Origin of the sequence: Clostridium sp. Marseille-P299, assembly GCF_900078195.1 — a bacterium.
Taxonomy (GTDB): Bacteria; Bacillota; Clostridia; order Lachnospirales; family Lachnospiraceae; genus Lachnoclostridium.
This window is the reverse complement of record NZ_FJVE01000007.1, coordinates 1,672,471-1,730,141: the sequence shown is the minus strand read 5'-3', so window position 1 is coordinate 1,730,141 and position 57,671 is coordinate 1,672,471. Positions and strand designations below refer to the sequence as shown.

The 57,671-nt window shown below is 32.2% G+C and carries 49 protein-coding genes (1 of these 49 running past the window's edge); 2 read left to right on the top strand and 47 right to left on the bottom strand.

Translation table 11 applies throughout. The features are described from left to right. From BN4220_RS15450 to BN4220_RS15375, 16 genes are all read right to left on the bottom strand, one after another. A protein-coding gene (locus BN4220_RS15450) for a glycine rich domain-containing protein (RefSeq protein WP_066718394.1) crosses the window boundary here: on the bottom strand, positions 1-3,306 show its start. 5,385 nt of this gene lie to the left of the window's left edge; the window shows 3,306 of its 8,691 coding nt (coding positions 1-3,306); the start codon lies at positions 3,304-3,306; the stop codon falls past the left edge of the window. A 126-nt stretch (positions 3,307-3,432) separates the two neighbouring features. Beyond that, a complete protein-coding gene (locus BN4220_RS15445) occupies positions 3,433-4,851 on the bottom strand; it encodes an Ig-like domain-containing protein (protein WP_066718391.1) in 1,419 nt (472 codons plus the stop codon). A gap of 672 nt (positions 4,852-5,523) precedes the next feature. After that, a complete protein-coding gene (locus BN4220_RS15440; RefSeq protein WP_066718389.1) occupies positions 5,524-6,948 on the bottom strand; it encodes an Ig-like domain-containing protein in 1,425 nt (474 codons plus the stop codon). Positions 6,949-7,275: 327 nt separating this feature from the next. After that, the gene (gene bsh / locus BN4220_RS15435; protein ID WP_066718383.1) at positions 7,276-8,253 is read right to left on the bottom strand and encodes a choloylglycine hydrolase; all 978 of its coding nucleotides are present in this window, start codon (positions 8,251-8,253) and stop codon (positions 7,276-7,278) included. Between the two features lie 257 nt (positions 8,254-8,510). Beyond that, on the bottom strand, positions 8,511-8,933 hold the full coding sequence (locus BN4220_RS15430) for a DUF2871 domain-containing protein (protein ID WP_066718381.1): 423 nt from the start codon (positions 8,931-8,933) through the stop codon (positions 8,511-8,513). A gap of 5 nt (positions 8,934-8,938) precedes the next feature. After that, complete coding sequence (locus BN4220_RS15425; protein ID WP_066718375.1) at positions 8,939-9,601, bottom strand: hypothetical protein; 663 nt, start codon at positions 9,599-9,601, stop codon at positions 8,939-8,941. A gap of 12 nt (positions 9,602-9,613) precedes the next feature. Continuing rightward, positions 9,614-10,036 carry a hypothetical protein gene (locus tag BN4220_RS15420; protein ID WP_066718365.1) on the bottom strand — a complete coding sequence of 141 codons (423 nt, stop codon included), beginning with the start codon at positions 10,034-10,036 and terminating at the stop codon, positions 9,614-9,616. 74 nt (positions 10,037-10,110) lie between these two features. Next, complete coding sequence (locus BN4220_RS15415; protein WP_347477115.1) at positions 10,111-10,674, bottom strand: TetR/AcrR family transcriptional regulator; 564 nt, start codon at positions 10,672-10,674, stop codon at positions 10,111-10,113. A gap of 142 nt (positions 10,675-10,816) precedes the next feature. Beyond that, positions 10,817-11,272 carry a hypothetical protein gene (locus BN4220_RS15410; RefSeq protein WP_066718363.1) on the bottom strand — a complete coding sequence of 152 codons (456 nt, stop codon included), beginning with the start codon at positions 11,270-11,272 and terminating at the stop codon, positions 10,817-10,819. Positions 11,273-11,293: 21 nt separating this feature from the next. Next, a complete protein-coding gene (locus BN4220_RS15405) occupies positions 11,294-11,731 on the bottom strand; it encodes a hypothetical protein (protein WP_066718361.1) in 438 nt (145 codons plus the stop codon). Between the two features lie 437 nt (positions 11,732-12,168). After that, positions 12,169-13,611: a 4-alpha-glucanotransferase gene (malQ, locus tag BN4220_RS15400; RefSeq protein ID WP_066718357.1), complete on the bottom strand. Its 1,443-nt coding sequence runs from the start codon at positions 13,609-13,611 to the stop codon at positions 12,169-12,171. A gap of 286 nt (positions 13,612-13,897) precedes the next feature. Further along, positions 13,898-15,655, bottom strand: coding sequence for a glycoside hydrolase family 13 protein (locus tag BN4220_RS15395; protein WP_066718354.1), 1,758 nt, complete (start codon positions 15,653-15,655; stop codon positions 13,898-13,900). Between the two features lie 142 nt (positions 15,656-15,797). Further along, complete coding sequence (locus BN4220_RS15390) at positions 15,798-17,429, bottom strand: alpha-amylase family glycosyl hydrolase (RefSeq protein ID WP_066718352.1); 1,632 nt, start codon at positions 17,427-17,429, stop codon at positions 15,798-15,800. A 65-nt stretch (positions 17,430-17,494) separates the two neighbouring features. Then, positions 17,495-18,352: a sugar ABC transporter permease gene (locus BN4220_RS15385; protein ID WP_347477143.1), complete on the bottom strand. Its 858-nt coding sequence runs from the start codon at positions 18,350-18,352 to the stop codon at positions 17,495-17,497. Continuing rightward, entirely contained in the window at positions 18,352-19,749 is a 1,398-nt protein-coding gene (locus BN4220_RS15380; RefSeq protein ID WP_066718339.1) for a carbohydrate ABC transporter permease, read from the bottom strand. The genes BN4220_RS15385 and BN4220_RS15380 overlap by 1 nt, the downstream gene beginning before the upstream one ends. Positions 19,750-19,952: 203 nt before the next feature. Next, positions 19,953-21,311, bottom strand: a complete 1,359-nt coding sequence (locus BN4220_RS15375) for an extracellular solute-binding protein (protein ID WP_066718337.1) — start codon at positions 21,309-21,311, stop codon at positions 19,953-19,955. Between the two features lie 347 nt (positions 21,312-21,658). On the opposite strand from BN4220_RS15375, the gene BN4220_RS15370 reads away from it, so the two are divergent. Further along, positions 21,659-22,663: a LacI family DNA-binding transcriptional regulator gene (locus tag BN4220_RS15370; RefSeq protein WP_066718335.1), complete on the top strand. Its 1,005-nt coding sequence runs from the start codon at positions 21,659-21,661 to the stop codon at positions 22,661-22,663. A 174-nt stretch (positions 22,664-22,837) separates the two neighbouring features. Here BN4220_RS15370 and BN4220_RS15365 read toward each other — a convergent pair whose 3' ends face one another. The 10 genes from BN4220_RS15365 to BN4220_RS15320 all read right to left on the bottom strand — a co-directional run bounded on the left by BN4220_RS15365 (position 22,838) and on the right by BN4220_RS15320 (position 32,290). After that, entirely contained in the window at positions 22,838-23,200 is a 363-nt protein-coding gene (locus tag BN4220_RS15365; RefSeq protein ID WP_242867802.1) for a BlaI/MecI/CopY family transcriptional regulator, read from the bottom strand. Between the two features lie 470 nt (positions 23,201-23,670). After that, positions 23,671-24,978 carry an ATP-binding protein gene (locus tag BN4220_RS15360; RefSeq protein ID WP_066718332.1) on the bottom strand — a complete coding sequence of 436 codons (1,308 nt, stop codon included), beginning with the start codon at positions 24,976-24,978 and terminating at the stop codon, positions 23,671-23,673. A 3-nt stretch (positions 24,979-24,981) separates the two neighbouring features. Further along, positions 24,982-25,905, bottom strand: coding sequence for an RluA family pseudouridine synthase (locus BN4220_RS15355; RefSeq protein ID WP_066718330.1), 924 nt, complete (start codon positions 25,903-25,905; stop codon positions 24,982-24,984). After that, a complete protein-coding gene (gene lspA, locus BN4220_RS15350) occupies positions 25,905-26,423 on the bottom strand; it encodes a signal peptidase II (protein WP_066718327.1) in 519 nt (172 codons plus the stop codon). Before lspA ends, BN4220_RS15355 begins: the two co-directional genes overlap by 1 nt. Before the next feature lie 26 nt (positions 26,424-26,449). Continuing rightward, positions 26,450-27,553: a 3-dehydroquinate synthase gene (gene aroB, locus BN4220_RS15345; RefSeq protein WP_066718322.1), complete on the bottom strand. Its 1,104-nt coding sequence runs from the start codon at positions 27,551-27,553 to the stop codon at positions 26,450-26,452. Between the two features lie 43 nt (positions 27,554-27,596). Beyond that, positions 27,597-28,322, bottom strand: a complete 726-nt coding sequence (locus BN4220_RS15340) for a DivIVA domain-containing protein (protein ID WP_066718318.1) — start codon at positions 28,320-28,322, stop codon at positions 27,597-27,599. Positions 28,323-28,333: 11 nt separating this feature from the next. Then, on the bottom strand, positions 28,334-29,128 hold the full coding sequence (locus BN4220_RS15335) for a YlmH family RNA-binding protein (protein WP_066718315.1): 795 nt from the start codon (positions 29,126-29,128) through the stop codon (positions 28,334-28,336). Positions 29,129-29,461: 333 nt separating this feature from the next. Next, positions 29,462-30,082, bottom strand: coding sequence for a cell division protein SepF (locus tag BN4220_RS15330; RefSeq protein WP_066718312.1), 621 nt, complete (start codon positions 30,080-30,082; stop codon positions 29,462-29,464). 41 nt (positions 30,083-30,123) lie between these two features. Then, entirely contained in the window at positions 30,124-30,816 is a 693-nt protein-coding gene (locus BN4220_RS15325) for a YggS family pyridoxal phosphate-dependent enzyme (protein ID WP_066718310.1), read from the bottom strand. A gap of 85 nt (positions 30,817-30,901) precedes the next feature. Next, the gene (locus tag BN4220_RS15320; RefSeq protein ID WP_066718307.1) at positions 30,902-32,290 is read right to left on the bottom strand and encodes an HlyD family efflux transporter periplasmic adaptor subunit; all 1,389 of its coding nucleotides are present in this window, start codon (positions 32,288-32,290) and stop codon (positions 30,902-30,904) included. A 199-nt stretch (positions 32,291-32,489) separates the two neighbouring features. Between BN4220_RS15320 and BN4220_RS15315 the strand changes: the two genes are divergently transcribed. Next, positions 32,490-32,690, top strand: coding sequence for a DUF378 domain-containing protein (locus tag BN4220_RS15315; protein WP_066718304.1), 201 nt, complete (start codon positions 32,490-32,492; stop codon positions 32,688-32,690). Positions 32,691-33,011: 321 nt separating this feature from the next. Here the strand turns inward: BN4220_RS15315 and BN4220_RS15310 are convergent, their stop codons facing one another. From BN4220_RS15310 to BN4220_RS15210, 21 genes are all read right to left on the bottom strand, one after another. Continuing rightward, positions 33,012-33,431, bottom strand: coding sequence for a twitching motility protein PilT (locus BN4220_RS15310; RefSeq protein ID WP_066718301.1), 420 nt, complete (start codon positions 33,429-33,431; stop codon positions 33,012-33,014). Positions 33,432-33,705: 274 nt separating this feature from the next. Then, on the bottom strand, positions 33,706-34,668 hold the full coding sequence (locus BN4220_RS15305; protein ID WP_066718298.1) for a D-alanyl-D-alanine carboxypeptidase family protein: 963 nt from the start codon (positions 34,666-34,668) through the stop codon (positions 33,706-33,708). 102 nt (positions 34,669-34,770) lie between these two features. Then, positions 34,771-35,166 carry a methylglyoxal synthase gene (mgsA, locus tag BN4220_RS15300; protein ID WP_066718294.1) on the bottom strand — a complete coding sequence of 132 codons (396 nt, stop codon included), beginning with the start codon at positions 35,164-35,166 and terminating at the stop codon, positions 34,771-34,773. Beyond that, positions 35,166-36,311 carry an FtsW/RodA/SpoVE family cell cycle protein gene (locus BN4220_RS15295; RefSeq protein ID WP_066718292.1) on the bottom strand — a complete coding sequence of 382 codons (1,146 nt, stop codon included), beginning with the start codon at positions 36,309-36,311 and terminating at the stop codon, positions 35,166-35,168. Before BN4220_RS15295 ends, mgsA begins: the two co-directional genes overlap by 1 nt. Before the next feature lie 14 nt (positions 36,312-36,325). Beyond that, the gene (minE, locus tag BN4220_RS15290) at positions 36,326-36,598 is read right to left on the bottom strand and encodes a cell division topological specificity factor MinE (RefSeq protein ID WP_066718289.1); all 273 of its coding nucleotides are present in this window, start codon (positions 36,596-36,598) and stop codon (positions 36,326-36,328) included. An 18-nt stretch (positions 36,599-36,616) separates the two neighbouring features. After that, positions 36,617-37,399 (bottom strand): septum site-determining protein MinD, encoded by a 783-nt coding sequence (gene minD, locus BN4220_RS15285; RefSeq protein ID WP_066718285.1) that lies wholly within the window; start codon positions 37,397-37,399, stop codon positions 36,617-36,619. Positions 37,400-37,505: 106 nt separating this feature from the next. Next, the gene (locus BN4220_RS15280) at positions 37,506-38,171 is read right to left on the bottom strand and encodes a septum site-determining protein MinC (protein WP_066718280.1); all 666 of its coding nucleotides are present in this window, start codon (positions 38,169-38,171) and stop codon (positions 37,506-37,508) included. Between the two features lie 40 nt (positions 38,172-38,211). Further along, the gene (locus BN4220_RS15275) at positions 38,212-41,088 is read right to left on the bottom strand and encodes a penicillin-binding transpeptidase domain-containing protein (protein ID WP_066718277.1); all 2,877 of its coding nucleotides are present in this window, start codon (positions 41,086-41,088) and stop codon (positions 38,212-38,214) included. Further along, the gene (mreD, locus tag BN4220_RS15270) at positions 41,089-41,598 is read right to left on the bottom strand and encodes a rod shape-determining protein MreD (RefSeq protein ID WP_066718275.1); all 510 of its coding nucleotides are present in this window, start codon (positions 41,596-41,598) and stop codon (positions 41,089-41,091) included. It abuts the gene before it with no gap. 12 nt (positions 41,599-41,610) lie between these two features. Then, on the bottom strand, positions 41,611-42,474 hold the full coding sequence (mreC, locus tag BN4220_RS15265; protein ID WP_066718272.1) for a rod shape-determining protein MreC: 864 nt from the start codon (positions 42,472-42,474) through the stop codon (positions 41,611-41,613). 9 nt (positions 42,475-42,483) lie between these two features. After that, a complete protein-coding gene (locus BN4220_RS15260; RefSeq protein ID WP_066718269.1) occupies positions 42,484-43,509 on the bottom strand; it encodes a rod shape-determining protein in 1,026 nt (341 codons plus the stop codon). Positions 43,510-43,562: 53 nt separating this feature from the next. Continuing rightward, positions 43,563-44,261 (bottom strand): RadC family protein, encoded by a 699-nt coding sequence (radC, locus tag BN4220_RS15255; RefSeq protein WP_066718266.1) that lies wholly within the window; start codon positions 44,259-44,261, stop codon positions 43,563-43,565. 51 nt (positions 44,262-44,312) lie between these two features. After that, positions 44,313-44,588 (bottom strand): DUF4321 domain-containing protein, encoded by a 276-nt coding sequence (locus BN4220_RS15250; protein ID WP_066718263.1) that lies wholly within the window; start codon positions 44,586-44,588, stop codon positions 44,313-44,315. Positions 44,589-44,725: 137 nt separating this feature from the next. Continuing rightward, positions 44,726-46,009 carry a methionine gamma-lyase family protein gene (locus tag BN4220_RS15245; RefSeq protein WP_066718260.1) on the bottom strand — a complete coding sequence of 428 codons (1,284 nt, stop codon included), beginning with the start codon at positions 46,007-46,009 and terminating at the stop codon, positions 44,726-44,728. Positions 46,010-46,094: 85 nt separating this feature from the next. Continuing rightward, complete coding sequence (gene miaA, locus BN4220_RS15240) at positions 46,095-47,072, bottom strand: tRNA (adenosine(37)-N6)-dimethylallyltransferase MiaA (protein ID WP_066718257.1); 978 nt, start codon at positions 47,070-47,072, stop codon at positions 46,095-46,097. Positions 47,073-47,087: 15 nt separating this feature from the next. Beyond that, entirely contained in the window at positions 47,088-49,376 is a 2,289-nt protein-coding gene (gene mutL, locus BN4220_RS15235) for a DNA mismatch repair endonuclease MutL (protein ID WP_066718255.1), read from the bottom strand. A gap of 11 nt (positions 49,377-49,387) precedes the next feature. Then, entirely contained in the window at positions 49,388-50,677 is a 1,290-nt protein-coding gene (locus BN4220_RS15230) for a glycoside hydrolase family 3 protein (protein WP_066718252.1), read from the bottom strand. Positions 50,678-50,689: 12 nt separating this feature from the next. Beyond that, complete coding sequence (gene mutS / locus BN4220_RS15225) at positions 50,690-53,437, bottom strand: DNA mismatch repair protein MutS (RefSeq protein ID WP_066718249.1); 2,748 nt, start codon at positions 53,435-53,437, stop codon at positions 50,690-50,692. A 34-nt stretch (positions 53,438-53,471) separates the two neighbouring features. After that, positions 53,472-53,948: a ribonuclease HI gene (rnhA, locus tag BN4220_RS15220; RefSeq protein WP_066718246.1), complete on the bottom strand. Its 477-nt coding sequence runs from the start codon at positions 53,946-53,948 to the stop codon at positions 53,472-53,474. Positions 53,949-54,122: 174 nt separating this feature from the next. Further along, positions 54,123-55,799 carry a MutS-related protein gene (locus tag BN4220_RS15215; RefSeq protein WP_066718243.1) on the bottom strand — a complete coding sequence of 559 codons (1,677 nt, stop codon included), beginning with the start codon at positions 55,797-55,799 and terminating at the stop codon, positions 54,123-54,125. A gap of 505 nt (positions 55,800-56,304) precedes the next feature. After that, entirely contained in the window at positions 56,305-57,387 is a 1,083-nt protein-coding gene (locus BN4220_RS15210) for a C40 family peptidase (protein WP_066718240.1), read from the bottom strand. Positions 57,388-57,671: the final 284 nt, after the last annotated feature.

Sequence of the window (57,671 nt, the reverse complement as noted above, 5' to 3'; positions counted from 1 at the left end):
ATTATTATTCCACATTTGTTCAAAACTAACTTCGATATCCTTAAAATTCGTTTGGCTGGTAGCGGTATCCTTTGCTTCAAAATAAATAACTGATTGATCGCCACTGGATGTTTGAAGTATTAACATATCTGAAATAACGCTTACTGTATTTTTTTGATTTCTTCTTTCATTAAACCTTTGATATTCCATTGTTTTCTTATCTACTGAATCCGTGGAGTCAGTAGTAAAGCCAGTTTTTAAACCTGAAAATGGTGTAGCATGATAATTAACTGTATTACTATAGGTTTTATTACTGTACAAAATACCAGTTGCCCATGAGTTATTATGTCCTTGACCTGCCGGCACTGGAATTGGATTTTCTGAACTTATTGTTCCAGACATACCATTGCATGCATCCGATCTTGTCTCTACATTATTTGCATTTTGTTCATACCAGATTACATCATCATGTTGCCCTTGCTGTAGACTATATCTCAGTCGTCCAGCAACGCTTGTATCACTGGAAGCTATATTATAAAAGATGTTTGGATCACCTTGAACTACATTAGCTGTTACATACTCATTGTCATCATAGGTAATTTCTTTCATACCACCTACATAGCTACTATCTATTTTCCATACTCTTACATCGGTCATTTTAAGTGTATCGAATTTTACTTCTTGAGTCCAAGTATCTTCTACAGCCCCTAGTGTATGATCACAGCATGGTCCACATAGTATATGAGACGGTACAGTATATGTTACGGTTATCGTGAAACTTCCTGCTGCCCCTGGTTGTGCTGTTGCCATTTCGTTTTGACATGGCACACCAGAGTCATTTTCATCAATAGGATCTTTTTTTTGACAAGATACACTTGCTGTTGTAGTAATTGGGTCAGTTTTGCTATTTGTGGTTATTCTAGCATTCCATCCTGATTTCGTTCTTGTTTTCTTATCACTTCCTGAGGTATAACTTAATGAAGTTCCATTGACCTCGGCAATATATGTATTTGCCTCTGCCAATTTTGCGTTGTATTCCGTATAGTCTGGTTGTGCGATAGATTTTGCGTTATGTAATGAAGTAACTGGTTGTGCTTTATTTGGTATTGTGCCGGTCCAAGTTTTTGTATACGTTCCGCCATTATGTAACTGTACCGTCTGTCCACCTAAAGATGCAGTTTTTGCATTATCTGCTTCTTTAAATTCACAATCGACATTACCGCTGAAGTAGGAACGGTACTTTCTGGTTGCTGTTTTATCGTAGTCGTATAGCGTTTCTACTTCAACCATGAACTCGGAACCACCTGTTGCAAAATATAAAGTTCTGGTTGTTGGTACTCCGGCCATTGCTTCGAAGGTTTCGTTGTAGATGGAGCCTTCTTTTAGTTCGGCATATGCGTCTGGTTCTGAGGTGTAGATGCCGTATTGTGGGATTGGGGTTGGGGTTACGGATGGAGTTGGCACATCAGTTGGTTTAATCTTATTTAGATATTGCATAGTATCAGGATTCGTTTTAGCAGTTAAACACATCATTTTTGAAATATCTTTAGTTATATTTGAATAAAATAAAGATACTGTCGCTTGATATTCATATTTTTGATATTTTCCCTCACCAATTGGATGATTTTTCAATGATTTAGCTGTCCATGTATGAAATGGTTCATCATTATCTAGCCAAGTTTCTAAAACCTTCCCTTCTACTACTTTAGATGATTCTACATACACAGGTTTCCATAATTCTAGATCCGGTGGTGAGTCGTTACCAACACCCCCTGCTAGTTGTGTAAAGACAACCTTTATCGCGTAGTATCTGTAACGATTTAAAAACTGCTTCCATAATGCATCATTATTTGTTCCATTTCCTTTTGATAAATGTATAGATAAAGAAGGACTATCTTTTAATGTTGGTACCATTTCTTTGAATTTAACATACTTAATATCATTATATCCTTTCAATGTACTTTTTACATCTAGAGTTGCTTCCAACTCTGGAATATTAGGTCCATCATAAGCAGGTACAAGCATAGTACCATAATATTCGCTTTTTAATACTAGATGTTCAATTAAACTCAAACTATTCCATTCATTCCCCCAACTAACATTAGGACCATTAATCAATATTCTGTTTCGAATAATTCGAGAAACGATTGGTGACCCAAAAATATTATCTGAAGTATAAGTTCTAGTTACCTTTTGGCCACTATTTTTTTGTCTAATAACGCTTAATTGTAATGACTTTAATAAACGATTATAAAATTTCGTTTCTTTTGATTCCTTTACCAATTCCTCTGCTACTGTTTTAGAGGAATCTAGTTTACCAAGACTAAAATCACTCTCAATTCCAAGTGCGACATCAAGTAAATCCTGACATCCACCAAGCATATTAGATAATACATTTATAGTTTTACCATTCTTATCAGTATAGTTGATATATCCTCTTGCAATAAATCCTGCACTAATAGCAACGTTACAGTTGTTCGTTTTTGTTCCATAAATCCCATCAACATATTTATCAATTGCTGTTTTCCAATATGGTTCAGCAACAGAATCTTTAGATTGAACATAAAGAGTCATGAGGAAATCAATATACCTTAATTTAAGTTCTTCAACTTTTTCTGGAGAAGCTTCTTCTATATTATCAGGCTCTATCCCTAATGAACCTATATGTAAGTATTGATCAATTCTCTCTGTTACCTGGTAGGATTTTGACGCTGAATCAAAACGAGTAATCCAACTCCATACATTATTTATCTTCTTCATTTCTTCTTCATTATTTTTAATTAATGTAGACCAACTACTTAGGTCTTCCATTTTTTTCAACTCTGCATAAAATACGCCATTTTTAAACGAACTTTCATCCCCATTAGAATTAGCCGTCATTTGTTTAACTGCATTTAAATCTTTTTTCTCTTGAAAATAATCAATATTTAATGAATTCCATGAAATACGCCTCATTATTTTAATATCAGTAAATCCGTTTACTTTAAGATAATTAGTAAAATCATAAGGAACTATTGCTACTGTAGCTGTAGTATAAATTGGATTCACACTAGAAAAATCTTTAATCATTTTTTTTCTACCATCTTTTTGTTCAAATGTAGGTAAACTATAAGGGCGGAACAAAAATACAGTCTTATCCATCATCCAATTTTCTGCACCAGTGCCTCCACACTGTTCAATATTAATAACACCGGAGTTTCCTACTGACCATTCATTTGTACTATCTGCTTTTGCAAGTGTTGTATTTTTAAGTATTGTGATTAAAATAAGTAATGGCATTACTGCTATTATCAACTTAAATATCTTTTTAAAAGCTGATATATCCATTCTGCATTCACCTTCCTTTTGTAATTTTTATTGAATTTCTTAATTTCAATTAAGCACTTAATTCTGTATAGCTTGTCAATAGTAAATAAAAAAAGCAATTCACAAAAAAGTGTGAATTGCCTTTTCTTATCGAAATAAAATTGTAATATTACCAAATTCTTCAAGAGTAATATCACCAATTGATACTCCGACTCCTGCTCTTGTATATTCAGATTTTAACATTATATTGCGATGATTAATTGATCCCATAAATGAGACAATATTATATACTGTACTTAAACACATATCACCAGTAATAATTTCTCCTGCACTTGAATAAGAAATTCCTGCATTAGTTAATCTATCAAATGGTGTAAGTCCTTCTGGCGTAGTATGATCAAAATAATCTCGTTTCGTCATATCCTCACTATGTTTTCTAGAAACTTCTGTCATTTCATTATCAAATGAAACAGGTGTGATTTCGTTTCTTCCACGAAAACCATTCACTAACTCAAAATATATTCTCTCCATATTTCTTATAACAGTGCTACTTGCAGTTGGTAAATATGAAGTTGTTAATTCATCTGGATCTATACTAGGAATTAGAACTAATATACTTATTAGTTCATCATTATAATCATACCACATACGCATTTTATAATCGATGGTTTTACATCCACTTAAAGCTAATGTAGTTTTTAAAATTTCCTCTTCAGTATATGAGCTTTTAATCCCACAAGTCTCAAATTGCGCAGCGTTCGTATAATATCCTATAACTACATCATTTTTCACATAAACAAATACTAAGCTTGAATAATCATTGTTATAGATATAGACTGGACAATTAAAGTCGCTATCCAAGATTAATGATGGTTCACCAAAAGAATTTAGTAACTCTGATTTATTCATTCCCAGTTTTACTTTACCTTGATTTACAATTAACATTGAATCATAAACTTCCGGTTTTCTATTATCAGGTTCCTCATACTCATATTTGCTAACAAAAACCTCTACAATACTTTTAACACCGCCACTACCTTTTGCCGTAATAATAGTTTCACCTTCACCAACACCAGTTATTTTCCCTTTTCCATCGACAATTGCAACATTGGTATCGGATGAAGTATAAGTTATCATCTTGCTTGATGCATTATTAGGAAATATAATACCAGGATTGTTTCTCGTTTCTCCTATATCTAATGACACAACCTCTCGTTCAAATATAATTGATTTAACAGGAATCCACGCCGTCTTCACTGTAACGATACATTTTCTTGTAACATTCCCAGCCTTAACTAATATTGTAACCTTTCCCGCTTTCACTCCTTTAATAACTCCCTTACTAGAAACAGTAGCTATTTTCTCATCATTACTTGTATAAGTCACTTTCTTACCTGTTGTATTCCCCTTAATACCTATTGTTCCTGTCTTACCAACATCGACAGTTAAGTAATATTTTTCTAGCCACATATTCTTACTAGCTGCTTTTACTGGTATTACATTCATAAATAACAACATTACAATCGTCAAAACAAATACTTTACTTATTAATTTACTCTCCCTCATCTGTAACCCCTTTCTGTAACAACACATAATAATAACACCTAAATCTTTTTCACTCCCGAATATAGTAAAATTATACAGTATCACAATATAAATGTAAACTATTTCCTTTTCTTTAAGATTCATCATATTATACTTAAGAATTGTGTTTACTTTAAATCATTAAAGACCTAAATCAATATATACTGTCAATAAAAAAATAAAAAAAAATTGGAGCTACATATAAGTTATAAAATATATTATATAAAAAAGTGCCTGTTTATCCTACAAATCAGAAGAGTATACAATCATTAATATTTTGGTCTTTAATTACGAAATCTAAAGATAAGCACTCTAATTCATCTTTCTAGACAGTACTAGATTTCTCGATAAACTATGCTATTCCTGTCCATATAGAGTGGACCCCCAATAAAAAGTACGTAAACTTTCTTTCCATCTAACCTCCATATTTGCACTAGTAATTTCCAATACCATACTTTAAACGTATTTTCTTTCCGTCAGTCCAAAGATTTGCTATACGACATACTCCAGACACAACCTCACAATAGAGCCCCATATCATTAACATGTGTTTCCTACTATCAAGACACTATATTTTCTTCATCGATAAGATTCCGCACAGGCTGAACAAGCTAAAAAAAGCAATCCACGTTATTTCACGCGAATTGCTTTCATTTTATCGAAACATTATTGTAATATTTCCTAATTCATCAATTTCTACATCTCCGATTGATACTCCTACTCCAGCATTTGTAAATCCAGAATCTAACATAAGGTTACGGTGGCTAATTGATCGCATAAAAGTTACTATATTAGAAACAGTACTTAAACAAATATCAATTGTAATTATTTCACCCGCTCTTGTATAAGAAATACCTGCATTATCTAATCTATCTGTGATAGTTATACCATCTGGAGTAATATGATCCAGATACCCCCGTTTCGTCATATCTTCACTATGTTTTCTAGCAACTTCAGACATTTCACTATCAAAAGAAAGTGGTGCTATTCCATTTCTTCCACGGAGTCCATTCACTAATTCAAAATAGATTCTTTCCATATTTCGAATAACTTTACTACTTGCAGTTGGTAAATAAGAAGTTGTTAGTTTATCTGGATCAATAGAAGGTATCATGACTAAAATACTTATTAAATTACCATTATAATCATACCATAAATCATTTCTATAATCACTTGTCTTACATCCACTCATCGCAAGGGTGATGTCATAGATTTCATCCCTTGTAAATGAACTCTTAACACCACATGTTTCAAATACAGCAGCATTTGTATAATATCCAATTACCTCATCATTCTTAACATAAACAAATACCAAACTTGTATAATCATTATTATAAATATAAACCGGACAATTAAAATCACTATCCAAAATCAAAGAAGGTTCACCAAATGAATTAAGTAATTCTGATTTCTTCATTCCAAGCTTTACTTTACCTTGATTTACTATAAGTGTCGAATCATATACTTCTGGTTTCCTATTAACGGGTTCCTCGTATTCATATTCGCTAACATACACTATAGATTCATTTCTTACTCCTCCGCTTCCTTTCGCAGTAATGATAATTTTTCCTTCTCTCATTCCTGTTACAACACCATTTTTATCTACAGTTGCAACTGTAGGATCCGATGAGCTATATGTTATCCATTTACCAGAAGCATTGCTAGGAAAAATTGTAGCAGGATTACTTTCTTTTTCACCTATATCAAGTGCTATAATTTCTTGTTCAAACTCAATCTTGTCAACAGCAATCCAAGGTTTCTTAACCGTTACAATACACTTTCTAGATACATTACCTGCCTTGACAGTTATCGTAACCTTTCCTGCTTTTACTCCTTTTATAACACCTTTACTAGATACTGTAGCTATTTTCTTATCACTACTAGAATAAGTTACATTTTTTCCAGTTGTATTACTCTTAATTCCTATAGTACTTATCTTACCTACGTTGATGGTTATGTAATATTTTTTCAACCACATATTCTTACTAGCTGCTTGAACAGGTACTAAATTCGAACACATAACAATAATAATCATTACAGCAATTAGCTTCGTGAAGTAACTAAATTTTTTCTCTCTCATCCTATATACCAACCTTTTCCTTTTATCCGTATTTGACATTGTAATATTCTTAAAATAAGTAACAAAATACTCCTAACTCAAACACAATTACTACATAAAAATAAAATTACTTAAAAAAAGTTCCTACCATATAGATGGAGGAACTTCTCATATATCCATACTTATAAACCTTAATTATTCTGTAATACGAGTATTAGAAAATAAATAGATTATTGAAACATATTACTATATATTTACAATGATTGCAACAAAAATATAGTAAGCTCAATATAGTAAGTAAGAGATAACAACTTTTTTACTTATATCTTTTTGATAATAGCATTTATATCAGTTATTTTCATAATAAATATTTTGTGAATTCCTAAAATCATAAACAATCAAATCGTCCCGATCTAAGTCCTCATTCATTAACTTAACAGCGCTAATCTGATTATTCTCATACGTTTTATAGTAATAAATCCCTTGATCTACACTTATACAGCAAGAATACGTAGTAATATCATACTTCCCTTCTGGTGTGATAGTTACACCTCTTACCATACTAACTGCATCTAACATATGAAAAAACTGCGTAACATTAGATATCTCATCCTCTGAACAAACAGAATTCTGCTGGACAAATGCAGCTCTAATGAAACGAGAACTTGGAGAAACATCGCCTGGAAGTCCCATTCCTCCCATTCCTTGTCCATATGCCTGTATATTAAGGGATTTAGAAAATCGATTTTCTGGAGAATTTGGTGTAATATTCATATAATTCGATAGATTAGTTTTGTGATAATAAAAAGGAGGATTATTTGTTAAAACTCCAATTGGATTTTCATAGATATTTAGCCCATCTTCCATCGATTCCAGTACAAGACACCTTTTTTTATCAGCAATCATCCAGTGTAAGGGAGCTAGCGGAATATTATTATTAAACGGAATCCTAACTATATTCACGTCCTTTAACAAAACTTCAGCTTCATCAACTGTTGCACATTTTCCAAGTAACCATGGAATTAATTCAAAAGGTGTAATATTAACTTTATCTTCTTTTACATCGTGATAAACTGCATTATCTGGAAAATAAAGACCTGCCATACTTAGACCTTTTTCATTGGCTGCTTCCGCATAAAGAGGATAGTTATCGATTACAGTAGCCATTCCAATCATCGCATAATGTTCAACCATTTTCTCTTGAGTCCTTAAATCAAATACATACTTTCTAGGTGTTATTACAACTCTTTCTCCAAATGAGTATTCTAAATCAAGATTTCTACCAAAATAAAAATTTTTATTTTGAAATGTAATGCATGTACACATGTTAAACTCCTCCTTTTATTTTTTGGTATAAATATAAATTCATCATTTATAATATAATACTTCATTAATAAAGTGAAGTAATTAAAGGCATCTTAAGATAGAGCTTCAATAAATATTAGTATATTTCAGTTTAAGATTCCTATTCATATATAAAATTTCAATACTTAGAAACCATATCTCAACTTTATATTGATATAATGTTACTTTCTAAATAGCAAAAGCAGTGAATCTATTTCCATTCACTGCTTTGTTGACTTTTATCTTTCTTCATGAACTAATACTTGTTTCAATGAAGAAAAGAACATCCATAATGCTATCATTAATATGATATGAGATATTCCTGCAAATCCAGAAATCATTCCATTGATTGCATTACTTACTTGTAATTCCAAGGTTTGTAGAATACCACGAATTAACAACATACATATCATAAGTGGAAGCCCAATATTATATACTATCAAAAACTTTTTAAAAGTTCGATTCTGTAATAAGTTTGTATCTTTACAAAATAAGGCTATAATTAAAAATAAAATTGTACCCAAGACTAATAAATGTACATGAAGATAACTTAATGTTGTTTTCCCCATAAATCCATTATATTTTGTGAATTCTCTATAGAATACCCCTCCCACCATTGCTAGTAGAAAATATATAAATGAAATATTTAATATCTTTTTCATGAATATTACCTCCCTGATCTCATACTATTAAATCCAATGAATACCGTCCATACATATGCGCATGTTTTAGGTATCATCAACATACCCATTACCGGAATCCTATCTACAAATAATACAACTAGTAAATAAAATACGAAACTTAATACAATCGTCAACCACATAAAACGAAACTGCTTATCATTCCTCTCCTTAGCACTTTTATAAAATAATATAATAATAAGAATACCTAGCAATGTAAAAGGTATATTACGGTAAATTCCCCAACGAAAAGGTGCATTTGCATTTGTCCAAGCATTTTGTGGGAACAGGCATAAAATGATACGTGATATTGCTAATATGTATATCATGCATGTAATGCCATTTTTACCTTCAATTTCATAGCGTAAGCGCCATACATAATAAAGTAATATATAAAATATAGTCATGGTAATTGAAGTTATAAACTTTCCAATTCCTAATGCGAATACATAATCCTCTAATCCAGTGGTACATAGCGCAACTACTCTAGGTACTAAATGAAATGCATCTCCTGCTCCTAATATTACTGCCATGATACCAAATAAAAGATATTGTTTTTTACCATTGCTTTTCTGAATCATTATAATCCCTAATGTTACTACTGTGATTAAATATATGATATCAAAGGCCGTTTCCATAATTACCTGCATTATTTAACCCTCCTATGCATGATTAAATCTCATAAATTTAAAATAGTTGAATCCAAAAAGTATTCCTGCTCCAAATAATGCTAATCCAAGTCCAGAATAAAAAACGGCAATAAAAATATCTGGAACCAAATTCATGACTCTTATACCAATTCCAAATGTCATCATGAATGACATAATACAAAAGGATTTTATATCAAAGAACTTCAAAATAAATTGTAGCTTTTCTTGATAATGCTGAATTCTAGCTGTATGCTTAATAACTAACTTATGAAAAACCATGAACCAGAAAATTATAAATACTAAAGCAGAAAGAAAAATATTGAGAATTGTTACATGTCCTATATAACTGATAAATCCTATCCGTAATATATTAAATCCTGCAATTAACCATACAATACTTGCTATCATTAGTAATGTTTCTTTTTTTACTTTCATTTCAAAACACCTCCATTCAATATGAACACTGTTCATTTTGAGCTTATTTTTTTCCCACCTTTTAAGTGGGAATGTTAATATATACTATGTTTTACTAATTCTAAAAGTGCATCACAGTTATCCTGTTTTTCCATTAAAATAGAAATAAATAGAGTAAATACATAATCAACATATATAGTGGGTGTCAAAACTTCATTAAATGCTTCTGGTCGTACATTACAATCTTTTTTTAAAATTAGCAAAAGATTCTCCTTAATATGGCCAAAATATCTCTCCATCATTTGGCGCCCTTTCATTTTATCCTCAGAGGCGAAGCTCATAGAATGTATTGTGAAAAACTCTGGATATCTCTTTCTACCTTCTTGTATGCTTTCAAAAAGCCATGAAAGACAGTCTATAAAACTTTGGAACTCAAAGTTTTTTCCTGACATATGAAAAATATCTTTCCAAACATTTTCAATTGTTGCACTAATTAAATCAGATTTTGATGGAAAGTAGTTATAAATAGATCCTACTGCTACACCACATTCTTTTGCAACCATTCGCATGTTAACGGCAGATAGGCCTTTTTCTATAACGAGTTTACGACTGATTTCCAGAATCTCTTCTTTTGACGTTGCTGCTATGTTAATACACATTCACCTCCATAAATGAACAATGTTCATGTTGAAATTTATTATACTCTTAGTGCTAAAATTGTCAATATGATTTATTGATAAATATAATCATTATTAATAAAGAATAATGATTATTTAAAATTGTTACCCCCCAAGTATTTCACTAAAAATCAAGTGTAATATTGTATATCTTTTGAATCGTTCCCACCCATGCATCCTCATCTTTAATAAGTTCGTACGACTTACCATTCACCTTAATAATACCATCACTAGTAATTCTAAAACTCTTATTTCCGTCATCATTTAAACTATATTCAAAATCAATGAAGTAGAACTCCCCAGTTGATGAGGAATGATTATATTTTGAAAAACTCCTACGAACCTTAAATCCATCGAAAAGCTCAATTATTTCCTTAAATTCTTCTGCCGATAGATTTATATTGTTCACAGCGGGTTTACTTTGATTCCATTTTGTAATATGTATATAATTATCGGTACTTATAAAATCTTTCGATAATCCTAAAATATCTCGAATTGTTGTAGGTTTGCTATAAATAAAATATATAATTATAAGCAGTACTAACAAAACTAGAGAAATTATCTTTTTAAATCGAGTCATAAACTATTCCTTTTCAAGTTACTAATTATAACGAAACGAATAAAAGCATTCGTTACCATTGTCCTTTGCATTAATCTCACCCATTAACTTTAAAGAATCCGCATTTCTTTTATCAAAACAGAAGTTATAATGTGTATCTTTAGAAAATAAAGACTTTGCAAAGTATAACATAGTTTTTGATACTAAAATATAATTCTCTTCATTTACAAAAGGTCCAACACAGTCAACGGTATTTTGTGCCTGGTTCATAAAGAAAGCACAACAACCATAAAGTTGATTAAATTTATAAGCACCAACTATCTTATGCTCGTCCGAATTAAGTATGTAACTAAAATCTTCAAGAATAGAATCATAGGTATTACCACAGTAAGCTGAATTTGTCTCCGGAAATTGATTCTTTTCATATGCTAAAGAAACAATCTCATTCAAATCCGCCATAGTACATGTTCTTATTAACATAATATCTCCTCCATTTTAACATTCAAATTAAAAGTAATATTTGCTGGATGAACTCTAAATTCATAGAAATCATCCCAAGAGACACTCTCAGCCAGACTATAATAGCTCCATAATGTCATCCGTATTATTAATAAAAGGGTTCATACATACCTCTGTAGTAAATGAATAAACTACAATTGAAAAGGCCAAGATACAACGAACTCCATCTTTTATTATATATTATTTTCCATTATTTTACCATGAATATATGTTAAAAATATACATCTAATTAATCTCTTCCCATAGTCTTTCTTACAAATCCTTAAATCAAAAAGGAATGCATAATAGCTACTCATCTAGCCTATTACACATTCCTAACCTAAACCTTTATGAATTATTTTTATGAATTTACTTAATAATTATTTTTAAGTATTCTTTTTAAGTATTCTTTTTAAGCATTATTTTCTAAGTATTTTTCTTAAAGCGTCCACTCTCTCCACAAATGGCTTTAAATCATTCATCTTCCACTCCCAGTTCGGAGAGCCAAGCGTTCCTGGCGTATTAATACGTCCTTCATCACCAAGATTAATAATATCTTGCATCGGAACGATAGACATATATGAATTTTGCTTATAAGTAAACTCAACAAACTTCCAAGAAATTGGACCTTCCAAGCATTCATATCTCTTTAAATTCTTACGCACACGCTTCTTTATTTTAGCTGGTTGATCTTTATACCATCCTCGCATGGTTTGATTGTCGTGAGTTCCTGTATATAACACCAAATTCTCCACATGATCATACACGCTATTTTCTTCCTCATCTGGATTGAAATTAAATTGTACAATACGCATTCCTTTAAAATCATAATGATCACGTAACTGTAAAACTTCTGGACGTAAATCTCCTAGATCCTCAACTATAATATTAATATCTTTAATTTGCTTAAATACTTCATCAAATAACGCATAGCCAGGTGCTTCTACCCATTCTCCAACTTCAGCCGTTGGACAGCTTGCTGGTATCTTCCAATAGGTATCAAACGCTCTAAAATGATCAATACGAACAATATCAAACATTTTATTACAATAGGATAATCGATCAATCCAAAATTTAAAATTTGTCTTCTCAATATAATCCCAATCATAAATCGGATTACCCCATCTTTGACCTGTTTTACTAAAATAATCTGGTGGAACTCCTGCTACAAAGGATGGCTTATTATCGGCTCCAAGTAAGAAACATTTTTGATTGCTCCAAACATCTAACGAATCAATACCAACATAAATTGGTATGTCTCCCATGATTTCAATTCCATTTTTATTTGCATATGCTTTTAAGTCCAACCATTGTTTATAAAACTCATATTGAACAAACATCTCATAGGAAATTGCCTCTTGAAAAGGTGCTAAATCATATTGTCGATCCAATATCCAGTTTTGCTGCTCCACTGGCCATTCATTCCAACAAATGAGATTGTTTTGCTTTTTAAGTGTTAAATACACCGCATATTCATATACCCATTCTTGTTGGATAAATGCCTTGTATGCTTTATTGGGTTTAAAGTTACGGAACGCTTTTTTTAAATACTTGTTTTTAAAATTCCGTACATGAATATAGTCAATTGTTTTCTTATTCTTTCTATAAGGCTTCACCTCTTCAAGTAAACCATCCTCAACTAAACGATCGAGGTTGATATAAAGCTCATCACCTGCATAAGAGGAATAGGGTTGATAAGGCGAATTTCCATATCCTAATGGGTTTAACGGTAGGATCTGCCATATATTCATTCCGGCTTTTTTCATTGAATCTATAAAATCATAACTATATTTTCCAAAGTCACCTATTCCATGATTGGAAGGAAGTGAAGCAACCGGCATTAGAACTCCCACTTTTTTCATAATATGTCCTCCTGTTAAGTACTTACATTTTGCTTATTTGCTTATTTAAAATCGAAACCTACCTTTATATTAGACCTCTACTGTTATGCTTGTAGTTAAACAACTTAAATCAAAATTCTTATATAAATCATGCTTTTATTTTAAGATTATACTTTCTTTTTAAATCATGCTTTCATGCTAAAATTAATTTTCTATTTAAAATACACTTTCCTGATTAAATTATACTTTTTTAACTTAATCATACTTTTCTAATTTAATCATACTTTCCTTATTTAATTTATACTTTCTATTTTAATTCATATTTTCTTATTAAAATTCCACTTTCTTTTAAGGTTTGATTACTATAAAACCTCTCCAGTAAAACCTCACCCTTTTCTGGAATCATAATATCACTGGAAGAACAATTTATAATCACTTCTAATTGAGTATCATAGTCGATTTTAATATACTCAATTACTCTTTCATTTTGAATTGTATTTGGAAAATGAAAGTTACGACTCCGAAATACTTCTTCCTGCTTTCTGTAATGTATTAATTTCTTTAAAAAGTTAATTCGGTCGTCATATATACCCGATTTAATCTCATCCCACGGCATGCATCTTCGACAATCTGGATCATAGCCACCTTCTAGTGCAATTTCTGTTCCATAAAAGATACAAGGGCTACCAGGCATTGTAAATAGAACACATAATTGTTGATAAAACTCCGAAAGGTTTAAAACTGCAGATCGTAAGCGAATGGTATCATGGGAATCCAAAAGATTAAATAGTACATCATTCGTTTGTTGCATATACATTGTATAGCACCGGTTAATTGTGTATTCAAAATCTTCTTTCGTTAATGATGTATCTACCCAAAAATCTTTAATACTTCCTGTCAACGGGTAATTCATTACTGCATCGAATTCATCACCAAGTAACCAAGGCATAGAATCATGCCATATCTCACCTAGAATATATAAATCTGGTTTTATTTTCTTTAGGCGTTCTCTTAATTTCTTACAAAACTTATGTGAAATTTCATTTGCTACGTCAAGACGTATCCCATCGATATCGTAATTGATTACCCATTGTTCACATATCCCTATAAAATAATCAATCACTTCATCATTATTTGTATTCAGCTTTGGCATATAATCTGCAAATGCAAATGTATAATATTTTCCTTTATCTACATCTTCTTTACACTGTTTGATTGGCCATTCATTAATCATAAACCAATGAAAATATTTCGATTCATTACCATGTTCCAAAACATCTAACCATGGTTTAAATTTGGGTCCACAGTGATTAAATACACCATCTAGCATAATTCGGATGCCCTTCTCATGAGCCTTTAAAACAAGTTGACGCAAATCATTACTATCACCAAAATGTGGATCTATCATTTCATAATCTAAGGTGTCATATTTATGTGATGTTTCTGCTAGATTAATTGGCGTTAAATAAAGTCCTGTAATGCCAAGATTTTTTAGGTAATCAAGTTTCTTACGAATCCCTTCGATATCACCGCCGTAAAACTCTTTGTTCGTTACTTTACCATGTTGCCATTGCGATACATTCTTTGGATCGTTTTGTGTATTCCCATTAAAAAATCGATCGGGAAAAATTTGATACCAAACCGTCTGATTTACCCAAAATGGTGTCTTATTAATATCCGATGAATTCATCCAAGGAAAGGTAAAACACTGCATACTTCTTCCAGATAAATTTAGTTGTTCCTTGCTTAAAAAACCATCTTCAAAATAGTACCAGATCTCTGTATCGGTATGTAATTCAAAATAATATTTCAAACGCTTAAAAGGTGGTTTTATTGTCGTTGTCCACCACATATGATGCTTTAACCGTTTCTTATAATAGATTTCTTCTTTTGTTCCAGTCCATGTTTCATTTCCACCTAAAATACCTGCTAAAAAGGGATCCCCATGATATAAAAAGATTTGATTCACATCATAACCTGTTTTTATATTAATAATTAGCTCGTTTTCGTTTAATGGATAACAGTAATTATCAGATGTTCTATGATAAACAGCGCCAAAATTCATGAAAACTCCTTTCTTCCTACTAAAATTTAAATCTATTTTAAAATATATAGTGAATAGATAAAAATCCTATTCATTGAATTTCGTTATATAAAATAGTAATTGCTAATAACAAATCATTAAAAACTATATGTACTGAATTTCATTATTTTAAAATAACAATTGAATAAGCAGGCATGGTTAAAACAGAATTATTTAATTCTGGAACCTGTGTGACATTGGTCGTTAAAAACCCTTTGATTCTACTATATTCAAACTCAATATTATCCAGTGGAATCTCTTTTGTCTCGCTACTGATGTTATAAAGAATAACAATACTACTCTCTTCATAAGTCTTTAAAACAGCTGCAATATCTTTATCTTCAAGAGGAATTGCTGTTACACTCCCTCTAGCAATTTCAGGATTCTCATTTCGTAATCTCACAGCTTTTTGATAATAGTGGAACAATGAATTTTCATCCTTCATTTGTTCATCTAGGGCAGGAAAATTATGTACTTGCGTAGTCATATTAGCTGGACCATCCGTCATTCCCGTTAGATTTGTTTGGGACCAGTACATTGGGGCACGTTTATTCTCATCAATGCCATTACCACTCATACCTATCTCTTCACCATAATAGATGAAGCTGCTGCCACTCATCATTAAATTAATTCCACCAAGCATTTTTACTTTATCCTCTTGATATCCTACATATCCGGCACAACGATCATTATCATGATTACTTAAGAAAGATGCATCAATAAAACTAGGATTTTTCCCTTGAAATGTTGTTTCAATCTGTTCCATTGCTTTTGCAAGTGAACTACCAGCCTTTCCATTACCAGCTGAATTTACTGTAGTTGCAATTTTACCAGTGGAATCACCTAATGCATAGTTAAATATGCTATCCACTCCACTTTCATAGTACGTAGCGATGGAGCCAAAGCTATCCCAAACTTCAGCAACGACATAAGTCTCTTTATCAGTACCTTTTACATAATCAGTAAACCATGATAAAACTTCTATATTCTGTTTTGTACCACCTGTAAAATATTCTTTCGCAGCATCGAGGCGGAATCCACCAACCCCTAAATCAAGCCAATACCTGGCGATATCTTCTATTTCTTTTCGTACCTCATCATTTGCTAAATTAAGATCAGGCATCTCACTCCAAAATACTCCTTCGTAGTACCAATCCGTATTTCCAACTTGGTAATACTTAGGGTTTGAAGACATATCCTTTGCAAAGTTATAATATCCAAAATACTTATTTTCTTCGCTGGAGGGTTCCGAACCTTGTGGCAAACTTTCTATATAAGAAATTGCATTCGTAAACCACGGATGAGTGTCAGATGTATGATTGAATACCAAATCAATAATTAATTTAATACCTTTTTTATCACATTCCTTTATTAATTCTTTAAAGTCCTCCATAGTACCATACGCCGGGTCAATGGAATAATAGTCATTTACATCATATTTATGATAAGTATCAGAAGGCATGATTGGCATTAACCAAATGCCATTACAGCCTAAATCCGTATCTGTATCTTCGTTATTATCATTAATATAATCTAACTTTTGGATAAGTCCTTTTATATCCCCAACTCCATCACCATTACTATCATAATAAGAAGCAAGAAAAACTTCATAATACGTTCTATAATTATCATCAATGATATGAAGCTCTTCTTCCGTTTTGGATGTAATTACATACTTCATACAAGATGTTAAAAGTAAGCTATGTAAAAGAAATAAACAACATAACATTCTAGATAGCCATCGCTTCTTTTTCATTCAAAACCTCCATAATGAAAGGCAGTTTCATTTTCAAATATGAAATAAGAAACTGCCTCAAAATATTATCCTTTCACAGAACCAGATAGACCCTCAACATAATATTTCTGCATAACAATAAACAATAATGCAATCGGTATAGATACACAAACTGCACCTGCTGCAAAACGTGTATACCATGTCTGAATGTATTCCTTTTGAAGCATTGTCCATAAACCAAGTGCTACGGTATAATTTTTATAATTATCTCCCATGATAACCTTAGCAAAAATAAAATCTACCCATGGAGCCATAAACGATGTAAGTATCGTATATACAATGATTGGTTTTGATAACGGTATTGTAATCCTTGTGAATACATGCCATCTCGTTGCACCATCAATCATTGCAGCTTCATCGATTGCTTTAGGTATCGTATCAAAAAAGCCTTTTGCAATGTAATAGCCAAGTCCTGCACTTCCCGAATACACAAGTATTAAAGCCACTAACGATTGTGTAATACCAAAACCTTTAAGGATATAATATACAGCAATCATTGACATAAAACCAGGAAACATATTTAAAATTAAGCCAAGATTCATCATTGGTTTTCTTGCCTTAAATCTAGTTCTTGAAAATGAGTACGAAATAAACAGTACATACATTGTAGAAATCAAGCACGAGAAAATAGCAACAATTAATGTATTAAAAAACCAGCGAAGAAAGAAAAACTGTCTGACATCAGTAAATAATGCAATATAATTATCTAGTGTAAATCCTTTTGGAAAAAAGTAACTCATATAAGGAATCTGTTCAACACGAAATGAAGTCATTATAATCCAAAGGATTGGAAAAATCCATATAATTGCTAAAACGCTTAGGAATATATGTACTAATGTGTTCGTAAGGAATTTTCTTCGTTTCATAGAATGTGTCTTTTTCATCATTGAAATTCCTCCTCATTTTTATAAGATTTCGTATTGCGGTAAGTAATTAAGGAAACGCCAGCACATAAGACGAATACGAAAATACCGATAACTGCTGCGTATGAATAATCAAAACTATTTACCGTTAATTTGTATAACCAAGTAACTAATAAATCCGTTTTACCGGCTTGATAATAATCAAGAGGTAGTGGATTACCACCTGTTAAGAAAAAGAGGACATTAAAGTTGTTAATATTTCCAACAAACTGAGTTATTAAATAAGGCGTAGTTACAAAGATCATATAAGGTAAAGTAATCTTAAAGAAAGTAACAAATGCGTTAGCCCCATCAACTTTAGCAGACTCATATAACTCTTCAGGTATATTTTGAAGAATACCTGTTGTTATTATCATAGTATAAGGAATACCAACCCATAGGTTAATAATAATAGTTGATACTCTAGCCCAAGTTGCATTTGTAAAGAATGGTAATGATTTGTCAATCAATCCCCAGTATTTTAATAAAGTGTTAATTGGACCATTTTCTTGAAACATTGTATTCATAGTTAGTAGTGCGACAAAGGATGGAACTGCTATGGATAAAACAAATATCGTTCTCCATAACTTTTTAAATCGAGTTTCTTTACGATTAATAATTAAAGCAAGTACCATTCCAAAAATGTAGTTTAAAAAAGTGGAGCATATTGCCCAGGTAACGGTCCAGCCAAGGACAGGCCAGAATGTTTTACCGATAATACTATTTGAATTTAGCATGGTGGCAAAGTTTTTAATACCTACCCATGTAAATAAATTTCCAGGTGGTTGATGCTTTGAATCAAAATTAGTAAACGCTATTAGAATCATAAAAACAAGTGGTAATATGTTAAAGATTAAAATACCAATGCATGGTAGAAAGATTAAGGTTCTATGTATTTTTTTATCAAAGTAAGTCTGAATCGTTTGAAAAAAGGAAGGAATATGTTTTCCTTCTTGCTTTAACTTTTGAACTTCATAGCCCGCTTTTAGATTGCTATACCATATGACAATAAATACTATACATATAAAAATGGCAATTACCCCTGCCAGTAGTAAAAGCATCGAATTGTCTCCAGCGTGTTTTACTGGTAGCCCACTCTCTGGATCTATGGACATTCCTTGTTGAACTTCACCCAAATCATCTAGATGCGATAATGCTGTAGCACCAAGCGTTAACATGTAAAAAAGAAATCCTATTTCAGCAGTTATAAAAAGAAATCCTGTAATGAATTGCTTTCTAACTAAATTTGATAACCCCATAATAAAAAATGATAATCTTGTAAAGATATCTCCATTTCTCCATATATGAATTATATTTTGAAATGGATTCTTATCTTTATTCACTTTTTGATTTTTTTCTTTCTTCTTATCTATTGTCATTGATCATACCTCCTGTAATAATTTAGCTATAAGTACATTCGTTCATATTCAACTTATCTGTTGACTACAAACGAACTAACTGATAGTAAGTTATACTAATTCAGGCACCTTTTTATACCATGTAAGCTACTATTAGGTGCTGTATGTATAAAAAAGTACCTGATTTTAGTATGTTTATTTATATGTAGTATTTATCGATATGATTATTCCCCTAGCTTAGTTAAAACATTATTAGCAAATAAATCTAATTGTTCTTGCATATTATCCTTTGTAATTGTTTTATTGTAACAACCTGCACCAAATGCTTCTGCTGGTGTCCAGAAATTATCCATCTGAGAAATTTTTGATTGGAATTGTGTATATGCAGATTGATAACTTAAAGCTGCTACAGCAGGATTTGCTAATACATCAGGATCGTTTGTTAAAGAAGTTACAGTTGGAGCAATACTTCTTGCAAGGAAACGAACTTTTTGGCACTCTTCTCCACCAAGATATGTAGCTAATGCTTGTGCTGCTTCCATGTACTGTGTATTCATGTTAACGCCGATGTATTTGTAATCTGCAAATGATTTTAATTGTTTATCAGTACCATCAAGAGTAATTGTAGGTAATTTAGTAGCCGCATAATTATCACCTAATGCTTCTTTTACTTTTTCTGCATTCCATGTACCAGAGCACCATGCACCAAGTTTTCCATTTGCAAAAGCGTCAAGTGCATTTGCACCATCATCTGTTTCTAATAAGAATCTCTTATTCGTTGCTAAATCTACCATATAATTACCAACTTTTACGCCCTCAGCATTGTTAAATGTAAATTCTTCTGGATTTTGTCCATCCGCACCAAATAATGAGCATCCACCTGCGAAAAAGAAGGAAGCATTGTACCATCCATTGTCAAGATCAATTGAAAAGTTGTATGCACCATCTCCTAAATCTTTTGCCATCATTGTATCAAGATTTTGTACCTCTTCCTCGGTATACTTGCTTGAGTCATAGTACATAAACCATGAATTCGGTGTAAAAGGAACTGCATATAGGAAATTATTAAAAGTAGCCGCTGCAATGGAACCTGCTCCAGCGCCACCATTTGCTTCAATAATCTCATTTGCATTTAATGTGATAGGTGCTAATATACCATTTTCAACTAAAGATGCTGTTTGATCGGATGCAAACATAAAAACATCAGCAGCTGCTGCTGCATCCTTTGATAATTCAGTTTTAGCATCTGCTTCCGAGATTGCTCCATATGTAAATTCTATATCCCATTCAGGATGTAGTTTTGCGAATTCTCCGCACATATATGCTAATAAACTATCACCATAACCTTCATACGAAGTTTGCTCTTCTTGAGGAGCCCATACTTTTAAACTAACTTTTGTTGGTTCTGCTGTTGTAGGTTCTGCAGTAGGTTCTACTGTCGCTGCTGCTTCTGTTGATGTAGGTTCTTTTGTATTACCTGTGTCATTTCCCGTAGTAGTATCTTTACTACTACATGCTGTAAAACTGCCTAGGGTTAGTGCAAAAACCATAGCTAACGCTGCAATCTTTTTTGCCTTCTTCATAATAAATTACCTCCCTTTAATACAATCTTATATTTATATAAGTTTTCGATAATTTTCGAAATCCTATATATGCATTTTAACTCTACTGGATGATTTTGTCAATACTTTATTTAAATAATTTTAGTAATATTGTTGTTTATTAATTTAATATAGAATAATTGTTTTGTGCAGATATGCTATCGATCAATACTGTATCTGGAAATAATTAAAAGAATCTTCTTTAACCATCTAATATTTTACATAAATAATAAACAAAGAGTTACTAAAAAAAATAATATTATTTTCGAAACTTTACAAAAATAATTATATAGACTATAATGCAACTAATAATGTAAAGGGGGATTCTTATGATTACAATTAAAGACATTGCAAATAAATTAGGAGTTTCAATTAGCACGGTTTCAAAAGGTCTTAATGGAGCTAGTGACATAAGTGAAGACATGAGACAGCAAGTGTTAGATACTGCAATAGAATTGGGATATCGTTTTAAAGGATCTAAGAAATCAATGAAACATAAGGTTTGTATTATTGTGGAAAATATGGAATATGCTAATATCAATCAATTCGGATATGAGTTAATCACTGGATTCCGTCTTATGGCAAGTGAACAAGATTACGAGGTTGACATACTTCCAATGGATTTACATATGCAATCCAATATGTCATATGATCAACGAATGAGACATGATAACTATAGTGGTGCATTCTTTTTGGGCTTCGAAATGGATGATGTCTATATGGATGAACTAAAACATACGCAAATCCCTACAGTACTTTTTGATAACTATGTTCCAAATAAACAAGTTGCTTATGTTGGTACTGACTATAAAATCGGAATCAAGTCACTTATACGACATCTTTATGATAACGGGCATAGACGAATTGCTCTATTAAATGGCTCCATCAATAGTTATATTTCAAACGTACGCTCTCAGGAAATCATTAAGGAATTAGAACTCTACGGTATTCATGTAGATGACTCCATGATTGATTACTGTATTAATTTCACTCCTGAAACTGCAAAAGATTGTATTCCGAAATTTATTAAAAATAATGTAACTGCTATTATTTGTGCAAGTGATTTAATCGCAGCCGTTACAATCAATGAATTGCGTTGCTTAGGTATCCGTGTTCCAGATGATATTAGTGTAACTGGCCTGGATGATTTACCTATTTCAAAATATTTAATACCTCCCCTTACAACCATACGCCAAGAACGTTTTACACTTGGTAAATTAGCCTTTACTCTCCTATCGAAAATTATTGACGGAATTCCAGTAAGTACTACCTTATTGCATTCAGAATTAATAATTCGAGAATCAGTAAAAAATATTTCCGGTGAAATAAAATAGATTATGATATTTAAGAAAATATAAAACCTGACACAGAATGAATACACTTTACAAACCAATTCTTATCTTTAGCCGTAGAATCCCCTATTTGAATTTAATTTGTAAATAACACTACTCATTATGTGGCAGGTTTCATGATATCTTTATGAACTATTTATATCAAATTATATAAATTTATTTGTAATGGCTTATAATACGCTCTAACTCTAAGATTTCTGTACGCTTTAATGGCTGAGAATTTAAATACTCAACTAAAAAAGTATTTAGTGAACCATTAAACAATTTATCAAGTAAGACTTTTGTTTCTGTTCTTTGTACTGTTCTTTTAGAAATTGTTGCCTTACACATAAATCCTGGTTCTTCTCTAGAAATTGCGCCTTTATCAATTAATCGCTTAATAACTGTATAAGTTGTATTCTTTTCCCAACCTATGTACTCTTTAATGATTCTAGCAATATCTTTCGCTGCTAATGTCTTATTTGACCAAAGCAATTCCATTATGTTTAGCTCACCTTCATGCAATCGTATATCTCCCATATCTCTCTCCTATAAGTATATTGTACTATTATCGTAGAACATATATATGATATCAATGAAAAATTAAACCACTAGTGTAGACACGTACATATAATTATATTTTAAATGATTGGAAATTTATTGTCAATCTTTCCATATAAGATTCAATTTTATTCTTCAATAATCTACAATAAATGGTTCGAAATGTTATCATTTTTGTAGTTCTACTTTTGTAGAATTAATGTTATCAGTCCTCTATTTTAAAGATTTCAATGACATCAAAAATATCTTTATTTCTAAGAAAAACATCTATGTTTTATTTGATAATTTCTTGAAGTATCAAATTCGAAATCTCAGTATGCTACTTTTGTAGAATGATGCAAGGAGTATACTTCAATTGAAATTAAGTAAGGAGTATGCTTCTACTGAAACATACTCCTTGCATATATAAACATAATGAACTTTTCATAACCTAAAATACAAATTCAATATTACAAACAAAAAATAGCATAATAAGGAATGTATTTTATCCCATTAGAAAACTCATAATTTCTTGAAGATATTTTAATTGAATATGGGATTTCAAAAAAGGTTTTAAAAACACTGATACTCTTCGATCTTGAATTATCACTAATTTTTGTTTCTAGAGGCACAAGACCATCTGATGTATTTATGATAAAATCAATTTTTGCTTGTGAACTAGACTCCCAAAAAGATGGTGTATAGCCATTGGCAGTTAAAGCTTGTAATATATAGTTCTCAATTATTGTTTTTCTTAATAAACCTTCATTCTTCTCTGTTTTTATGATCTGCTTATCAATTAAAGAGTTTAATATTCCCACATCATTTGAATAAAGTTTGAACTGTGTTGAATCTTCTAATGAGGCCTTTTCGCTATCTAATTTATTATCATCATTTAACGCTAAAAACGATGACTTGTTGCATTTAAGTAGATATCCTTGACCAGATAATAAGTCTATTGCTTCTTTATACATAGCATAAGTAGCCCCTTTTCGTATCAAACGATATTGGAACTTCTTATTCTCTTTACATAACTGATCCACTAAAACATCCAAAACTTGCTTCATTTTAAAGGCTTCACTCTCTGGATTGCTTTCTTGGCAAGTATTATGAATGTTACGAAATATCATTTTGTGAATTTCAGATATGTTGTAAGTTTCGTCGGTATTAATGTATTCATTCACTGCGGCAGGCATACCACCTACCATTAAATAGTCTTCGAATAACGTTAGAAGCTCTGTATGGACAATTTGAGGAATTCTGCGATTGGTTTGATAATGTCCTTTGATTACTTCAGCATACCATTCCTGACCAAGGGCAACTAAAAATTCATCAAATCCCATTGGATATAAATTAATATGATAAAAACTTTCATGATCTACTTTTGTACCAACCATAGTACTTGAAATCACAATTAATGGAATTATTTTCTCTAATTTCAAATATTCCATGAATAGTGCAGTAACCTCACTACTTGCATAAATTTCATCTAAAATAATTAGGATATTACCAATTAACTCTTCTGGAATTTGATAATACTGGCATACTAATTCTACAAAATCATAATCCTGGTCATTCTTTAGGGATTTCTCGATAAGATAATTTCTAATCGTAGCATTATTTTCAAAATTAATATAAAGATGCCCCTCATAAAATGATTTAGCAAACTCAAGTGCTAAGTATGTCTTACCAGCACCAGTAACACCGGTAAGTAAGACTGGCCTTGTATCACCATTTTCTTTCCATGTAATCAATTTCTGTATCGCATTCCTTTTCAAATCCTATCCCCTCAATTTATCTAAAAGTGATTGAAAATACTCTGGTAAAGGTGCCTCAAACTCCATATATTGATTTGTCGTTGGATGTATAAATCCGAGTACTCTTGCATGTAGGCATTGTCCTTCTAACTTAAATTTCTCCTTTGGATTACCATATACATCATCTCCAAGTAAAGGGTGATGAATACTTGCCATATGCACACGTATTTGATGTGTTCTACCTGTTTCCAAAGCGCATTCGATATGCGCATATTTTCCACCAAGATTCTCAAGCACTTTATAATTCGTTACAGCATGCTTACCATTTTTATAATTAATAGCCATTTTCTTACGATCGATTGGATGTCTACCAATCGGTCCTTCAATACGGCCAGAATCATCTTTAAATGTGTTATAAACGATTGCATTATAACGCCTCGTTATAGAATGTTCCTTTAATTGTGCAGCAATACTTTGATGAGATTTATCATTTTTACAAACAATGATTATTCCTGTTGTATTCATATCAATTCGATGAACAATTCCAGGTCTTAAAACCCCATTAATACCTGAAAGACCTTCTCTACAATGATAAAGTAATCCACTCACTAAAGTCCCTGAATAATGTCCAGCGGCTGGATGTACAACCATTCCCTTAGGCTTATTGATTAAGATAATATCATTATCTTCGTATACAATATCAAGGGGAATATCTTCTGCCTCAATTTTAAGATCCACTGGATCTGGGACTAAATATGAGATTGACTCATTTGTAGTAACTTTATAATTTGCTTTTACAACCTTATCATTTACTAAAATAAGTCCATCACCAATTAACTTTTGGATATAAGACCTTGAAATATCATCTTCTATTTCTGATAGAAGCTTATCAACGCGATATCCGTTAAATTCTTCTTCAACAACATATAACTTTTGTTGTCCACTCATTATAATTCATGCCTTTCATTATTACTCTTCTTTTTAATGCTAAAGCAATCAAAATCCTCTTCTTTATAATAAAATAGACTTAAAATTGCTAATACAATCACAGATACAGTTACATAACAATCTGCTATATTAAATACAGGAAAATCAATTAGTTCAAAATAAATAAAATCAGTGACATAACCAAAGAAAACACGATCGATAAAATTACCAATTGCACCGGATGCAATAAACAATAGAACCCATAATAATGGTCTATAATGCTTTGTTTTTGGCATTTTAACATAAATCCAAAGCATAATTAAAAGTGCTATTACAGTGATAAGTGATAGGAAAACGGTTTGATTGCTTAATATTCCCCACACAGCACCAGTATTTTCATGGTAAATAAACCGAAAGACCTTTGGGATAATAACGAGTGAATCTCCACCTGCAAACTGTGTTCTTGCCCACAGTTTTGCGATTTGATCAAATCCAACTAAGGCAATAATAGCTAATAAATGTTGTATCCATCTTTTCATTAATATAGTACCTTTCTAGTTACGCTTTATTGGTTTGACATAAGATAATTAACAGCATCTATCATTTCTTGTTTTGAAACTGTTGTATCAATATAAGCTTCCCCAATCTTACGTAATAAAATAAATTTAATTTTACCAGCATCCATTTTCTTATCCCTTGTTACAACATCAAGAACTTCCTCAGGGTCTAAATAAGGAATACTAACTGGTAAATGAAATGATTTTATAGTATCGATAATATCCAAAAACTCTTCTTTGGTAATTAAACTACGTTTCATGGAAATATAAGCTGCAGCAACCATACCAATTCCTACGCATTCACCATGTAATAGGCTAAGTCCCATTAACTTTTCCACTGCATGTCCAATTGTATGACCAAAGTTGAGTAAAGCGCGTCCCCCCTGTTCTTTGGGATCTTTTTCTACAACCTCTTTCTTAATTTCACAACTTCTTTTAATCATGGAACGTAGTATGTCATACTCTTTATTTTCAATTCCCTCTACGTTATCTTTTAGCCATTTATAATAGTTTGCATCTTTGATTAGCCCATGTTTTATAATTTCTCCCATACCAGAGAAATATTCAGTTTCATTTAGTGTATGTAAGGTATCAAGATTCATATACACACATTTTGGCATATAAAATGCGCCTACCATATTCTTATAAGAATGGAAATCAACGCCGGTTTTACCACCAATACTAGAATCCACCATGGATAATAAAGTGGTAGGTATCTGTATAAAACGAATTCCTCTTAGATATGTAGATGCCGCAAAACCTGTTAAATCACCAACAACACCACCACCTAAGGCTAGTAGTATATCGTTACGATCAAAGGCTTTCTGAATTAAAAATTCATACAAATTATGAACAGTATCTAAATTTTTATTCACTTCCCCAAATGGAAAAGTAAATACGAAAACCTCTTTTACATATTTACATATCTCATTCTTAACACGCTCTGCATATTCTTTGCCAACATTTGAATCCGTTACAATACAAACTTTTCTATCTTGGCATTTTAACTCTTCTAATATATTCTGCAAATCGTTAAAATCATTGCGATATAAAATATCATAACAAGGTTTATCCTCATATAAAACAGTGATTTTTTCTTCGAAATTGTTCATAATCTGTCCCCCATTTAAGATCACATATCAATGCATCACATTATTACATTTCGTCTTCAACATTGATAAAATCAAATCCGTCATTATCAACCAAATCTTTTGAATTTGTATCTTCAAGTGTTATACTTGCTTCTTCATGAAACTCATTCAAAGATGGATCATTCTCTACGTGCTCAAAATGCTCATCTTCATGGTCTTTCATTGTATTAGAATTAACAAGGCCTTGTTCTCTAGCAACCTTTTTTAAATCTATATTATAAGCTTTTTTATGCTTAACATGCGTATTCATATCGGTAGCAAAAGTATCTACTCTAGCAATGTTTATATCAAAACTATCGCTTTCTAAAACCTCAATTTGAGCAGCTGCAAGATTTTTAAATTGTGCCTTATACTTTTCGTATTGTTGCAAAATTTGAATTGTCTGATTATGAATATTCTCTAACTCATTTTTAGCATCGGCTACAATTAATTGTGCCTTAGTTTGTGCTTCTTTTTCAATCGCTTTCGCTTCTTTTAAAGCAGACATACGTGTTTCTTCTGCAGTTTTTTCAGCTAAAACTAAAGCTTTTTGCAAAGTTTTTTCAATGGTTTTGTAATATTGAATACCCTCATTTAATACCGCTATCTTATCAGAAAACTCCATATTCTCACGATATAATGTTTCGTATCCTTTTAATACTTCCTTCATAAATCCATCCACGTCTTTTTTATCATATCCAAGACCACCGGATTTAAAGGTTTTACTTTGTATTTCAATTGGTGTAAGCATAAGTTCTCCTCCTAAATGTATTTTTGCAACGTAATACTAATACGTCCCTTTTTCGTTAATCTCCCTTGGGACTCATAAATAAATTTTCCCAACCCTCGAACAGAAATTATATCTCCTTCTTTTAGAACATAACTATTTGAGGTTGTTAATTTACCATTTACGAATACTCGTTCTCCATTAATATAATCGGTAATGCTACTTCTGGATGTTTGGAAAGCGACAGAAATTACGGAATCTAAACGAATCGACATAACGGATCCGTTGATTTGCAAAAATTCTGGTTGTATCATTAACTCTTCTTGAGCCTTAATTGATAATTTTACTTTTGTATGTTTTACTTTTTCAAGCGAATTTACGATATAGGAAGAGATGGTGTTATCACAATAAACATAGGCATCTTTCCCATGAATCAAGATATCACCAATCGTTGAACGTTCTATTCCAAGGTTTAGAATTGCACCTAGATAATCTCTGTGATTTAAATCTCCAGCATACTTTGGATTACTTGGGCCAATCCATACACAATCTATTGGATAATTATTGGTATCATGAAATTCACTTCCACTAATGTCTGTTCTCTTACCCGTCAGATTTCCATGATAACAAACCATAACTCTTTCTGCACCAGCATACCCACCCCATAAGGAATATGGCATGTCAGGTAGTTCTTGTCCCATACTATGAAATATACTGATTTCATTAATATTTAAGAAATCAGTATAAACACATTGTTCTCTATGATAAGCACTTCTCGCAAGATCGATTAAACGCTTGCGTAAAAATTGCTCTTCTTTTCTTTGATCCATCTTAAACCATCCTTAAATTGACGTCTTTTAATTATATGATCAGAATCATACATTATAACCTAATCTTAGTTTGTCCTTAAATCGACGTCAATAACTGTCCAATATAACTAAGTACTATAAAAGCAATAATTGGTGATGAATCTGTACCACCAGATTGAAACACCGAATGTCTAAGTAAAAATCTTATAGGTCGCAACAAAGGTTCCACAAAAGTCTCAACTATTTTTCTAATACTAGGGAATGGAAGAATGTTTATAAAAATCTGAACAAATAACATTATTTCCAAAACATAAAAGAAAATAGATAATGAATGTATTACTAAAGATTTCACTTTTAAAAATCCTTATTCAAGGTTGGTACTTCAAAACCATTCTGACGGATGAGATCAAGATAATCACCTGAAATATCCACAGTGTCTGGTGATATAATAAATATATAACTAGATATCTGATGTAATTTTCCATTCATTGCATAAACAGCACCTGAAACAAAATCCATCACACGTTGTGCGACCTCAACGTCAAACCCTTCTAGATTTATTACCGCAGCTCTTCCGGATAATAACATATCACAAATATCTTGTGAATCTTCAAAGGAAGTAGGCTTCATAATGCATACTTCAAGTCCTTTTTGAGGACTACGAAGTGGTACTACTTTACTTACAGTTGTACTTTTCTCCACTCTTTGTACACGTTCTTTTCTTGCATCATTAAGAACTGAAGTACTATTTAAAGGAATTTGATTTACTGTAGAAGTAGTTGGTCTGTCTTCTCTTTCTACACTTCGTGAAGCGAACGTTTTCTTTTCTTGTTTAAGCGCTTGCTTTTGTTCTTGTCTCTCTGCACGCTTACGTTCTCTTTCTTCTAATTCACTGACATAATCATCATAGTCTTCATTATCTTCATCTTCTGTTAACTTTAAAGAATCTAAAATATTCTTAAATAAATTTGCCATAGCACAATCTCCTATCCACTATATTCTGAATTGTATAAAATCTACACATTGTAATTGCGCTCACCAAAAATCCCAGTTCCAATTCGAACTAAAGTAGCCCCCTCCTCAATAGCGACTTCATAATCGCCAGACATTCCCATAGAGAGCATATCCATAGTTACATTATCAATGTTTTTCTCTTTGATGTCAACAAGTAATTGTCTCATTTTTTTAAAATAAATGCGATTTTCTTCTGCATTTTCTGTAAATGGTGCAACACACATTAAACCTTTTATACTTAATGAAGAAAATTTAGACATTTCATAAATAGCAGCTTCTACTTCCTCTGGTTTAAAGCCATATTTCGACTCTTCGGATGCTATATTAACCTCAACTAATATATCTTGCGTTAAATTCCTCTTACTTGCTTCGGTATTGATTTGTTCTGCTAGTTTTATGGAATCCACCGAATGAATCAAAAGATTTTTTTCAATAATGTACTTTACTTTGTTACGCTGAAGATGTCCAATCATATGCCAATGTAAATCACCTTTTATCTGCTCCGTTTTCTCACAAAGCTCCTGTACTTTATTTTCGCCAAAATTTGTTAAGCCAGATTCTATAGCTTCTTTAATCATAGAAATAGGTTTTGTTTTACTGACTGCAATTAGAGTTATTTCATCCCTATTTCTACCTGCCCTATTACAAGCCGCCATAATTTTTCTCTCAACTTCTACTATATTACCTTGTATCATTATTACCTCCATGCTGCGTATACACAGCTTTAAGTATAGGCCGAAAATTTCATTCAACCTATACTTAATTTATAGATTTTATTTTTTAATAAATAATAGCATTTTCAATAACAGAACTTGCATCTAATGCAATATGATCATATAAGGATACTCCACTTTTTGTTCCCTTTTCTATAATACAATATGCATCATTTTCAGTAATTCTTTCAATTCTTCGAAATACTGCATACCCTTTGTTTACATTAAATACTCCTTCTAAAGTTCCAATGGTATTAATAATGGAACGTTCTTTCGTCGTAGGATTATAAATGTATGTTCCTTCTGTAACAGCATCCTTACCAATATAAGCACTTTCCTCATCTTCGTAATAAACGGTTGTTGGGGTAAATACGTAATTAACATTACCATTTGAAGTATCATAAGATTCTACAATAATTCCAAGTTCATTAGAATCACCACCGTTGGTTAAATATGATTTAGGAATTGTGTAGAATTGTTTTTGTGTAATTGCACTTAATGGTATTTTATAACCGCTTTCCGATGAAATATTTAAATCTATTTCAAGAAAACGTTCATTGATATAACGTACCATATATTCATCAAGGTCGATTTGTATGTAATATTCCGAACCATTCTCTGTTAAGCTCATTGGCGCAGTAATAGTAAAGTCATCTTCTAATACTGTAAATTTAATTTTTTCCCTTTCCTTTAGATCATTATAAATTTCGGAGCTAATTGGAGCCACAATGGACCACGAATCATCTGTAATAAGTTTATATACTGGAGCATTGGCTTCAGCAATATCTACAGTACGTAAATTCGTTTTCGTGTAATTCTCCATATTAAATGTATCGGCTGTTACCTTGTCAACCGTTAGATTACTTAATGAATCTACTCGATAGGAAATTATACCTGATTGACTTGTTTTATTCACTTCAAAGGATGATGTAATACCAGTTGAATTAATAATATCCTGCATATTATCAAGTAAAGTCATATCTACCGCTTCTTGAATTTTACTTTTAATTTCATCTTTAAAAGAATAGACTTCTGAAAAAGATTCTTCCGAGAATGCTTTTTTAAATCTGGAGATCTCCTTTTTTATCGAATTCACATCTTTTGTTGATATTTTCGCAGCTTCTCCCTGATCTGATAATTTTTCATAAATCTTCTTACTTTCATCAATAGAATAAATTGTTGCATTCTTAGCAACTCTTGAACCTTCTCTTTGATAATAATTAACATAACCAGCTTTCGGAGTTTTTATGATCTTCTCATCCCGAATTATTACACCTGTAACAATAGTATCCTTCGCGAGACTCTCCTCTTTTACTTCAAAAATTGAAATCTGATTTTTAGTTATAAATAAATATATATTAACGACTAAATATACAGCGATTATAAGAAAAATTATAACGCCGATATTAACGTTTTTCCTCTTCTTAATTTTAACTACATTGGACTTTCTAGGCAAAAAATAACCACCTTCCTTATTAATTGTTGATTGTCAGAACATTTCTATCATTCCTATGAACTTGTCTAACCATCAAATACCCTTTCATATTATACAGTTAATTTTGTATTTTTTAAAGTACTAAATGAGATATTTGCATAAAAAATCAAAAAAAGGTGACACTAACCATATATAATGAATGTTATAGGAGGTATGCAAAATGAAAGTAATAGATTATCTAGCTTTAATTTTAGTTATAATAGGTGCAATCAACTGGGGCTTAATTGGTTTTTTCAGTTTCGACTTAGTAAAATTAATCTTTGGTAACATGACTCTTTTATCAAGAATTGTTTATGCATTAGTTGGAATTTCAGGTTTATATGCATTAAGCTATTTTGGTAGAATTAGAAATGAAATGTAACTATTAAGCTACGAAATGTAATATAAAATATTAAGCTATAAAATGTAATAAGGTGCTTTTACAAAGAGTTATTTGTAAAAGCACCTTTTAAATTTAACTTAATTACTAAAAAATTTAATTACTAAAACTATACATACCTAAAATAGTATCTAATAATATATTACAAAGGATTTTGGATTATAGTACTTGATAAATCTATTATCAAATTAAATAATCCAATTTAAACATTACTTATTATTTTTACTTCTTTAATATCTCACTTCCTAATTATGAATTTTATAACACATGTTTTACAGAATATATATCTTAAATATTATTGGATTATAAGGATACAACAACATATTTTTTTGCAAATTCAGGTAGATCTTCTTTATCAACGGAAATACTTATAACAAAATCAACTTCAAATTTCGTAGCAATAAGTTCAATTTTTTGCAACAATCGTTCAATATCTTGTTTACTCGCACACGCCAGTTTAAGGAAACTATCTAAATAAATTTTTTGTAAATCATGATCTCCTGAAATCAGACCACAGATAAAACCTGAAAACTCATTTGGATCTTCTACACAATAATCACGAACATTAATGAGACGAATCTTATTATTTAACTCATACATATGCTTTGTATTCTTATCGAGATAAACAATAGATCCTTTTGATTCTTTGACATCGACATTTACTTTATCGATTAAGATTTTGGTCTTTCCCTTACCTTTTTCACCTGCAATTATCTGTATCATTGTATTATCCTCCTTATATTTAGTAAAACAATATTTGGTTTAAGGATATTATAGTACAAATCTTTAGAAATAACAACCATTATTTTATGATATTTATAGCTAAAATGACATATTTTACTGACAATTATCGACCATTAAATCAATAATTTATTACAGGATATAAAAGTTCTTTAACTTTCAATAAATGAAGGATAAAAAAACAAAAACTCCTAGATAAATGGTGGAATATTCTTTCGAATTTTCCTTTTACATTATCTAAGAGTACTAAATTTCATTAATCTAAAGAAAGTAAGTGAGCCATCTGAGTATATAAATCATTTTTTGAAGATGCTTTAAATACTTCCGCGATTAAGCCATTGCCTTCTTTATCCTCACTATATAATAGTAGACAATCACCAGCAAACGATGTGCTACCTGTCTTGCCTCCAAATACTGTAATGCCATCTGGGGCATCCATTGTACCTAATAAAAACATATTGGTAGTTTCAAAGGTCGCAGTCTTTTCATTACCATCCTTATCCTTGTAATGAGCTGTATAACTTGGTTGCTTAATAATTGAAGTAAATTCATCATACTTTAAGCATTCCTTAAATATAAGGTACATATCATATGCTGTTGTATAATGATTTGCATTATGTAAACCATGTGAATTAACGAAGTGGGTATTTACTGCACCTAATTTTGCAGCTTCTTCATTCATCATATTTACAAACGCTTCTTCTGAGCCAGCAATGTGTTCAGCAATTGCAACACCTGCATCATTCCCAGAATAAACAAGCAAACAATTAATCAATGTTTCTAGCGATACTACATCGCCTTTTTGGAAATTACATAGTTTTGCACCATAAGAGGTTATACCGCCATTGTCAGCACTAATCGTTACTTGATCCGATAAATTACCGTATTTTAAAGCAAGCAACGCTGTTAACACCTTAGTTGTGCTTGCAGGATATATCTTTTCATATACATTATTTGCATATAAAACTTCATTTGTAGTTTCATTAAACATAAGCGCTGACAATGCCGTGATACTATTATCCTGCATGTGATTGTTTTCTTCATATACAACGCTTAAATCCTTAGTTATATAATCAGCAGACGCTGGTTCAACAAAATTACCGATTTCATATTGTGTACTAGAATTATCCGAAGAATATCTCATTCTTACATCTGATTGCTTGGAACATCCTGTCATCAATACAAATAAAATACTTGTGCAAATTAAAATCTTTTTCAAAGCGTACTCCTATCTACGATAACCTTAGTACATAAATATAAGAATTAATAGCCTTAATAATAAGGCATAAAAATTCTTACTTAAAATATATACTACTCTGAACTATGATTTATATAATTCTCGCCAGTCTAAGTCACCACGCTCAAGTGCTTTAATCAAAAGTTCAGCTGTTGCTAAATTTGTTGCTAATGGTATATTGTGAGTATCACATAAATGTACAACATTATTAACATCAGGTTCATGAGAATGTGAAAATGGGTCTCTAAGAAAGATCACCAAGTCTATTTCATTATGCTCAATTTGAGCTCCCATCTGTTGTTCTCCACCCAAATGACCTGCTAAATATTTATGAATCGTTAAATTCGTTACCTCTTCAATTAAACGACCTGTAGTACCAGTCGCATATAATTGATGTTTGGATAGAATTCCACGATATGCAATACAAAAATTTTGCATTAATTTCTTTTTTCCATCATGAGCAATCATACCGATATTCATTACGATACCTCCTTTTCTTTTCTCTTTCCTTGCAGACTAACATTGAGTAAAACGCCCAACATAAGCATACTACCTAATAAGGAACTAAGTCCAGAACTAACGAAAGGCAGTGGAACGCCTGTGTTTGGTAATATAGATGTAACAACACCAATATTAACAAATACCTGGAACATAATAAGTGATGCAATACCAGTTGCAATTAACATCCCTAAATAGTCATTTGCGCGCTTTGCAATCTGTAAGCATTTAAATATTAAAACAATAAACAATAAAAATACAACCAAACAACCAATAAACCCAAAGGCTTCAGCGATTGCAGAAAAGATAAAATCACTTTCAACAACAGGTACCTTAGCGGCTTTAAGATCAGCACTCTCATCTTTTATAAACTTTCCAACCATACCACCTGCACGAATCGCTGTCGCAGCATTCGTTTGTTGATATACAAGATCTGGATATTCCTCTGGGTGTAACATCGCTAATACACGAAGTTGCTGATACTCAGTTAATATTTTTTGAAATGGCTGTTGAATATACCAAAATAGTACGCCAAATACAGGAACTACGACAGCAATAAACGACAATATTATTTTGTAACTTAATCCAGCAGCAAAGATAATAGCCGCAAAGGTTGCAGATAAAACAATACTATAGGATAAGTTAGGTTGTATAAGTATTAAAAAGATTGGCATTCCCATCAATACAATTGATGCAAGAATTACCCATACATTGTTAATTTGTCTTCGAAAAAGTTCAAAAAATTTCGCCATAAAGAGAATCATGATTATTTTTGTAAACTCAGAGGTTTGAATCTCTAAACCACTTCCAATAAAGTCTAATTTAATCCAACGCTTTGCTTGGAAATGACTCTTACCAATACTTGTAAATTTAGTTAAAAATAACAAGATAAAGTTAATAATATAAAGTGGTATAAAAAATTTACAAAGAAAATGATAGTCAAACAATGAAATTATTACTGCAAAAACAATTCCAACTGCTAATCCGACAATCTGCTTCTCAAATTGCATTTCATCTGCATCCTGAAGTTTTTGAATTAAGACCATTCCAATTCCACCAAGCAATACAATTATCATTAATAGCGAAATATTATAATGCTTAAAATCGTAGTCCTTAAAATTGAACATATACTACATCATCCTTACTTTTTTTGTTTCATGTCCTTTATTGGTATATTTGCAAACAATGCAGGAACAATCCCATTGTTACTTTCGGATTCGGTTTGAGTAATCTTGATATCTAGTCCTTCTTGATCGATTTCAATATATTTTGAAAGCACTAGTATAATATCATTCTTAATCTGTTCCATGATTTCAGGTGAACATCCTGCCCGATCCGAAACCAGTACAAGCTTTAGACGATCCTTTGCTACTGTACCAGAAGTTTTCTTTTTAAAGAAATCTATTAAAGCCATAAGTCTAATACCTCCTCCTTAGTTCTTTTTAAATAGTCTACTTAAGAATCCTTGTTTTACTGCTAAATCTAAGTATGGAACCTCTTCCCCTGTAATTCTTCTACAAATATTCATATATGCCTTACCAGCTAATGAATCAGAGCCAACAAGTGGTTCACCTTGATTTGTTGAAATAACAATGTTTTCATCATCTGGAACTACACCAATTAAATCTACTGCTAAAATTTCAACAACATCCTCACTTGACATCATATCTCCGCGTTTTACCATATCCATACGAAGACGGTTTACAATCAAGTGTGTCTGCTTCATCTCATGCGCTTCTAATAAACCGATGATACGGTCAGCATCTCTTACAGCAGATACTTCAGGAGTTGTTACTACTAATGCTCTGTCTGCACCTGCAATTGCATTTTCAAATCCTTGTTCAATACCAGCTGGACAGTCCATTAATATGTAATCGAATTCTTCTCTTAATTCATCAGAGAGTTTTTTCATCTGTTCTGGTGTTACTGCAGTTTTATCTCTTGTTTGGGCAGAAGGTAGTAAATATAAATTCGGATATCTCTTATCTTTAATTAATGCTTGTTTAATTCTACAATTGCCTTCAATAACATCAACTAAATTATAAACAATACGATTTTCTAATCCCATTACTACATCCAAATTACGAAGGCCTATATCAGTATCAATAAGTACAACTTTTTTATCTAATTTTGCTAGTCCTGTTCCAATGTTTGCAGTTGAAGTTGTTTTTCCAACACCGCCTTTTCCGGATGTTACTACAATTACTTCTCCCATTCTGATTCCTCCATAAGTTTTAATTTCTTTATTGTACTCGCATTTTTTATACGAATATCTTGGCTTTATCTTATTTTTTAATCGTTGCCAAAAACTTTGCTTTTTCTTATAATCGAATCTCATTTAAAACTTTTCTATTTACAGGTTCAATGTAAATATTTCCTTCCTCTAAGAAAGCAATTTTTGCTTCCTTATTTTCATCTTTGATTGGATTATCTGGGCATCTTGCTATTGTATCTGCAATTCTTATTTGAACTGGGTACATATCAAGGGCTAAAACAAAGGCATTCTCATTGCCAGTAGCACCGGCAAACACAGTTCCTTTTAAAGCACCAAGCACTATTATGTTACCTTTTGAAATAACACTTGCACCAGGGTTTACATCCCCAATCACAATAATACTTGTTTCTGTCTCTAATACTTGTCCAGAACGAAGATTTCCTTTATAGAATTGTCCAGTTGTATTGGACAATTCTAAAAGTTTATCATTTAATGATTTTTCAAAAACAGCATCTTTTTCTGGGTCATTATCTACGATACATACTACATAAAGATCTGAATTTTCTGCTATTATATCAAGAACTTCTCTTTGCTCTGCATCAGTTAGCTTTTTGCCTTCAAAGCTGATTGCCATTTTCGCGTTTCCTAAAAATTTCGCTGAATCTCTAAACTTAGTGGCTATATGTTCTTTTAACTCAGAAAATTCCATATTTGCATCAAGGACTACAACGATACCGTGCTTATTTCCCTTGATAACAACCGAATTATTCACGCAATCACCTTACCTTTCTGTCAAATCTATTCTGTATTTCTTAATCATTAATATTAATATTGGTTGCAGATCCTGCTTCAATATCCCCGCTTAATAGCTCTTCTTCATTCTCACCGTTAAAATAAACACCATATACTTCTCTTGCTACCTTAGCTGCATTGGCAGAAGCATAACCATTCGGAATAACTACCGCTACAGCAATCTCTGGATCATCATAAGGTGCATAGGATACAAAAAGCGCATGGTGAGGATGGTTCGTACCAACCTGTGCAGTACCAGTTTTACCTGCTACTTTCACTCCAAGATCACCAAACAAACGATCAAGAGAGTTTGTAGGGGTATTAACTACGAGGTACATTCCTTCATGGACAAGGTTCCATTCACTTGCATTAAACATATCTATTTTATTAACAACAGTTGCTGAATTATCAAGGATAACATTGTTATCCTTATCCTTTATTTTGTCAACTAATGTAAGATCATAATTTGTTCCACTGTTAGCAACCGTTGTAAGATATCTTGCAATATGAATTGGCGCAAATTCATGGCCATATCCAATTGCTGTACGAACAGAATCTTTCGAAGAAATTACCGGAGTTGCCTCATCAATTTCAACACCAGACTTGGAGCCTAAACCAAACATATCTGCATATTTTTGTATTTTTGAAATACCTAGTGCATCACTATAAAGGCCAGATTGATCCGTAGCTAAGCGATATCCAACTTCATAAAAGAAATAGTTACAGGAATGCATCAAAGCATGTGCTGCATCAATTGTTCCATGAGTAGAATGATTTGATGTATATTTCCAACAGCTTGGAGAAGGAACTACCTTGTCAAAGACACCTCTATCTGTGATTTTTGTATTAACATCAATCACACCTTCTGCAAGACCAGCTAATGTCATTAAAGGCTTGAATGTTGAACCTGTTGTTGTTTTTTGCATGGTTGGGCGATTAATTAATGGTGTCGCCTTATCATTTAGCAATTTTGAATAATACGTCCAATCTATCTTGTTGGCAAGCTTATTATTATCATAACTTGGATAAGAGACAAGAGCTAAGACATCACCCGTTTTTGGATTTGTTACAACAATGGACCCACTACATGGCTCTAATGCTAACTCCCCAGGGGTTATCTCTAACTTCTGAATTTTTTGTGTTATGAAAGTATAAGCAGAGATTCTACCACTTTCTAAATTGGAGTAATCACTCTCGTTCCATTCTAACACACCTTGGTCAAATAATAAAAGACAAATTTCTTTTCCTGATAATTTTTTTGTAAAGATTAAGGTGCGATATATTTTCTTCTCAAACTCAGCATCGTCAACAAGTAAATCCATTGTATAGGCAATAAGTTTTTCATACAATTCTTCTGTACTATAGTACTCATTTCCTATACCTAACTGAGATAAATCAACCCAATTTTTTGTAATTGCATATTGTAAGAACTCACTTAAGCTTAACTTACCATCTTGGTAGTTTAAATAAACGCTATCTGTACGATCTATATTCGAGGATATTAATAATTTCACATCACTAGAGATCATTTTAGAATATACATATTGGAGATATTCCTGCATTTCTTCTCCAGCTTGTTCATTGGTTACTTTACTATCCTTGTCTAATAAATCATTTAGCTTTGAAAAGATAGTTACACGTTTATCAAGGAAATATTGATATGTTCTCTTTTCTAAATCTGTTGCATCTTCACTTCTAAAGTGTGTGATATCAATAACATTATTGGCAAGTAAGGCATTGTATACTTCATAGATTGGAATCGTAATCTTTGCAGCACTTTTTCCTTTTCCACCATAATCCATAGAATTTACAATCTTAGAAAGTAAGATTTCTGCAATGTTTCGTTCAAGTAAGTTATAAAGGGAAACTTGTAAATCTCTATCGATTGTAAGATAAAGATCATTACCTACCGTAGGTTCTTTTTCAACACTTACATCTACTACTTTACCTTTGTCGGTAATCGTTACTTTTTCAGTACCTTTTATACCTTTTAAATAGCTATCGTATTCTTTTTCCAGTCCTATTTTACCAACATAATCGGTACTAGAATACTCTTCCTCATCCTTACTCTTACCCTCATTATATGTTTCGAGTTCATTCGCATTGATTAAGCCTGTGTACCCTAACATATGTGCAAAATATTTACTATCATTATAAACTCGAATTGTTTCTTGTTTTATTTCAACACCAGGTAAGTCTGCTAGATTTTCTTTAATGGCAGCTCTAGTTGTGTCATCTATATCTGTTGCAATTGTAATCTGTGTTATTTGATTATCTTGTTTCGGAGTAGTCGCCATAGTGAAGCGAATCTTCATAATTTTTAATTGATCTTCTAGGCTATACTCATCTGATATTTGAAACTTACTATAATTCTCACCTGTATTTAAGAAATCAAAAACTTCTTGTGCGCTTGCATTCCTTTGTTCTTCGGTTAATTCATTCACGCTTTTTAAGTAATATGCTTCTTTTTTAAATCGAAGTAATGCATTACCTTCAATATTAAATTCTAATTCACCTTGTTCATTAAGCTCAATAGCAAAATCAAGTTCTACATCATAGCCTCTATCTTCTAAGATTTTTATAAGGCGATATATCATTGCATTTTTATCTTTATTCGTTGTTAAAAGCGCGCTGTCACTAAGAGCTACTGCATATTTAAGTTCATTATAGGCTAATAATTTACCATTGCGATCGTAAATTTTTCCTCTTGTACTTTTTATTTCTCTGATTCCAGTATTATAATATTCTTCTTTTTGTGCATCGGAAGTTCCTTCCACGATTTGTAGTTGAAACAACCTATGAATTAAAATTCCAAAAAGCATCAAGAATATCATCATTAAGGGAATTAATCTGGAAGAGAATAAGGATTTTATTTTATCTATAATAACATCTATCATCTAATAATCCTCCTGCTTTAATAGCTTTGATATTCCCACATGTACCATAAGAAATAGTTTATAAAAGATAACCCCCATTACCAAAGTGTATATTACTTTAGGTAACATAATTCGATATGCATAATACCCTAAATTTAGTCTACCACGCATTAAAAATTCAAGAATATAATAGAAAAAACTATAAACAAATTCACTGAGTGCAATTAAAATCAGTGGAATTGTATAGTCATCTCGGTCATATATCTTATTGCTATATCCATTTACGTAACCTATAAACATATAAAGCAAAGCACAGATTCCTATGACATCCCCATACATAAAATCTACTAATAAACCAGCAAATAAACCGGTGAATAAGCCAGGATAAATTCCTTTTGTATAAGCAGTTGTTACAACAAGTATCATCAATATATCTGGTACTACTCCTGCTAACTCAGCATGAGGAAATACTGCACTTTGTAATAAAAAACTTAAGACTAATTCAATTCCAATGACTAAAATTCTAATCACGATAACCCTGTCCTATTCATCATTTTTTTGTAATTGCTCTTTTAACTCTGTTATAATAAGTACTTCTTCTAAATGCTCAAAATCAACAGCTGGTCTTAAATAAGCTACTTTTGACATATTGCTAGAATCCACTTCAATGTTACTTATATAACCAATTAGAATACCGGGTAAGTACTTGTCACTAATATTCGAAGTTACCACCTCATAATTGTCTTCTACTTCGGCATTCATACTTATAGATTCTACTCGAATATACCCCTCATCTAGAAGTTCCAAATCACCTTTAACATCACAATTATCAGACGTTTTTAAAAACATACCACTAACATAACTAGCATCATCGATAATTGAACGTACTTTTGCATAGTTTTTGCCAACTTCGGTAATGATTCCAACTAAACCATTACCAGCCATAACATTCATATCTACCGTAAGACCATCATCTGTTCCTTTGTCAATGGTAAATACACTATAAAAACTATTTGTATCTTTGCTAATTACTCTAGCAGCAACCTTTTTATAATCGGAATACTTTTGATCTAATTCGTATAAAGCTCTCAAGCTATCTAATTCATACTTTTCTTGAACTAGAATGTTATTTTGCATCTTTAAGTCAGCATTTTGCTTTTCTAATTCAGCATTCTTTTCTAGAAGCTCATTCATGCTTTTTAGCTTATCTAATTGTCTCGAAATAGAAGTACCAACGGAATTTATGCCTTTTTGCATTGGGCTTATTACATATCCAATCCCTGTTTTAACTGGGCTCATTACACTGCTAAAACGAAAAGAAACAATTATTAAAGCTAAACAAACAACAGTACATGCCTTAAGGACAGTACGTGGCTGAACCGAAAACTTCGGTGTTCTTCTTCTCATTTCGTCTCATCAACCTCCATAATAGGTTTGTTTTAAACTTGTTGCAAGTGAATGTAGTTTAGGATTATCAATAATTTTACCTAAACCGTTTACTACCGTATTTGCAGGGTCATGACAAATATTGATCTTTAAATCAGTTTCATGAGACATCAATTGATCTAAACCACGGATATTGGCAGAACCACCTGTAACATATATTCCAGAATCAATTATATCAGAAGAAATTTCTGGTGGTGTTCTCTCAAGAATAATACGAACAGCATCAATGATGGAATAAAGATGTTCAGAGATAGTTTCATATACGAAGTTAGAATTTATTTCTTTCTCCATAGGTAATCCGGATACAACATCACGTCCAAAGACTTTAATTGTTCTTTCCTCACCAGGGAGTGCTGAAGCAAGCTCTTTTTTAATTGTTTCTGCTGTCTTATGTCCAATCACTAGATTAAATTGTTTCTTAACATTTAAAATGATAGATTCGTCTAAACGATTACCACCAACTGGAACTAATTTACTAAGAACAATACCCCCTAAGGATATAATTGATACCTCAGTAGTATCCGCTCCTATATTAACAACCATCACACCTCTTGCATTTGTTACATCAAGACCAGCGCCAAGAGCATCTGCTATTGGTTTGTCAACAATATTAATTTTTTTACCTTTTGCATTTGAACTAGCAACTAGATCAAAAAAAGCTCTTTTTTCTACTTCTGTAATGTCTGTAGGTGTCGCAACAAAAAACTCTGCGCCAAGTAACTTTCCATGTTCTTTACTAATATCTGAAAATGCTCGATTTAATAAAGAAAGCATATTCGCTATATTGGCTATCACACCATTTCTTACAGGATAATCCACCACAATATTGGAAGGCGCCTTACCATACATCTCAGCGGCCTCATCTCCGATTGCTATAACTTTCGTTTTATCTGCAATTGCAATTATGTTTTTAGCATCAAAAATGACTCCTGAATTTTTCTTATATATTTTAAGCGTACTCGTCCCAAAATCAATGCCAAATAACTTTCCTGCCATAGTAAGTCTCCCTTCTAGTATACCTTTTAAAAATTTACATTAATTTTAATGTTTTAAATAAAACCCAATTCTTTTAAGCTTATATATTTATTATCGCCAATGATAATATGATCCATAAGTTTAATACCCACTAAATTTCCAGCTTCTACAATTCTTCTTGTTATTAGCTGATCTTCTTTGCTTGGAGTTGGATCTCCACTTGGGTGATTGTGAATTAGTATTATATGAACAGCTTCATGTGCTAAGGCAGCGACAAATACCTCTCTTGGGGAAAGAATCGATGTGTTAATCGTCCCTATGGAGAGAATTTGTTCTCCTAACATTTTGCTTTTAGTATCAAATAGTAGTATACGGCATTGTTCTTTTTTTAAATGTCGCATTTCTTCCATATAGTATTTTGCAACTGTCTTAGGATCTGTCATTCGAATCCCAGCTTCACTTTCTAGTTTTACCATTCGTTTAGAAATTTCGGCAAGGCATAACAATTGTAGTGCCTTTACTTTTCCAATTCCTGAAATTTTCATTAATTCATGCATTGTAACATGATGTAATCCATTCAGACTCTGACTCGATTTAAAACTTTGTAATACCCTAGTTGCTAATTCAACAGAGTGTTCATTCTTAGAACCAGAACGGATGATAACCGCAAGTAATTCAGCATCGGACAACGCACTAACACCGTATTTTTCACCTTTTTCATAAGGTTGCTCTGATACGGGAAGCTCCTTCATAATACTTTTTTTCATCTCCATGACTTCTCCATTCTCTCTCTCCAAGAAATCAATAGAAAAATCATCTTCCTATTATAGCTTTCGATAAACAAAAAATGAAATAATGATACCCAAAATACTCGCAATTGTGATTCTAATAGATAATCCAAATTGGATTACAACTACACCAAGATTTAATTGTATTGCACCGGATCCATTATTGCTACCTAGTGCAAATTCTTGTCCAAAATTTAGCCAAGAAAGCCATGGCACGCCTTTTGCTAAATATCCCAAAAAGCCTCCTATAACAACACCTGCTAACATTAATAGTAGTAATACCCATGCATTCTTGTTTGTTGTTCTCGCCATATGCTGACTACCTTCCCTCCATTTAGACCTACTAAATCAAATTTAATGTTAACACATTTATTCCTATTTGTACAGAAGAAATAAGTCTGGGGCTATTGCAAAATAAGTCTTTATTTGCAATAGCCCCTCGTTTAACATTATAATTGTACTAAACCTTCTTCGTATAACTTTTGTAGCGACATAAGTATACCAAATTTTGCATGATACCAAGTTAAACCACCTTGGAAATACACTGCATAAGGAGGCTTTATTGGCGCATCTGCTGACAATTCTATAGAGGAACCCTGAACAAAAGCCCCTGCTGCCATAATAACATCAGATGTATATCCAGGCATCGCCCATGGTTCAGGAGTTACATAACTATCCACTGGTGCTGCTGCTTGAATTCCTTTACAAAAAGCAATTACGGCTTCTGGAGATTTAAGAGTTACCGCTTGGATAATATCGTGACGAGACTCTGTTCCATTTGGTACTACTGGGTATCCTAGTTTTTCATAAACATTTGCTGCAAATATAGCACCTTTTAATGCACCTGCTACTACGGTAGGTGCTAAGAAAAATCCTTGATATAGTAATCCATTGATACCAAGGGTAGCCCCTACTTCTTTTCCTAGACCTGGAGCTGTTAATCGATAAGCTGCATTATCTACATATTCTTCTTTACCTACAATGTAACCACCAGTAGGCGCTAACCCACCACCTGGGTTTTTAATTAAGGATCCTACACATAAATCAGCGCCAACATCGCTTGGCTCAATGGTTTCAACAAATTCACCATAACAATTATCCACCATGCAAATCACATCTGGCTTAATTGATTTTACAAAGCTGATTAACTCACCAATTTGTTTCACGGAAAGTGTTGGTCTCGTTTGATATCCTTTGGAACGTTGAATGGTTACTAATTTTGTTCTTTCATTGATTGCTTTTTTAATATTATCGTAATCAAATGAACCATCTGGTAATAAGTCTACTTGAGAATATGTTATCCCATATTCTTTTAAGGAACCTTTTGATTCTGTAATTCCAATTACACCTTCTAGGGTATCATAAGGTTTTCCAACTGGAGATAAAATTTCATCGCCCGGTCTTAAATTTCCAGAAAGAGCGATGGTTAATGCATGTGTTCCACTTACTAACTGTGGTCTTACAAGCGCAGATTCCGCATGAAATGCCTTTGCATATACTTCTTCTAAAGTATCTCTTCCTAAATCATTATATCCATAACCAGTGGATGCAGCAAAGTGCGCATCGCTTACTCTACAATCTTGTAGCGCTTTTAAAACTTTTAATTGATTAAACTCTGCTACTTGATCGATAGCTTCAAAACGTTCTTTTAAAGAAACTTCTATTTCTTTACAATAATCAAGTACTTTTTGATCTATATGAAGTTCTTTGTACATATTTTCTGTCGTATTCATTTTACACCTATCTTTTCTGCCATGAAAGAATACGCATAAAAGCGTGTGGCAGACCTTCCTCTAATAACTTTAAAATCCTTACTTATTATATACAACTCTTTCTCTCTTTGCAAATGTTTAACATAAACTCAAGGATTTTTTCTTCATTTTGACTAAACTCTTGCTTATTCACCCAAGTGACGTCTCTTTCTCTCTTAAACCAAGTAAGCTGACGTTTCGCAAAATGTCTCGTATCTCGTTTTAGGATATAAATTGCTTCCTCTAACGTACATTCCCCGTCAAGGTAAGCAAGTATTTCCTTATATCCTAACCCTTGCATACTAACTAAATCTCTGGTATATCTCATTTCCTTTAAATGTTTTACCTCATCTAGTAAACCACTCTCAACCATAATATCTACACGCTTATCAATATTCTTATAAAGTATCTCCCTGTCGTTATTTAACACAAAATATGTGAAATTATATGGAGATTCATTGTTACGTTGTTCCTCGTTATGTGCGGAGATTGGTGTTCCAGTCTGCTTGTAGTATTCTAAGGCACGTATTACTCTTTTTATATTATTTTCATGAATTGTTTCATAAGAAATTGGGTCAACTTCTTTTAACATTTCATGTAGGTAAGTTGCTCCTTTTTCCATTGCAAGCTGCTCTAACTCAGTACGATATGTTGTATCTTTCTCATTATCAGCAAAATTAATATCATATAGTACGGATTGAATATAAAATCCTGTTCCACCTACAATGATAGGTAATTTCCCACGCTTATAGATATCCTCCATGTATTGTTTTGCTAAAGTTTGAAATTTAACAACATTAAACTCCTCTTTCGGATCTATCTCATCAATTAAGTAATGGGTCACGCCATCCATTTCTTCTTTACTTATTTTCGCTGTTCCAACATCCATATAGCGATATACTTGCATTGAATCTGCTGAAATGATTTCTCCATTTAATGCTTTTGCAAGTTCAATGGAGAGTTTTGTTTTACCAACAGCTGTTGGACCAGTTAAAACAACGAGCGGTTTTTTCTCTTTTTCCCATGCCTGATTTGTTTCTTCCAATGCTTACACCTCAATTTATATAATACGTTTAAATTTCTTTTCTAGCTCATATTTTGTCATGGAAATAATGATCGGTCTACCATGAGGGCAATGAAACGGATTATCAAGTGTTAATAACTGTTCAATTAAAGCCTCTGCTTCCATGACGGACATCGTATGATTCCCCTTAACTGCAGCTTTACAAGACATAGACGCAATTTTTTCTAAAATAATATCTGGAGTTCCAGTTGGTGCTTCCTCCACTAAGTCATCTATAAACTCAATTAAAAGTCTTTCACCTGCAATACCGTACATATCCGCTGGCAGAGCACTAACGCTATATTCTTTTCCACCAAAATGTTCTATTTCAAATCCAAGACGTTTTAAACTTGCCTCGTGTTCTTTAATTACCGCTTCTTCTTTTAGATTTAAAGTTAACACAATCGGTGGACTTATAATCTGAGATAAGTATTCTTTATCAGCAATTCGTTTTAGTGTTGCTTCATACAGAATTTTTTCATGAGCTGCATGTTGATCGATAATGTAAAGTTGCTGATCAAATTCTACTAACCAATAAGTTGAAAATAATTGTCCAATAATACGATGTTTCTTTATTGATTCTTTTGATAAAAATACCCCTTCAAGTTCAGTTTGAACGGCTTTTCCTTCATAGATAGCTTCAGTCAGTTGATTAAATTTACTATCTGAAGGTGAATTCACATCATTATTATTAGTGTTTATATTCTCATTAGACGCTGAATTTAAATCACTATTGTTCTCTCTAGATTCAATAGTTATCTTATTTTCTAATTCCTTATTTTCTAATTCCTTATTTTCTAATCCCTTACTATCTAGTTCACTATTATTACTTATGCTAGTATCATTAACTTTGGAGTCAGCATTCCCTACGTTAGTCTCATTATTTTTGCTATCATCAATTTTATTATTATCTTTAATATCATAGGAATCCGTACTTTCAGATACAAGCTCTTCTTTCTTTTGTTTTATTGCTTCATATCCTTGGTTCACTGCATTATAAAGATTCATAATTTCTGTGTCCTTGATAAATTCCTTGACGTTCTCATCAACATTTGTTGCAGTTTCTTTCATCGGTACATTGATATCTTTTATACTTTTAGAAAACAAATGAGATGCGTTCATTTCTTTAATAGCTTCTTCACGTTTTCTTTCTGCTTTATTACGAAGTTCCTCTCGGCCTTTTTGCTGAGTCATCTGAAGTTGCTGTAATCGATTCTTTTCAAAAGGCTCTGGTACATTCTCATAAATTTTCTTTTCCGGTTTTTCTTCCTCAACTAAACTAACGTCAGGAATCATATTTCTACCGGATAAAGCCATGGAAATTGCTTGATATGTTAGCTTATATACAAGCTCTGTATTGGTAAATCGAATTTCCATCTTTGTTGGATGTACGTTCACATCAATTAATTCTGGATCTACTGTAAAATGAATGGCCGTAAACGGATATTTATGTTGCATAGAATATGGTTTATAAGCTTCTTCAATTGCTTTTGTGATTACAGCACTTTTTATATATCTGCCATTAATAAAATAATTCTCATAGTTACGATTACCTCTTGATATAATTGGCTTACCAACATAACCTTCTAAAGTAATCTGTTCATTTTGATTTACCACAGGAACTAATTGCGCTGCAACATCTCTGCCATATACATGATAAATAATATCTTTTAAATTATGATTTCCTGACGTATGTAATACAGTCTTGTTATTGTTAATAAACTTAAAAGATATATTTGGGTGAGATATTGAAAGTCTTTCCAATAAGTCACTAATATAACCTGCCTCCGTCGTTGGGGATTTTAAAAACTTTCTTCTCGCAGGTGTATTATAAAATAAGTTTCGAATTAGAAAAGTTGTTCCATCTGGGCAACCAATCTCAGAAAGTTCCTTTTCTTCGCCACCTTCGATAACATAACGAACGCCAGTGAAAGAAGTTCTTGTTTTTGTGATTAATTCCACTTGTGCAACCGCAGCAATACTCGATAATGCTTCACCACGGAATCCCAAACTTCCGATTGTTAGTAAATCTTCTACTGAACGTATCTTACTTGTTGAATGGCGTAAAAACGCAAGAGGTATATCTTCTTTATCGATTCCAGCACCATTGTCTGTAATACGAATAAAGGAGATACCACCCTCTTTAATCTCAGCTGTAATTGCATTTGCACCAGCATCAATTGCATTTTCTATTAACTCTTTTACAACAGAAGCAGGTCTTTCTACAACCTCTCCTGCTGCTATTTGATTAATTGTACTCTGATCTAAGACTGCAATTTTTGACATATGCTACCTCTCTATTCTTCTAACAGCCCTAAAGTGTCTTTCCATGTTAATACACGAAATACTGCCTTATCTATGGTCTCTTCTTTGATGACTCCATTTTTAACAGCTTCTATGACAGCAGGTATTTGTGTTTTATAATCCGTTGCTATTAGTAGGTCATTACCTGCATTCACTGCCGTTACCGCAGCTGCCATTCCATCCGTAAAGCTAGTAATCGCATCCATACTTAAGTCATCTGTCATAATAACGCCATCAAACTTAAGCTCTTGTCTTAAAATATTATGAACTTCTTTCGATAAAGAAGCTGGCATTTTTTCATCCATACTTTTTACGATATTATGTGAAACTAAAATACTATTTGCTCCAGCCTTTATTCCAGCCTCAAATGGTAGAAAATCTTTGGTCTCAAAGGTTTCATAGCTACGATTATCGTAAGCGATTCCTGTATGTGTATCCTCATTATTTCCATATCCAGGGAAATGTTTTAAAACAGATCCTAGTTTTTTCTTATTCATTATACATACAACTGAGGATACATACTCTGATGTTGCATCCACAGATACACCAAACGCACGATCATACATATAATCATCAACATCAAAAGATAAATCACAAACAGGCGCTAAATTTACATTGATACCTAAGCCTTTTAATAATTCAGCTTTCTCATACGCATCTTCAATAATAAGTTTTAAACCACCTTTTGCATATAAAGCTCTGGGTGATAGAAATGGGGTGTCTCGAAATTCTTTAAATTTGCTTACGCGAACTACCGTACCACCTTCTTCATCCACACCAATTAACATAGGAATTTTTGATGCTTCTTGATAGGCTTTAATATTATTCATAAGATCTTCTTTTGTTTTATTTTCAAAATTATTAGCAAATAAGATAAATCCGCCAAGATTATAATTTGAAACATCTTCTACTGCTGTAGATTCATCACAACGTACAAAAAATAATTGACCAACTTTTTCTTCTAGAGTCATAGTATCAATAAGTTCTTGAATTTGACTATTTACTACAGAAGTAGACTCATTGCTTCCATCTGTCGTATTCATATCCTCGTTTGTGTTTTTATCTTTTCCTGAGTTTTCTGATGCATCTGAGTTTTCTTCTGAATTACTTGAACTACCATTCCCCTGATTTACATCAGTTTGATTTTCATTTAAATTCCCTTTTTGGGGATGGTTAAGTTGATTTGCTTTACCAAACTCTAACAAACCACCCACACAAAATAGAAATACTAACAGCAATAAAAATAAAGGGATAAAACTATTTTTAAGTTTGTTTAGTTTCATATAACACCTCGTTTAAAATGTTTCCTTAATCTTTAACTGTATTTGATAAAGTTTATTTAAAGCATCAATTGGAGAAAGTCTAGCAATATCAATATCTCTAATTTCATTTACAACATCTTCATAATCATTTGATCCAAATAAGGACAATTGCATCATATCTAGTTCAGAAGTTTTCTTCTTATTTGAATTATTTTTTTCACTTATTGAAGCTAAACTACCTTCATCCTTTGAAGAAAGCTTCTTTGAAGATAATTTTTCCGAAACTACATCATCATTTGAAAAAGATTGAGAATCTCTAGTAACAGCAACTTCTAGATTTCTTGCTTTTTCTGCGATGTCTTTTTCGCTTAGTTCTTCTACAATTTCCTTTGCTCGGTTTAGAACACTCTCTGGTACTCCAGCTAACTTCGCTACTTGAATACCGTAACTCTTATCAGCGCCACCTTTTACTATTTTACGTAAGAATACAATATCATCACCTTGCTCTTTAACCGCAATGCAATAATTATTAACCGCTTCAATTTTACCTTCTAGTTCGGTTAATTCATGATAATGTGTGGCAAATAAAGTTTTAGCACCAAGCAATTTCTTATTACTTATATGCTCTACTACTGCCCAAGCAATACTTAGACCATCAAAGGTTGATGTTCCTCTACCAATCTCATCTAAGATTAGCAAGCTATTTCTAGTAGCATTTCTTAAAATGTTTGCAACCTCAGTCATTTCAACCATAAAAGTACTCTGGCCGGATGCAAGATCATCGGAAGCTCCAACTCTAGTAAAAATACGATCTACAATTCCTATATCAGCGCTTGTTGCTGGCACGAAGGAACCAATCTGTGCCATTAATACGATAAGAGCTGTTTGTCTCATATAGGTAGATTTACCAGCCATGTTTGGTCCTGTAATAATTGAGATACGATTCGAATCATTATCAAGATAAGTGTCATTTGCAACAAACATATCATTTGTAATCATTTGCTCAACTACAGGATGTCTACCCTCAACAATTTGAATTGTCCCATTTGTATTAATACTTGGTCGTACAAAATTATTACGTTCCGCTACAAAAGCCAAAGATGCCATTGCATCAATTTTAGCAATTGCTTTTGCAGTTTTTTGAATTCTTAGTACTTCATTTGCAATTCGATCTCTTACCTCTGAAAACAATTCGTATTCAAGTGCAAATAAACGATCTTCTGCATTTAAAATTTTATCTTCTAATTCTTTTAACTCTGGAGTTGTGTATCTTTCTGCATTGGCTAATGTTTGCTTACGAATCCAATGTTCTGGTACTAAGTTTGCATAAGAATTTGTTACTTCTAAATAATAACCAAATACACGGTTAAATTTAATCTTTAAGTTCTTAATTCCCGTTTTCTCTCTCTCGGTTGTTTCAAGATTTGCAAGCCACACTTTACCGTCTGTTTTTGCATGCCTTAAGGAATCCACTTCTTCGTTGTATCCTTCTCTGATAATACCACCTTCTTTAACCCCAATTGGTGGTTCTTTTTCGATTGCACTATCAATAAGATCATGTAAATCCTTTAACGGATCAAGCTCTTGAAAAACTTCCTTAAAAATAGGGGTCTCAAAGTTTTCTATTAATACTTTAATATGTGGAAGCATCGCAAGTGAAGATAAAAAGGCAATTAAATCACGAGGATTCGCACTTTTATAACTTATTTTACCCATAAGACGTTCTAGGTCATAGATAGAATTTAAATATTCTCTGATTTCTTCTCTTGTGATGACATTGTCGTTAAATTCAGTGATTGCATCTAAACGCTCATTAATTTGTTTTTCATCAATCAATGGCTGTTCCACATAGCTACGTAAGAGTCTAGCCCCCATAGCAGTTTTTGTTTTATCTAAAACCCAAAGAAGAGAACCTCTCTTTTGCTTCTCACGCATCGTTTCTACAAGTTCTAGATTTCTTCTACTTGAGCTATCGATTAACATATACTTACTAGTGATATATGGAACAATATGTGTAAGATGAGTTAAACTATTTTTTTGTGTCTCATATAAATATTGAAGCACTGCACCAGCTGCATTAACGCCAATGGTATGGTCTTTTAGGCCAAGTCCATCTAAGCTACCAACGTGGAAATGCTCTTTTAATACTTTCTCACACATTTCTGTATCATAATACCAATCTTCAACCGAGTTAACAGATATGTTATATCGTAATCGTAACTCATCAATATCTACACCACTAATATGAAAAGCGGAATTACAGATAATTTCAGATGGCATAAATTTATAAACTTCATCTAATAATTTTCGTTTACTATCCACTTCAGTTACATAGTAATCACCTGTTGTAATATCTACCGTTGAAATACCACAAATATCTTCTCCCCAGATAATACTCATAAGATAATTATTTCTAGTCTCATCTAAGGTCTGAGTATTTAAATTCGTACCAGGAGTTACAATACGTATTACTTCTCTTTTTACAATCCCTTTTGCTTGTTTTGGATCTTCTACTTGTTCACAAATTGCTACTTTATAGCCACGGTTTACAAGTTTCGTAAGATACCCATCCACTGCGTGATACGGGATACCACACATTGGTGCTCGTTCTTCAAGACCGCAATTCTTACCAGTTAAAGTAATTTCAAGTTCTTTTGAAGCCGTGATTGCATCTTCAAAGAACATTTCATAAAAATCTCCTAAACGATAAAATAAAATACAGTCTTTATATTGCCCTTTTGTCTCCATGTATTGCTGCATCATTGGAGTTAATTGCGCCATTATTGTACTTCCTTTCTACTTGCCACTCTTTTATCTATTCTACCACAACATCATCTAAAAGATTGGTTCCATCTGCCGCTGTTGTTGCTAAAACATCACATCTTTCATTTTGTGGATGTCCATTATGTCCTTTAACCCAACAAAAATTAACTTGATGTGGCTCTTTTGCTTTCATCATTCTTTTCCACAAATCAACGTTTTTTACAGGCTCGTTTTTCCCGCGTTTCCAGCCTTTTTTAATCCAACCATCAATCCAGTGTTCATTAAAGGCCTTCACAAGATATTGTGAATCCGAATAAAGTGTAACCTCACATGGTTTTGTAAGTGCCTCTAAACCAACTATGGCAGCCATTAATTCCATACGGTTATTGGTTGTTTTTTTATAACCAGCAGAAAACTCGCGAATATGTTCTTTACCCGTAGAATCAACATAGGAAAGAATTGTACCATATCCACCAGGCCCATCTGGATTTCCTCTTGCAGCACCATCTGTATATATTGTAACTTTCATTTATAACCTCCATGTGTCAACTTATATTAATTCGTTATAAGGGCATCTAACTGTTTTGTATTATTATCTACCTATCATGTTCTTAGTCTAATTGCTAAATAGCCCTATAACAGCACAATAAATCTTTTTTAAAAATACATAGGTTGAAATACTTCTATTTCAACCTATCATGACTTATTTTATAATATCCCATTCTCCTACTTCTAAGAAATGATTTGCAGAATTCGTTGCTTCTGTAATAATATCTTCAGAATATCCAATGATAGAAAGTAATTTAATCGCATTTTTAGAAATAGCTCGTCCATCATGTAAAATATAATCAAATAAGATATTATTATCAACAATTTGTTCTTGGAAATGATAATTGGAATAATAATTTTCTAGTATATGTGTTAATTCAATATCATGAGTAGCTGCAAAACAAATTGCATTGCTCATAGCTAAACTTTGTAGAATTCTTGAAGAAGCAGCGATACGCTCTAATGTATTCGTACCACGTAACACTTCATCTACAAAACATAAGGTTGGAATTTCATCTTTTGACATATCAACGATACGCTTTAATGATTTGATTTCAACAATATAATAACTTTCATTGTTTGATAAACTATCTTGCAATGCCATAGAAGATGCTACTTTAAAATAGCTAGCCTCGTATTTTTTACTCATTGATGTAAATACAGTTTGTGATAATATAGCATTAATTGCAAGTGTTTTTATAAACGTAGATTTACCAGATGCATTGGAACCAGTAATTAATACACACTTATCCGTCTTAATTGAATTCTTAACTGGTGAATTAATCATTGGGTGGAAAATATCTTCTGCATCAATATGTGGAGCCTTAGTTTTTGATAAAATAGGAAGGCTATACTCTCCCATCAATTCACGGAAAGAAGCAACAGCAATCATACTATCTAATAAACCAATGGTTTGATAAACTATTTGTAACTCATCTTGATACTCTTCAAAGGTCTGTATCATCTTATTAAATTTAATTAAATCCATATGAAAAATCATACGTGGATATTCCACAACAAGTTCAAGCATGTCCCCTGTTGGTTTCTTAGGTGCGACAATTCTTGCTCCTCTACGAAAACTAGCAAAAATCTTCACTAATTTCTTAAGTTCCGTTGTATATGGTTTAATCTCTTCAATATTTGATTGATTTAATAATTTTACGCTATCTAGTAAACGAATGATATAAGAAACAACTTCATAATATTTCTCGATTTCCATTTTTCTTCTATAATAGCGAACAATATTATTAACCACACAACCAACGGTTAATAAAACACCTGTTAAAGGGTCAATAAAAATAAATCCAACACCAATAAATAAACTAGCTATTAATAAATAGTGAGTCATATTATTTTCTTTTGGTATATCATGTAAACGATTCATATAATCGTAAATGGATACATTTTTTACCTTACCCATAATACTAAGTATTTCTTGTATTTGAAGTCGTTTTTCTTCATTGTTAGAGAAAAACTCAATTAAGCGATTTCTTTCTTTTAATTCTTCTTCATCAAATTTTAATTGACGTAATAATGCATATAAGTATTCCTCACCAATTGCTGATGAAGTATTGTTCATTGTCATATAGATTTGATCCATATCTAGATCATTCCATGTAATATCATCAACATCAGTTTCTGCATTTTTTACTGCTTTATAGTATGCAGTAATGGATTGAAACTTCTCAAAAGTATATTCTTGTGATGGGACATCCCCCCATTGCTTTTTTAACCTAGCAACTAATTTCCTTTTGTTTTTAACTTTGTCGTTTTCTACTTTAATTATAAGTAATAATACTATTGCAATTGCTCCTAATACAATTCCGTACATTTGTCATTTTCCCTTCCTTGTCATTCATTCCATTGCTTACTCTATTATAAAAATATAAAATCTTTATGTCAACTAAAGAAACTATGAATTAAATTAAGAAACCTCATAGACCTATTCAAGTTATGTCAAATCATTAATACTTTTATTACCTGTTATGATTTGGGTGTCAAAAGCCCTTTTATAACATTACACCGGTAATTTGAAGAAAGCAAAAGAACGAATGCGCCTATGGAAATGCATTAGATGTTCTTTCTTTCATAATTTGTGGTATATCAAAAGACAGATTGTTTGAGCGAAGCGAGTTATCTGTTTTTTGATATGTTTATCACAAATTATGAAAGAATTAGAACATCTTATGCATTGCAATCGAAGCATGAGTCTTTTGCTTTGTTCAAATTGCCATTTCCGTAAAGTAGACAGGGCTTTTGCCATTCAAACATAATCATTTAAAAAGAGCTAGTGCGAAACAGAAAATTGTTGCGCACTAGCTCTTATAATTTATTTATTAATCAAGATAATTTCTGATGGCAATTATTTTTCTATAATCGATGTTGGAAATCTTACATCCAGTGGTATGGCCACTTTCATGAACTACTTTTCCATTGCCTATATACAACGCCACATGATCTACATTACCTCTAGAGTTTCCATAAAACACCATGTCGCCCGGTTTAATATTACTACGAGAAACGGATTTTCCTGAAACAGCCAAATCTCTTGAAGCTCTTGGGAAAGACTTTGTAGAAACACCGCACTCTCTATATACTGCTAACACAAAACCTGAACAATCTGCACCAGTTACTAAACTATTACCACCCCATACATATTTAAGACCAATGTGTTTTTTTGCTTCTTGTGCAATTCTTGTTCTTAAAGATGAAATAGAGGAATCAATCGGATCAATCTTAGTAGCTGATTTCCAAGCATAGTCTACTGTAACAAATTCTCTACTTACATAACCTTCTAAGTTATCAATCTTAACCTTAACCCATAAGGCAGCTTTTGGATCATCTTTTGTTAATAAATCCATGCTATGATCATCTGTAACTTCAAGTTCCTCACCACGGCTAACTTCTGCTATGATATTATTATCCGTTAATGTAGACGCTTCGCTTCTTACATTCACAGAACCAGCAACGACTTTCGCTGTTAATTTAGCAAGGTCTTTCGCCTTTTGAACTCCCGCTTGACCTGTAAATAGATATTCTGTGGAAATATATCCTGTAACATTACCAGACGAAACTTTTGCCCAACCATCTGAGATATCTAAAACGATACAGCTCGCATCCTTTGGAAGAATTCCTATAATATTCGCTGATTTACTTGCTTTTTCTCTTATATTAACATAATCTTTTACGTTTGCAATTGCTATATTCTCTGGTATAACAAGTTGTTTTGCTAAAAGCATAGACACTTCAGAGCTATCTACATTACTAGTCTCATCTACATACTGACCTATATGGTAAGACATTCCACCTAATGGATTCTCTTCTGTAACTGTCTCCGCACTTGCTATTATTGATTGCCCACCCATAAATAAAATCGTAGCGGCAGCCATTATGGAAAGCTTGATACATTTCTTATTCACGTTGTACCTCCAAAATAGTTATGAGTTAAGACTTAAGTCACAGAAGTTGTTACAAAAGTATTAACTTTGTTACAACGATTATACCAATATTTAGAATTTTTGTCAATAAGATGTCAAAAATATTTCAAACCTTTGAACAAAATGCCACAATTGCTTGTCAATTATTCCAAATATATTAAATATCATTAATAAGGATTTGAGTATATGGTCATTAAAAACAAGATGCCACAGCTCAGAATATAAATAAATTCAGTGCTGTAGTATCTTACTTTATATCAGTTTAT

Bases quoted from the DNA above. Each gene is read 5' to 3' on its own strand.
- BN4220_RS15445 (WP_066718391.1), bottom strand. From the start codon at position 4,851: ATGAGGGAGAGTAAATTAATAAGTAAAGTATTTGTTTTGACGATTGTA.
- BN4220_RS15440 (WP_066718389.1), bottom strand. From the start codon at position 6,948: ATGAGAGAGAAAAAATTTAGTTACTTCACGAAGCTAATTGCTGTAATG.
- bsh (WP_066718383.1), bottom strand. From the start codon at position 8,253: ATGTGTACATGCATTACATTTCAAAATAAAAATTTTTATTTTGGTAGA.
- BN4220_RS15430 (WP_066718381.1), bottom strand. From the start codon at position 8,933: ATGAAAAAGATATTAAATATTTCATTTATATATTTTCTACTAGCAATG.
- BN4220_RS15425 (WP_066718375.1), bottom strand. From the start codon at position 9,601: ATGCAGGTAATTATGGAAACGGCCTTTGATATCATATATTTAATCACA.
- BN4220_RS15420 (WP_066718365.1), bottom strand. From the start codon at position 10,036: ATGAAAGTAAAAAAAGAAACATTACTAATGATAGCAAGTATTGTATGG.
- BN4220_RS15415 (WP_347477115.1), bottom strand. From the start codon at position 10,674: ATGTGTATTAACATAGCAGCAACGTCAAAAGAAGAGATTCTGGAAATC.
- BN4220_RS15410 (WP_066718363.1), bottom strand. From the start codon at position 11,272: ATGACTCGATTTAAAAAGATAATTTCTCTAGTTTTGTTAGTACTGCTT.
- BN4220_RS15405 (WP_066718361.1), bottom strand. From the start codon at position 11,731: ATGTTAATAAGAACATGTACTATGGCGGATTTGAATGAGATTGTTTCT.
- malQ (WP_066718357.1), bottom strand. From the start codon at position 13,611: ATGAAAAAAGTGGGAGTTCTAATGCCGGTTGCTTCACTTCCTTCCAAT.
- BN4220_RS15395 (WP_066718354.1), bottom strand. From the start codon at position 15,655: ATGAATTTTGGCGCTGTTTATCATAGAACATCTGATAATTACTGTTAT.
- BN4220_RS15390 (WP_066718352.1), bottom strand. From the start codon at position 17,429: ATGAAAAAGAAGCGATGGCTATCTAGAATGTTATGTTGTTTATTTCTT.
- BN4220_RS15385 (WP_347477143.1), bottom strand. From the start codon at position 18,352: ATGAAAAAGACACATTCTATGAAACGAAGAAAATTCCTTACGAACACA.
- BN4220_RS15380 (WP_066718339.1), bottom strand. From the start codon at position 19,749: ATGACAATAGATAAGAAGAAAGAAAAAAATCAAAAAGTGAATAAAGAT.
- BN4220_RS15375 (WP_066718337.1), bottom strand. From the start codon at position 21,311: ATGAAGAAGGCAAAAAAGATTGCAGCGTTAGCTATGGTTTTTGCACTA.
- BN4220_RS15370 (WP_066718335.1), top strand. From the start codon at position 21,659: ATGATTACAATTAAAGACATTGCAAATAAATTAGGAGTTTCAATTAGC.
- BN4220_RS15365 (WP_242867802.1), bottom strand. From the start codon at position 23,200: ATGGGAGATATACGATTGCATGAAGGTGAGCTAAACATAATGGAATTG.
- BN4220_RS15355 (WP_066718330.1), bottom strand. From the start codon at position 25,905: ATGAGTGGACAACAAAAGTTATATGTTGTTGAAGAAGAATTTAACGGA.
- lspA (WP_066718327.1), bottom strand. From the start codon at position 26,423: ATGAAAAGATGGATACAACATTTATTAGCTATTATTGCCTTAGTTGGA.
- aroB (WP_066718322.1), bottom strand. From the start codon at position 27,553: ATGAACAATTTCGAAGAAAAAATCACTGTTTTATATGAGGATAAACCT.
- BN4220_RS15340 (WP_066718318.1), bottom strand. From the start codon at position 28,322: ATGCTTACACCAATTGAAATACAAAGTAAAACCTTTAAATCCGGTGGT.
- BN4220_RS15335 (WP_066718315.1), bottom strand. From the start codon at position 29,128: ATGGATCAAAGAAAAGAAGAGCAATTTTTACGCAAGCGTTTAATCGAT.
- BN4220_RS15330 (WP_066718312.1), bottom strand. From the start codon at position 30,082: ATGGCAAATTTATTTAAGAATATTTTAGATTCTTTAAAGTTAACAGAA.
- BN4220_RS15325 (WP_066718310.1), bottom strand. From the start codon at position 30,816: ATGATACAAGGTAATATAGTAGAAGTTGAGAGAAAAATTATGGCGGCT.
- BN4220_RS15315 (WP_066718304.1), top strand. From the start codon at position 32,490: ATGAAAGTAATAGATTATCTAGCTTTAATTTTAGTTATAATAGGTGCA.
- BN4220_RS15310 (WP_066718301.1), bottom strand. From the start codon at position 33,431: ATGATACAGATAATTGCAGGTGAAAAAGGTAAGGGAAAGACCAAAATC.
- mgsA (WP_066718294.1), bottom strand. From the start codon at position 35,166: ATGAATATCGGTATGATTGCTCATGATGGAAAAAAGAAATTAATGCAA.
- BN4220_RS15295 (WP_066718292.1), bottom strand. From the start codon at position 36,311: ATGTTCAATTTTAAGGACTACGATTTTAAGCATTATAATATTTCGCTA.
- minE (WP_066718289.1), bottom strand. From the start codon at position 36,598: ATGGCTTTAATAGATTTCTTTAAAAAGAAAACTTCTGGTACAGTAGCA.
- minD (WP_066718285.1), bottom strand. From the start codon at position 37,399: ATGGGAGAAGTAATTGTAGTAACATCCGGAAAAGGCGGTGTTGGAAAA.
- BN4220_RS15275 (WP_066718277.1), bottom strand. From the start codon at position 41,088: ATGATAGATGTTATTATAGATAAAATAAAATCCTTATTCTCTTCCAGA.
- mreC (WP_066718272.1), bottom strand. From the start codon at position 42,474: ATGAGAAGAAGAACACCGAAGTTTTCGGTTCAGCCACGTACTGTCCTT.
- BN4220_RS15260 (WP_066718269.1), bottom strand. From the start codon at position 43,509: ATGGCAGGAAAGTTATTTGGCATTGATTTTGGGACGAGTACGCTTAAA.
- radC (WP_066718266.1), bottom strand. From the start codon at position 44,261: ATGGAGATGAAAAAAAGTATTATGAAGGAGCTTCCCGTATCAGAGCAA.
- BN4220_RS15250 (WP_066718263.1), bottom strand. From the start codon at position 44,588: ATGGCGAGAACAACAAACAAGAATGCATGGGTATTACTACTATTAATG.
- BN4220_RS15245 (WP_066718260.1), bottom strand. From the start codon at position 46,009: ATGAATACGACAGAAAATATGTACAAAGAACTTCATATAGATCAAAAA.
- mutL (WP_066718255.1), bottom strand. From the start codon at position 49,376: ATGTCAAAAATTGCAGTCTTAGATCAGAGTACAATTAATCAAATAGCA.
- BN4220_RS15230 (WP_066718252.1), bottom strand. From the start codon at position 50,677: ATGAAACTAAACAAACTTAAAAATAGTTTTATCCCTTTATTTTTATTG.
- mutS (WP_066718249.1), bottom strand. From the start codon at position 53,437: ATGGCGCAATTAACTCCAATGATGCAGCAATACATGGAGACAAAAGGG.
- rnhA (WP_066718246.1), bottom strand. From the start codon at position 53,948: ATGAAAGTTACAATATATACAGATGGTGCTGCAAGAGGAAATCCAGAT.
- BN4220_RS15215 (WP_066718243.1), bottom strand. From the start codon at position 55,799: ATGTACGGAATTGTATTAGGAGCAATTGCAATAGTATTATTACTTATA.